This is a genomic window from Streptomyces sp. NPDC018833 (genome assembly GCF_044390825.1).
Lineage (GTDB): Bacteria > Actinomycetota > Actinomycetes > Streptomycetales > Streptomycetaceae > Streptomyces.
On record NZ_JBIRZM010000001.1, the window covers coordinates 1 to 57,671 of the forward strand.

Genomic DNA, 57,671 nt, shown 5'->3' on the forward strand with positions numbered 1-57,671 from the left:
GGTTGATAGGCCGGATATGGAAGCCAGGTAACTGGTGGAGTTGACCGGTACTAATAGGCCGAGGGCTTGTCCTCAGTTGCTCGCGTCCACTGTGTTAGTTCTGAAGTAACGAACTCGCCTTGTCGGCTGGTAGTTCGGACATCTTCATAGAGTTTCGGTGGTCATTGCGTTAGGGAAACGCCCGGTTACATTCCGAACCCGGAAGCTAAGCCTTTCAGCGCCGATGGTACTGCAGGGGGGACCCTGTGGGAGAGTAGGACGCCGCCGAACAATCATTGTGGGAAAGCCCCGGAACCTCGTTCCGGGGCTTTCCTGCGTTTCCGGGCAGTTATTAGCGGAGGCGATCGGCCATGCGGCAGGCCGGAGAAACGCGGCCCGCTTCGTGTACGGGCTGTATAGGTCTCAAGGTCCACAGGCTGCCGGTCTGTCGACAGCTGCACTCCGCCTCATGCCTGCGACACGCCGCGAAGCCTCGCAGGCAGCGCCTGCGAGCAAAGGTCACCATCACGATCTACGGCTGAAGCACTGGCCAGGCCGAGCGCGTTGTCTGCCTCATTGACCAGTGGTCACAGGCGGCCGGCGGCCTTCAACGCCAGGTACGCATCCGCCAGTGCAGGTGCGAGCTTGTCGGGTGTCGCGTCGACGACACTGACTCCGTGGCGCTGAAGCTGTTCAGCTGTGCGTTGCCGCTGGATGCGGGCCTGTGTGCCGGCTGCTGCTTCGTAGACGCCTTCGGGGCTTCCGCGCCTACTGGTCATCTGCTCGACGTGAGGGTCGGCGACGGACGCGACGAGCACGGTGTGCCGACGGGTGAGCTGAGGCAGGACCGGCAGCAGCCCCTCCTCGATCGGAGTCGCGTCGAGGCTGGTGAGAAGGACGACGAGCGAGCCGCGCGGTGCGTTCTGCAACGCGGCGGCGCTGAGTCCGCGGGCGTCGGTCTCGATGAGTTCCGGTTCCAGCGGGGCGAACGCGTTGACCATGGCGGGCAGGATGTCCCCGGCGGAGCGGCCCTGGACCTGGGCACGTACCCGCCGATCGTAGGCAAGCAGGCCCACGCGGTCACCGGCACGTGAGGCCAAGGCGCTGAGGAGGAGGGCCGCGTCCATGGCGGCGTCGAGGCGCGGTACGTCGCCAACGCGTCCTGCCGAGGTACGGCCGGTGTCCAGGACCACGAGAATGTGTCGGTCCCGCTCCGGGCGCCATGTACGGACGGCGACGGTGGCTCTGCGGGCAGTGGCACGCCAGTCGATCGAGCGGGTGTCGTCACCCGGAACGTAATCACGGAGGCTGTCGAACTCCGTGCCCTGTCCGCGGATCAGAGTGCTGGTCCGGCCGTCGAGTTCGCGAAGTCTCGCCAGCCGCGAGGGCAGGTGCTTGCGACTGGCGAAGGGCGGCAGTACGCGTACGGTCCAGGGGACGTGGTGGTTGCCCTGACGGGCGGCGAGACCCAGAGGGCCGTAGGAACGGATGGTGACGCGCTCGGCGTGACGATCGCCTCGTCGGGTCGGGGTGAGCACGGTGGTGACTCGCCGGCGTTCTCCGGCGGGCACCTTCAGGGGGTGCCTGGATGCTTGCTCGGTGCCCGTAGCCCAGGTGCTGGGCGGCCAGGCGTCCCGGAGAAGTGCGCGCAGCGGCCGATTGGACGGATTGGTGACGGTCAACTCGACCTGTGCCGCGTCACCGAGTCGAACTGATGTGTCACCGGTTCGGGTGAATCGGAGGGTTCGTACTGGCGCGGCGAGGGCGTAGTCGCACAGGATTGCGAGTGACAGAGGCGCATTGACAGCGAGCATTCCCGTCCAGCTGGGGGCGAGGATGCCGACGGGGAGAGAGCCGAGAGTGGCGAGGAGCGCGGTCCGTCCGGTGAGGGCCATGGCGCACCTCAGCGGGGGACGGGGACGTGGGCGAGGATCGCGGTGATGACGGAGTCGGCGGTGACTCCTTCCATCTCCGCCTCGGGGCGCAGCTGGATCCGATGACGCAGGGTGGGCAGGGCGAGGGCCTTCACATCGTCCGGGATGACGTAGTCCCGGCCTGTGAGCCAAGCCCAGGCGCGGGCGGTGGACAGCAGGGCCGTTGCACCGCGAGGCGAGGCGCCCAGGGTGAGCGACGGCGACTCGCGGGTGGCGCGGCAGATGTCGACGACATAGCCGGCGATCTCGGCCGACACCGAGACCTTGGCGACGGCGGCCCGGGCCGCCGCCAGGTCGGCGGGGCCGGCTACGGGGCGGACTCCGGCAGCCTCGAGATCACGAGGGTTGAAGCCCTCGGCATGGCGGGTGAGGACGTCGATCTCGTCCTCGCGGGACGGGAGGGGGACGGTGAGCTTGAGGAGGAAGCGGTCGAGCTGAGCCTCGGGGAGGGGGTAGGTGCCCTCGTACTCGACGGGGTTCTGCGTTGCGGCGACGAGGAAGGGCTCGGGGAGGAGACGCGGGGTTCCATCGACCGTGACCTGTCGTTCCTCCATCGCTTCCAGCAGAGAGGACTGCGTCTTGGGAGGGGTCCGGTTGATCTCGTCGGCGAGAAGGAGGTTGGTGAAGACCGGGCCCTGCTGGAAGGAGAACTCGGAGGTACGGGTGTCGTAGACCAGTGAGCCGGTGACATCACTCGGCATCAGGTCGGGGGTGAACTGGACGCGCTTGGTGTCCAGTTCGAGCGAGGCGGCAAGTGCGCGGACCAGCAGCGTCTTGGCGACTCCGGGAACACCTTCGAGCAGGACATGGCCGCGGCAGAGCAGGGCCACGACGAGCCCGGTGACAGCAGGGTCCTGGCCTACAACGGCCTTGGCGATCTCGTTGCGCAGGGCCTCCAGGGAGGTGCGGGCGCGGTCCGAGTTCTCAGCTGTCTCGGGGGTCGGGGCGCTCATGAGGTGCGTACCTCTCTTTCGAGGGCGTCGAGTTGATCTGCCAGGTGGACAAGAGTGGCGTCGTCGGCGGGGGCGGGGCCGAAGAGCAGGTCGCGGATGTCCCGCTCGGTATCGGGAAGTTGGGCGGACACCGCGGAGATCAGCGCATCGGGGGAGTGCGCTTCGGCTGGCGGCAGGCCGAGGACGGTGGCCAGGCGGGCGCGGGTGGCAGAGCGCAAGGAGGCGGCAGCGCGGTCACGGGCGTTGACCTTGCGGTAGAGCCGGGCGCGGCCTTCGGTGGCCTCGGAGGCGCGAATGGCGACGGGGAGCCGTTCGGTCACCAGCGGACCGAGACGGCGGGCACGCCAGATGGCGGTGAGCAGGGCTGCCACGGCGAGTTGCAGCGTGCCCCAGAGCCAGCCGGACGGAATGAGGTCGAGGAAGCCGATTTCTTCTTCCTCGGCCTCTCCGCCGCCGTCGTTCTCTTCGGCGGTGCCGTCGGTGGAGGGGTCACTGAGTGACGGGATGTACCAGACCAGCGCGGGCCGCGACCCGAGGAGTTGCAGAGCAAGGGAGGCATTGCCGTGCTCGTCGAGACGGTCGTTGTAGAAGATGTCCGGGGAGCCGAGAAGGACGGTGTCGCCGCCGGTCGTGGTGTCGACACGGACAAGGGACGGCAGCCCGTCGCTCGGGTAGCAGCTGTCGGCGCCCGGGGCCTCGGTGCTGTAACGCTCGCCGCCGACATCGGCGTTGCCCGCCCGGCGTGCGGGCGGGAAGGTGCACTGCGGGGTGCGGGCCGCGACCCGTGCCGGGACGTCGGTACGGACACCGGGGGCCAAGGTGTCGACGGAGGCATCGCTTGCGGCCAGGAGCACCGTTCGCCCGCCGGAAGGCGACGTTGCCGAGTGGAGGGCGTCCTGCTGGGCAATGGTCAGCAGGTCGGGTTCGGTGACGAGAAGAGTGGTGTCGGGGCCGGCGGCTGCGACTGCCGCGTCGAGCCTGGTGACGACCCGGACGGACACACCCTGGTCCTTCAGGAGTTCGGCGACGGCACGGCTGCCGTGCGTGTCCGCGGACCGGGGATCGAGTCGGCCGTGCTGGTCACCGGAGCGCAGGGCGGCCATGGTGATGCCCGCGGCGACGAGCAGTGCGATGACGACGAGGATGCCGCGGGTGCGCGTCCACACCTGGCGCGCGGTGGGGGACAAGGACGTGGTGGCGGCCCCGGTCATTCGGCGGCTCCTTGGGCGGCCTCGGCCGGCTGGGGCTTGGCACGCTCCAGCTCGACGTCCAGGTCGCGCAGGCGTTCGTACATCCGTCGGTCCGCGGTACGGCCTCCGTATGTGATGTCGTCGAACATCCTGGCTGCTGCGCGTAGTTCGTCGGCGTGGGACGGAAGGGAGCGGCCGGCCTCAGCCGCGGCCTCGTCTGCGGTGCGTCCCGGGCGGGGGGTGAGAAAGGTTCGCTCCTCCAGGGAGCGGACGATGGCGCGCATTCGCTCCTGGACGGCCTGGTTCCAGCGTCCTGCTGCGGCATGTGCTTCGGCGGTGGTGCGGTGTTCGGCGGCGCTGCGCGGGCCGTCCTCGAAAAGGGAGTCCGTCGCACCGGGTGTGCGCTGCGGTGTGCCGAGACGCCACCACAGCGCCGCGGCAAGGGCGATGACGACGAGGACGATCACGACCAGTCCGGCCGTTCCGCCGATGCCCGCGCCGGCGGCGCCCTCGAAGAGGCTGCCGACCCAGTCCCAGAATCTGTTCAGTGCCCGCTCGAGCAGGTTGGGATCGTTCTCGTGGTACATCGGTTTGGACAGCTCACGTTCCGCCGCCTCGCGGGCAGGGAGACGTGAAATGTCCACCGGTACGTCGTCGCTCGCTCGGATCAGCGGCTCAGCTGCCGTCGCGCCCCCCGAACTCAGCACCGCATCAGCCCCCGGCGGAGTGGTTGCCGGGCGGCTGGTCTCCGTAGCTGGAGATGCCTGCCGCGCGGGCGAGTTCGAGGTCGAGTGCCTCGCGGCGGATGCGCTGGTCGACGTAGAGCAGCGCGGTCACGCCGGCGGAGATCGGGTACGTGATCGAGGAGGCGATCACGGAGCCGATACCGGTGATGATCAGGAAGGGCCAGCCGAACTCGGGGCCGTTTCCACTGAAGAGGTCGCTGAGTCCGACGCCGTCCACGGCGAACGCGATGATCGTGAACGGGATGGCGATGACCATGCTCACCAGGAAGGCCAGCAGGATGGTCAGCAGGGTGATGCCGAAGATGCGCCACCAGGCGCCCTGGACCAGTTTGGCGGAGCGGCGCAACGAGGCGATGACGCCTTGGCGTTCGAGTACGAGCGCGGGCGGTGCGAGAGCGAAGCGGATCATCAGCCAGATGACGACCACGATGGCGGCGATGCCGCCGAGGACGGAGAGGAACACTCCAGCTTCACCGATCAGCACGCCGGGCAGGATGCCCACCGACATGATCAGTGCGCTGCCCACCGGCAGCAGGAGGATCAGGAGGAGCAGGTGAGGCAGCCGGGGCCGGGCCTCTCGCCAGGCCTCCGGGAGGTTCACGGACCGCCCCAGGACGGAGCGGCTGATCACCACGGTGAGCAGTGCGGTGGTCAGAAGTGTGCCGATCAGCGTGATGAGCAGCGCCGGACCCAGGGCGATCAGGCTGGCCTGCAGAGACTCCACGGACTGCTGCAGCGCCTCCTCGGGGGTCGCTTTGGGGTCGACCTCCGGCGGCTCGGGCAGCAGATAGCGCTCGACGAGGATGCTGACGATCTGGGTGACGACGGAGACGCTGACCGTCACGGCCAGGACGGTGCGCCAGTGGGCGCGCAGCGTCGACACCGCGCCGTCGAGGATCTCCCCGACGCCGAGGGGGCGGAGGGGAATCACTCCCGGCTTCGCCGCGGGGGGCCGGCCCCAATTGCCGTGCGCTCCGCCGCCGCCCCAGCCGGGGGAGGGGGGAACCGGGCCGGGACCCGTCGGTGCGGACCACTGCCCGGGGGGCGGCTGATCCTTGGACCACTTCGACGAAGCACCGTCGACGGGCTCGGCGGGTTGCGGCACGCCGGAGTTCTGTCCGTTGGAGGGAGCCGATCCGGGCGATGCCCAGCCCGGAGTGTCGTTCACGGTGGTCCACCTCATGGATTGGTCGCGTGGCCGGCTCATAGAGCCGACGTGTTCACGGTGCCCGTCCGCCCCGGAGGGCGGCTGTGGCAGCCATCGTGCCACGCGGCGGCCCCCGGTGGGCGGGGGCATCGGTCACCTTCGCACCTTCATTGTGGGAGCCTCACCGTGCAGACTGGGCGGATGGCTGATCAGTACGTACGAAACCCGGTCGGAACGGCTCCGCCGAAGCTTCCGGTGCTGCGCTGGGACGAGCCGCCCGAAGGTCCCGTACTGGTGCTTCTCGACCAGACCAGGCTGCCGGTCGACGAGGTGGAGCTGGTCTGCACCGATGTTCCGGTCCTGGTCCGGGCGATCCGGACGCTGGCCGTGCGCGGGGCGCCCCTGCTCGGCATCGCAGGGGCCTACGGTGTGGCCCTTGCGGCAGCGCGGGGCTATGACGTCGAGGAAGCGACGGAGCTGCTCGAGAACGCACGTCCCACGGCGGTGAACCTGGGGTACGGGGTGCGCCTGGCGGCCGCCGCGTACCGGGCCGCTGTGGACGCGGGGGCGGGCGCGGAGGAGGCGGCGGCCGCGGTGCTCGCATCGGCAAGGGAACTGCACCGCGCGGACGCTGAGGCGAGCCGCCGGATGGCCGGGCATGGATTGAGGCTGCTGGGGGAGCTCCTGCCCGGCGGCGGGCACCGGATCCTGACGCACTGCAACAGCGGGGCGCTGGTGTCGGGCGGCGAAGGCACGGCCTTTGCGGTGGCGCTGGCCGCACACCGCGCCGGTGAGCTGCGGAGGCTGTGGGTGGACGAGACGAGGCCGCTGTTGCAGGGCGCCCGTCTCACGGCGTACGAGGCCTCGCGCAACGGCATGCCGTACAGCCTGCTGACGGACAACGCGGCGGGCTCACTCTTCATAGCGGGTGAGGTGGACGCGGTGCTGATCGGCGCGGATCGGATCGCCGCGGACGGATCGGTGGCCAACAAGGTCGGCAGTTACCCGCTCGCGGTGCTCGCGAAGTACCACCATGTGCCGTTCATCGTCGTGGCGCCGACGACGACGGTGGATCTCGGCACCCCGGACGGTGCCTCGATCGAGGTGGAGCAGCGGCCCGGCAGTGAAGTGACGGAGGTAACGTCGCCGCAGGTGGGAGTGTCAGGGGCGGAAGCTGGTGGTGGGGTGTCCGTGGCACCGCTCGGAACCCAGGCCTACAACCCTGCGTTCGACGTCACGCCGCCCGATCTGGTCACGGCCGTCGTCACCGAGGAAGGTGTGTTGTCGCCGGTCACGAGGGCCGGAATAGCCGAGCTGTGTGCCAGGTCCGCCAGGTAACGATCACCTGATGATGTCGCTCTTTTCGACGGAAACGGCCCCTCCCTGCACCGGTGCTCAGACAGAGGGGCGTGACATCCAACGGCGACATCAGCAGGCCTCGGAGTCCGGTCGTTCGGTCTCCAACTGCCGGATCCGGGCCGGCTGCCGGAGCTGGCGATCGAGCTGCCTCCACGTTCTCGATGATGTCGCGGGCCAGTGCCTCGGCGTAGATGTCCATCTCGTCGCGATCCGGCTGCGCCGCAGGAAGGATCGCCTTGACGATCGGCGGGTGAACCTTGAGATGGAACGCGATGCACTGCGCGGGCAGCGGAAGAGGCGCCTTCGAGGTCTCCGTCTTGGGGTCCAGGTCGATCGTCCCGGCGCTGGAGCGCTGCTGCTGCGCCCAGAGCCCTGGCCCAGGTGGTAGATGACCGCAGTGCGAGACTGCGCGGTCAAAGCAGTGTCTCCGGTGGAGGGTCGGCCGGCACCGGGATGGAGGGGGCGCCGTTCCCGAATCCGGGTTTGAGGCACGTGAGCGCCGGCAGCAGAGCCGACATCTGTCATAGACATCAACACCCACGGACGAAGGCGGACAGTTACGGCCACGTACGACTATCGTCACGGACCTGTGACCTAGCTCACCTCTGTCTTTGCCACTGTTACGAGAATGGGATGATGTCGAATATGAAGGGACGAGTCCTTGTCGTCGATGACGACAACGCGCTGGCCGAGATGCTCGGGATTGTGCTGCGTGGAGAAGGTTTCGAGCCGTCGTTCGTCGCGGACGGTGACAAGGCACTTGCAGCCTTCCGGGAGACCAAGCCGGATCTGGTGCTGCTGGATCTGATGCTGCCGGGAAGGGACGGCATCGAGGTGTGCCGGCTCATCCGCGCGGAGTCCGGCGTGCCGATCGTGATGCTCACGGCCAAGAGCGACACCGTCGATGTGGTGGTGGGCCTCGAGTCAGGGGCCGACGACTACATCGTCAAGCCGTTCAAGCCGAAGGAGCTGGTCGCCCGTATCCGGGCGCGGCTGCGGAGGTCGGAGGAACCTGCTCCGGAGCAGCTGACGATCGGCGATCTGGTGATCGACGTGGCGGGTCACTCCGTGAAGCGGGACGGGCAGTCGATAGCGCTGACGCCGCTGGAGTTCGATCTGCTGGTCGCGCTGGCGCGCAAGCCATGGCAGGTGTTCACCCGTGAGGTGCTCCTCGAGCAGGTGTGGGGCTACCGGCATGCCGCGGACACCCGGTTGGTCAATGTCCATGTGCAGCGGCTTCGTTCCAAGGTCGAGAAGGACCCGGAGCGGCCGGAAATCGTGGTGACCGTCCGTGGTGTCGGTTACAAGGCCGGGCCGAGCTGACATGTCCAGTGGCAGCGTTGCTCCGAAGCCCGGGCAGCCGGGAGTCCGTACGGGGCGGGCTGCCGGACCGGGGCGCAAGCCCGCGCGATTCGGCCGCCTGTTCCAGGGGGGTCTGCTGCTCCCGGACGGGGCGGCGTCCGGCGGGCCGGTGCCTCGGCTCGTGATGCGCTGGCTGCGCCGTCCGCTGCTGCCCGCTGCCCGGCTGTGGCGGCGGAACATCCAGCTCCGGGTCGTGGTGACCACGTTGCTGATGTCGCTCGGTGTGGTGCTGCTCCTCGGTTTCGTCGTCATCGGGCAGGTGCGCAACGGTCTGCTCGACGCGAAGAGCAAGGCTGCGCAGAGTCAGGCGGCCGGCGGTTTCGCCGTCGCTCGGGAACAGGCCAGCGCACCGGTCGGACCCGTGGGCCCGGAGGGTGCGGCGTCGGGTGGCAGGAACGCCAACTCATGGCGGTCCGATCTTGTCGTGCAGCTCGCCAGTGGCGGTCAGGGCTCGTACAACGTGGTCGCTCTGAGCGCCGACTCCGAACGGGACGGCTCAGGCCGCGCGCCGCGTACGTCGGGCCTGGTGGATCCCGCGAGCATTCCGCAGGCATTGCGGGACGCAGTGGGCCAGGGCAGTGGGACGTACGAGACGTACGTCAGCATCCAGTACTGGAACAACGCCCTCGAGCCGGAGCCCGGGCTGGTCGTGGGCACGCGGCTGAACGACATCGAGGGGCAGCCGTACGAGCTGTACTACCTGTTCCCGCTGGCCCAGGAGGAGCAGTCGCTCAACCTGGTCCGGGGGACGCTCGCCACGGCCGGACTGTTCGTCGTGGTGCTCCTCGGTGCCATCGCGTGGCTCGTGGTGCGCCAGATCGTCACGCCCGTCCGTATGGCTGCCGGGATCGCGGAACGGCTCGCCGCGGGGCGGCTGCAGGAGCGTATGAAGGTCACCGGCGAGGACGACATCGCCCGGCTCGGTGAGGCCTTCAACAAGATGGCGCAGAACCTCCAGCTGAAGATCCAGCAGCTCGAGGAGCTGTCCCGGATGCAGCGCCGCTTCGTGTCGGACGTGTCGCACGAGCTGCGGACACCGCTGACGACGGTGCGGATGGCGGCGGATGTCATCCATGAGGCGCGCAGCGACTTCGATCCGGTGACGGCGCGTTCCGCCGAGCTCCTCGGCGACCAGCTTGATCGTTTCGAATCGCTTTTGTCCGACCTGCTGGAGATCAGCCGGTTCGACGCCGGTGCCGCGGCGCTGGAGGCGGAGCCGATAGACCTGCGTGAGGTGGTACGGCGGGTCATCGGCGGTGCCGAGCCGCTGGCCGAGCGCAAGGGCTCTCGGATACGGGTCGTCGGCGACGAGCAGCCCGTCGTGGCCGAGGCCGACGCCCGTCGCGTGGAGCGTGTGCTGCGCAACCTCGTCGTCAATGCCGTGGAGCACGGCGAGAGCAGGGACGTAGTGGTGCGCATGGCGGCCGCCGGCGGCGCCGTGGCCATCGCCGTGCGGGACTACGGGGTGGGGCTCAAGCCGGGCGAGGCGACCCGCGTGTTCAGCCGGTTCTGGCGCGCCGACCCAGCGCGTGCCCGCACCACCGGCGGGACCGGCCTGGGCCTGTCGATCGCCGTCGAGGACGCCCGTCTTCACGGGGGCTGGCTGCAGGCGTGGGGCGAGCCGGGTGGCGGTTCGCAGTTCAGGCTGACGCTGCCGCGTACGGCGGACGAGCCGCTGCGCGGTTCGCCGATACCGCTCGAGCCCGCGGACTCGCGGCAGAACCGCGAGCGTGCCCGTTCGGAGGACTCGTCGGTGAACGGGCACCGGCTGACGTCCGTGCCGGTGCAGTCGGGGGCGGACTTCTCGCCACTGCCCGCGCAGATGCGCGGCGCGGCGCCGCGGGGAGTCGATCCGGCGGCGCTGCCGGGCAGCGGTGCCCGCGTCGTGGCGCGGCCCGCCGGTGAGCGGAGCGACGAGTCGGCGGGACAGATTTCGACGGAGCGGGAGGACACCGGTCGTGGGCGCTGATTCCCGTCGTCAGGGGCGCGCGGGTGGGGCGCGTATGACGGCGCTGCTCGGTGCGAGCGGTGTGCTGCTCGCCGGGTGTGCGTCGATGCCCGACAGCGGCGACGTGCATGCGGTGAAGGCGTCGCAGCGCGGCGACTCGCAGGTGCGGGTGTACGCGGTGCAGCCCCGCAAGGGCGCCACGCCCGACGAGATCGTCACGGGCTTCCTCGAGGCGATGACCAGTGACGACTCGAACTTCGCCACGGCACGCTCGTACCTCACGCCGGAGACGTCCCAGAAGTGGCGGCCCGAGGCGAGCACGACCGTCCTGGAGGCGGCGCCGGTCCCCGGCTCGCCGGTCCTCGGCGGCCGGGACCACCCGGGCATGAACTATCCGCTGTTCGGTCGGCAGATCGCCACGGTCGACGCCCAGCGCGCGTATCAGCCGGTGACGCCGGCGGACTACCGCAGGACCATTCATCTGTCGCAGCAGAGCGGTCCGGACGGCAAGGAGTGGCGGATCGACAGCCTGCCTCCCGGGCTGCTGCTCGGCGCGTCCGACTTCGAGCGCAACTACGTCTCGGTAAACAAGTACTACTTCGCCTCGGGCCGGAGCGTCATGGTGGCCGACCCCGTCTACATCCGGCAGCGGCAGGACCCGGTGACCCGGCAGGACCCGGTCACGCAGGCCGTCTCCGCGCTGCTGGAAGGCCCGACGAACTGGCTCAAGCCGGTGGTGGAGTCCCGTTTCCCGACGGGTACGGCGTTGAAGGACGGTACGAGGTCCCTGTCGTTCGACGACGGCAACGGCCTGAAGGTCCCGCTCAACGCCAAGGCGTCCGGCGTCGGCAGGACGCAGTGCACGAAGATGGCGGCTCAGATCCTCTTCACGCTCAAGGACCTGTCGTCCGCGCGCGCCGAGCAGGTGGAGCTGCAGCGGTCGGACGGCAGTCAGCTGTGCGTGCTCCCCGCCGGGCAGGCCGAGGAGTACGCCCCGGACCACGGCTCGGGGGCGTACGACAACCAGTACTTCGTCGACGAGAAGGACCGCCTCGCGCTGTTGGCGGCCGGCACCAAGGAGGTCGGCACCCCGCAGAACGTGCCGGGGCCGTTCGGCGACGGCACGCTGCCGATGAGCACGGTCGCGGTGGCCCGCGACGAGCGCAGCGCGGCCGCGGTCTCCAAGGACCGGAGCAGGCTGTACGTGGCGTCCATCGCCTCCGGCACGGAGCTGGACGGCCCGATGGTGGCCAGCCGTGGCAGGAGCGCCGACAACCGCCTGTCCGCCCCCAGCTGGGACGGCAGGGGTGACCTCTGGGTCGCGGACCGCGACCCCGCCGATCCTGCGCTGATGCGGGTTCCCCGCGGCGAGGAGACCCCTCAGGACGTCAGGATCGTGCCGGGCCTGGACGGTGCCCGGATCGAGGGCGTGAAGGTGTCGGCGGACGGTGTCCGTGTGGCACTGCTCCTGACCAAGGACGGCAGGACGACCCTGAAGATCGGACGCGTGGAGCGGCACGACCCGAGCGACGACCTCGCCGTGACCATCACCGAACTGCGCCCTGCGGCCCCCCAGTTGGAGACCGTCACCGCGGTCTCCTGGGCGGGGCCCAGTCGACTGGTGGTCGTCGGCAAGGAGTCCGGCGGTGTCCAGCAGGTGCGCTACATCCAGACCGACGGCTCGACCTCTCCCAACGCGATCCTGCCCGGCCTGAACCAGGTCAGGGCGGTCGCCGCGTCGGACGACGAGAGCAGCCCGCTCATCGCGTATTCGGAGGAGGACGGCATCGTGCGTCTGCCCGCCGGTGCCAACTGGCAGACGCTGGTCAAGAAGGGGTCCTCGCCCGTCTATCCGGGGTGACGGCGACATTCCGTCCGGTCCGGCCGGTGTGGGGTGGGTTGTCCACAGGGGTGGTCACGCGTGGGCGCCAACGGCACAGTGGTTCCCGTGCGGGGGTGGTGGCGGGAGATCTCCGGTCTGGTGCTGCCGGTGGCCTGTGGAGGCTGCGGGCGGCCGCGAACCGAGCTGTGCGAGCGCTGCGCGGTTGCGCTGTACGGCAGGGCCGCGCGGCGGGCGAGACCGGTGCCGGAGCCGGAGGGCCTGCCCGTGGTACATGCCGCCGCCGCGTACGGCGACGCCGTACGGGCTCTGCTGCTGGCGCACAAGGAGCGCGGTGCGATGGGCCTGGCGCGTCCGCTCGGCCGGGCACTCGCCGGGGCGGTGCGGGCGTCCGCCCCGGCCCACGGCGCAGGACTTGGCCCCTTGCTGCTGGTGCCGGTTCCGTCCGCGCGCAGGGCGGTGCGGGCACGGGGGCATGATCCGTTGCGCCGGATCGCGCTGGCGGCGGCGGGGGAGCTGCGGCGTACGGGGCGCCCGGCGCGGGTGCTGCCGGTACTGCGCCAGCACCGCCACGTGGCCGACCAGGCGGGCCTCACCGCCCCGGAGAGGCTCGCGAACCTCTCTGGGGCACTGCGGCTGCGGTCCGGGGCCGGAAGCTTGCTGAAGGGCGGTACAGCAGTGCTGGTGGACGACCTCATGACGACCGGTGCTTCGTTGGTGGAAGCGGCGCGGGCACTGAGTGCCGCGCAGGTGAGTGACAGCGGTGGATCCGAATGGCCGAACGCAGCGGTCGTCGCCGTTCCGGCGCTGTCTTTCGGATAAACCGGAACTGAGGAGAAACTTGCATCGTTGCAGCTAGTGAGAGGGCAAAAACGCCTGATCGGAGGTACCTTCAGGTAGCGGGTGCCGACAACCGTCCAATCGAGCTATGTTCGGTTGTGAGGAATGGCGATGCCTGAACCTCGCCGAGTGCGCTGCCGAATTCCCAGGCTGGGGATTGGGTACCGGGACACCTGGAAATGGGTGGGGTGGGGATCTTGTCGACTGGGGAGGAGGAGGTGAAAGTCGCCAAGTCCGAGGCCCCGGTGACCACCGGAGCCTGGTGCAAGAGGGAGATGCTCCGCGGCCGGTGAGCCGGCGGAGTGATCCGGGAACGGAGTTCTGCGTGGACATCGTCGTCAAGGGCCGCAAGACCGAGGTGCCCGAGCGGTTCCGCAAGCACGTGGCCGAGAAGCTGAAGCTGGAGAAGATCCAGAAGCTCGACGGCAAGGTGATCAGCCTCGACGTCGAGGTGTCCAAGGAGCACAACCCGCGGCAGGCAGACCGTTCCGACCGCGTGGAGATCACGCTCCGCTCGCGCGGGCCGGTGATCCGGGCGGAGGCAGCTGCCGCCGACCCCTACGCAGCGCTCGACCTTGCCACCGGGAAGCTGGAGGCACGGCTTCGCAAGCAGCACGACAAGCGCCACACCCGGCGCGGCACCGGCCGGCTGTCGGCGGCAGAGGTGGCCGACGTGGTGCCCGGCGTCGCCGAGTGGAACGCCAATGGAAAGTCTCTTGCCGAAGAGTCGACGGAATCGATTCCCACCACCAGGATCGGATCGCTCGAAGTACAGGGCGAGGGGCCGCTGGTGGTCCGCGAGAAGCTGCACACGGCAGCCCCGATGACGCTCGACCAGGCTCTCTACGAGATGGAGCTGGTCGGCCACGACTTCTATCTTTTCGTCGACTCCGAGACGAAGCAGCCCAGTGTCGTCTACCGGCGGCACGCCTACGACTACGGCGTCATCCGTCTGGAGACCGACCCGTTGGCCGGGTCCGAGGCAGGCGGAGCCGGGGGTGCGCTGGGCGGCTGACCCCGGCGCTTGACTGAGCCCCGTCAGCGGAAGTGGTGCCCCTGGAGCGCCGTGTGCGCCCCCAGGGGCACCACCGTGCGCCCCCAGGATCGCCGCTCTGTCGTCCGGGCATGAAAGCATGACGTGGCAAGCCCAACCTAGGTGCCTCGCACCGAGGTTGGCAGACCAGACATGATCTTCGGGCCACGGCCTTCAGGGGGAGGAACGATGGCGGACAGCTTCGGGCCGGTGCACAGCGAAGCGGGCGGCCACCCCGCAGACGTCGACACCGAGGCGGAGGAGACGGCCGACCGCCGCACGGCCGAGCCGATCCGGGTCCTCGTGGTGGACGATCACGCGCTCTTCCGGCGAGGGCTGGAGATCGTCCTCAAACAGGAGGAGGACATCCAGGTCGTGGGCGAGGCCGGTGACGGGGCCGAAGCGGTGGACAAGGCGGCGGACCTGCTGCCCGACATCGTGCTGATGGACGTACGGATGCCCAAGCGCGGGGGCATCGAGGCCTGCACCTCGATCAAGGAGGTGGCCCCCAGCGCCAAGATCATCATGCTGACGATCAGCGACGAGGAGGCCGACCTCTACGACGCGATCAAGGCGGGCGCCACGGGCTATCTCCTCAAGGAGATCTCCACGGACGAGGTCGCGACGGCCATCCGCGCGGTCGCCGACGGGCAGTCGCAGATCAGCCCGTCGATGGCCTCGAAGCTGCTCACCGAGTTCAAGTCGATGATCCAGCGCACCGACGAGCGCAGGCTCGTGCCCGCGCCCCGGCTGACCGATCGGGAGCTTGAGGTGCTCAAGCTCGTCGCCACGGGCATGAACAACCGCGACATCGCCAAGGAGTTGTTCATCTCCGAGAACACCGTGAAGAACCACGTCCGCAACATCCTGGAGAAGCTGCAGCTCCACTCCCGGATGGAGGCCGTGGTCTACGCGATGCGGGAGAAGATCCTCGAGATCCGCTGACGGGCGGGCACTCACGAGGGCCCTCGGCGCAATCCAGGGGGCACTCAGCGGCCGTCGAACGGGACCTGTGCGCTCAGGAGCGCGTCAGTCCAGCGCCCTGACCAGGTCCGCGGTGAGTTCGGGACGGTCGATCCGCTCGACGCGCACGGAGTCGCAGCCCACCCACTCCGCGGCCTCCCGCAGGGCCTGCGCCATCGGAGCGACGGCCTTGGGGCCGTCCAGGGACACCTGGCGGGCCACGAGTGTCCGGCCTTCGCGCGCCGGATCGACACGGCCGAGGAGCCGGCCGCCCGCAAGCAGGGGCATCGCAAAGTACCCGTGGACCCTCTTCTGCTTGGGGACGTACGCCTCCAGCCGGTGAGTGAAGCCGAAGATGCGCTCGGTCCGCGCCCGCTCCCATATGAGCGAGTCGAACGGCGACAGGAGCGTCGTCCGGTGCCGGCCGCGCGGTGGTGCCGCGAGAGCGGCCGGATCGGCCCACGCGGGCTTGGTCCATCCCTCGACGATGACCGGCACCAGACCGGAGTCCGCGACCACCGCGTCGAACTGCTCGCCCTTGAGACGGTGGTAGTCCGCGATGTCCGCGCGTGTGCCCACACCCAGCGCCTGCCCGGCCAGCCGGACGAGACGGCGCAGGCACTCGGTGTCATCCAGGTCGTCGTGCAGGACGGCGTCCGGGATCGCCCGCTCGGCGAGGTCGTACACCCGCTTCCAGCTGCGCCGCTCGGTGCACACCACCTCGCCGTACATCAGCGCGCGCTCGACGGCGACCTTGGAGGCGGACCAGTCCCACCACTCGCCGCCGTTCTTCGCGCCGCCCAACTCCGTCGCCGTGAGCGGGCCTTCTTCCCGCAGCTGCTTGATCACCGTGTCGTATGCACCGTCGGGCAGGTCGTGGGACCAGGGCGGGCGGATGCGGTAGGCGCGGCGGCGGAAGGCGAAGTGCGGCCATTCCTCGACGGGGAGGATGCAGGCGGCGTGCGACCAGTACTCGAAGCTGTGGCCCTGCGTCCAGTACGCCTCCTCGACGGTCCTGCGGCCCACGCTGCCCAGTCGCGCGTACGGAATGAGCTCGTGGGAGCGCGCCAGCACCGAGATCGTGTCCAGCTGCACGGAGCCGAGGTGGCGCAGCACGCCGCGGACGCCGCCGCGCCGGTCCGGAGCGCCGAGAAGTCCCTGGGCGCGCAGCGCGATGCGGCGCGCTTCGTCGGCGGAGAGGTCGAAGGCGGGCGGCAGCGTGGTCATGATGGGCACCCTAGAGGCCGCCACTGACAATCGGTCCGGGCCTCGGATGGGTCCGGGTCTCGGATCGGGCCTGCGGCCCGCCCGTAGGTCATGACGCAGCCGCAGGACAGGCCGTAGGTCAGCGCCGGGCGGGCAGATAGGGCTGCGGGCTCGTGAGCCCGATGTCGGAGGGGAGGAGTGAGCCGATCCACACGTCCCGGAGCGTGCCCTTGTTGAGCAGCGCGGCGCGCAGCTCGCCCTCCATATGGAATCCGGCCTGCTCCGCGACCGCGCGGGAGCCCTCGTTGCCCACCTCGGCCCGCCACTCCAGCCGGGTGGCGCCGAGTCGCATGAACGCCCAGTGCGACACGGCTGCGACGGACTCGGCCATCACCCCGCGTCCCCGGTGCTCCTTGCCGGTCCAGAAGCCGATCTCCCACGTGCCCGAGAAGGTACGCAGAGTGACCGCGACGGACGCCATGAGCGGCCCGCCTGCGCGTGGCAGCACGGCGAAGGTGCACATGGTGCTGTTGCGCCAGCCGTCCGGGACGATGTGCTCGGTGAATTCGACGGCGTGATGGCGTTCGTACGGCGAAGGAACCGTCGTCCACCGCTGGATGTCCGGGTCCTGGCAGGACTGGTAGACGGCGTCGGTGTCCTCGGCCGTGAACGTACGCAGCAGCAGGCGCTCGGTGGTGAGTGTGATCGGCTCCATGCCGGGATTGTGGTCACGCCGGCCGCCCGATGCGAGCACTTTTGGCGGCTTCCCGGCACCTTCGGCGCTTCCCGCGCGTTCTCCTGTATGGCGGACGGCAGGCCCGCGTGACGATGGACCTCCCGGCGCGGCGGTGTCCTCGCTTACGATGGCCGATGCGGTGGGGACCACCTGCCGTGCCCGCGCCAGTGTCCGTCACACGACCCAGTGCCAGGCCCGACCGGCAAGGAGACCAACCTCAGTGTCCGTCTTCAACAAGCTCATGCGTGCAGGCGAAGGCAAGATCCTGCGCAAACTGCACCGCATCGCGGACCAGGTCAACTCCATCGAAGAGGACTTCGTCAACCTCTCCGACGCCGAGTTGCGGGCGCTCACCGAGGAGTACAAGGAGCGCCACGCCGACGGTGAGAGCCTGGACGACCTGCTTCCCGAGGCGTTCGCCACCGTCCGCGAGGCCGCGAAGCGCGTCCTCGGCCAGCGCCATTACGACGTGCAGCTGATGGGCGGCGCCGCCCTTCACCTCGGATACGTCGCCGAGATGAAGACCGGTGAGGGCAAGACCCTCGTCGGCACCCTGCCCGCGTATCTGAACGCGCTGTCCGGCAAGGGTGTCCACCTGATCACGGTCAACGACTACCTCGCCGAGCGCGACTCGGAGCTGATGGGCCGGGTGCACAAGTTCCTCGGCCTGACCGTCGGCTGCATCCTGGCGAACATGACGCCCGCGCAGCGCCGCGAGCAGTACAACTGCGACATCACGTACGGCACGAACAACGAGTTCGGCTTCGACTACCTGCGTGACAACATGGCGTGGTCCAAGGACGAACTGGTTCAGCGCGGCCACAACTTCGCCTGTGTCGACGAGGTCGACTCGATCCTCGTCGACGAGGCCCGCACGCCGCTGATCATCTCCGGTCCCGCCGACCAGGCCACCAAGTGGTACGGGGACTTCGCCAAGCTCGTGACCCGTCTCACCAAGGGCGAGGCGGGCAACCCGCTCAAGGGCATCGAGGAGACCGGCGACTACGAGGTCGACGAGAAGAAGCGCACCGTCGCCATCCACGAGGCGGGCGTCGCCAAGGTCGAGGACTGGCTGGGCATCGACAACCTCTACGAGTCGGTCAACACACCCCTCGTCGGCTACCTGAACAACGCCATCAAGGCCAAGGAGCTGTTCAAGAAGGACAAGGACTACGTCGTCATCGACGGCGAAGTCATGATCGTCGACGAGCACACCGGCCGTATCCTCGCCGGCCGCCGCTACAACGAGGGCATGCACCAGGCGATCGAGGCGAAGGAAGGGGTGGACATCAAGGACGAGAACCAGACGCTCGCCACGATCACCCTCCAGAACTTCTTCCGCCTCTACGACAAGCTCTCCGGCATGACCGGTACGGCCATGACCGAGGCCGCCGAGTTCCACCAGATCTACAAGCTCGGCGTCGTCCCGATCCCGACCAACAGGCCGATGGTCCGCATGGACCAGTCGGACCTGATCTACCGGACAGAGGTCGCCAAGTTCGCGGCCGTCGTGGACGACATCGCGGAGAAGCACGAGAAGGGGCAGCCGATCCTCGTCGGCACCACCTCGGTCGAGAAGTCCGAGTACCTCTCGCAGCAGCTGAACAAGCGCGGCATCCAGCACGAGGTGCTCAACGCCAAGCAGCACGACCGTGAGGCGACGATCGTCGCCCAGGCCGGCCGCCGCGGCGCCGTCACCGTCGCCACGAACATGGCCGGCCGCGGTACGGACATCAAGCTCGGCGGCAACCCCGACGACCTCGCGGAGGCGGAGCTGCGTCAGCGCGGTCTCGACCCGGTCGAGCACGTCGAGGAGTGGGCGGCGGCGCTGCCCGCGGCGCTGGAGCGCGCCGAGGCGGCCGTGAAGGCGGAGCACGACGAGGTCAAGGAGCTCGGCGGCCTGTACGTGCTGGGCACCGAGCGGCACGAGTCGCGTCGTATCGACAACCAGCTGCGCGGCCGTTCCGGCCGTCAGGGCGACCCGGGCGAGTCCCGCTTCTACCTGTCGCTGGGCGACGACCTGATGCGTCTGTTCAAGGCCCAGATGGTCGAGCGCGTGATGGCGATGGCGAACGTCCCCGACGACGTCCCGATCGAGAACAAGATGGTGACCCGGGCGATCGCCTCCGCGCAGTCCCAGGTGGAGCAGCAGAACTTCGAGACGCGTAAGAACGTCCTCAAGTACGACGAGGTGCTCAACCGCCAGCGCGAGGTCATCTACGGCGAGCGCCGGCGCGTCCTGGAGGGTGAGGACCTGCACGAGCAGGTGCGCCACTTCATGGACGACACCATCGACGCCTACATCCAGGCCGAGACCGTCGAGGGCTTCGCCGAGGAGTGGGACCTCGACCGGCTGTGGGGCGCGTTCAAGCAGCTCTACCCCGTGAAGATCACGGTCGAGGAGCTGGAGGACGCGGCGGGCGACCGGGCCGGTATCACCGCCGAGTTCATCGCCGAGTCGATCAAGGAAGACATCCACGCGCAGTACGACGAGCGCGAGAAGCAGCTCGGCTCGGAGATCATGCGTGAGCTGGAGCGGCGCGTCGTGCTGTCCGTGCTGGACCGCAAGTGGCGCGAGCACCTCTACGAGATGGACTACCTCCAGGAGGGCATCGGCCTGCGCGCCATGGCGCAGAAGGACCCGCTGGTCGAGTACCAGCGCGAAGGCTTCGACATGTTCACCGCCATGATGGAGGGCATCAAGGAGGAGTCCGTCGGCTACCTGTTCAACCTGGAGGTCCAGGTCGAGCAGCAGGTCGAGGAGGTCCCGGTGCAGGACGCCGCGGAGAAGCCCTCGCTGGCCAAGGAGGAGGCGGTCCCGGCGGGTGCCGCGCGCCCGGAGATCCGCGCGAAGGGCCTGGAGGCCCCGCAGCGTCCGGACCGGCTGCACTTCTCGGCGCCCACCGTGGACGGCGAGGGCGGCATCGTCGAGGGCGACTTCGAGAACGACGGCGGACAGGCGCGGTCGGATACGGACGGCATGACGCGCGCGGAGCGCCGCAAGGCGGCGAAGGGCGGCGGTCGCCGCCGCAAGAAGTAAGGGCTGGGACAACGCGGCCGGGGCCGGACACCGAGGATGGAGGATGGTGTCCGGCCCCGGCCGCGTTGCGGTGCGGGTGAGGCCCGTGTGGCGGTGTGGGCCGGTCGGGCCGAGGCTGTAGGGCGGCCAAGGGCGCCCTGGCACGGTGGTGCACCGTGCCCTGGCACGGTGGTTCACCGTTCTCCGCCGGGCCAGGGCGCCCTGCGGAGGTCGGGGGTGGGCGGTACGGGGGTCCCTGGCCAGGAGCGCCGTAGCGCGTGCGTGCTGTCACCTGAGGCCCGCATATGAGGACGGTGCAAGACCTCTGGGACGTCTTGCGGGCTTCTAGGCGCGTCCCGGGGGCTTCACAGGCTCCGCACCGACCGATGATCTCGCCTCGGTGGGCTGTTACCTGACGCCACCACCTGCCCGCCGGGTCGGGTCTGGACTTCCACGCGGGGCCTGGCACCTTCCACGCGGGCGCGGCTCGGGTGGCTGGGCTCGCTTGGCTGGGCCCGATGCTCGGCTGAACCCTGCGGGCCACAGGCCGGCGCCCAGCGGCCCCGTACCGGGCCCGGGTCGGCCCTGTACCGGCCCGGCCGCCCCTCGCCTGTGACCCTGTAGCCGCCGCGCAGCGGGGCCCCACACGGGGCCGACAGCCGCGCCCACCGTCGATGTGCCCGTGGTGCTCAGCCGCGCCCTTGTGGCGCGGGAGGCGGGGCTCAGGCCCGCAGTGGGTCTCAGCTGCGGCGGCCATGCGGCGCGGGGGGAGAACACGATCCCGCAGTGCCGACCCGCCGCGGCGGCCTTGTGGCGCGGGACGGCGGACACGGGCCCGATGACCATGCCACCGCACGCGCGGATCCCGCTGAGGCGGTGCCCGTGCTCGTTCCCGCGGGCTCATGCGCCGCTGTCCACCGGGTTGCGTTCGCCGCCCAGTTCCACCGCCGCGCAGCGCCAGCGGTGGTCGGAGCCCTGTTCGAGGCGGAACGCCATCGCCCTGACCCGGTCGCCCGAGCCGATGCGGGCGAACGCCTCGATCACGCCCGGGCCCGGGTGGAACTCGCCGCAGTGGCGGACGACCGGCATCACCCGGTCGGCCGGGCGCAGCGGTGCTCCAGGGGCCAGGCGGATCAGTTGTTCGTACGCTTCGCCGATCGTGTGCCCGAGCATCCAGTGCACCGGGCGCTGGCCGCTCAGCACCGCGAGGAGGCGGTCGGCGAACCAGTAGTGCGGTTTGTGCTGCCTGCTCCGTGCGCGGGCCAGTGCCGTGGCTGCCACCGCGGCGGGCCTTCGCTGGTCGCGTCGGCCTGCGGGCCGGGTCCTGTCCATGCAGATCGCCCCCGATGTGCCTGTCCCGGCTTTCGTACCGGGAAGTAGCTTCGACGGGGAACTTCTACGGCGCGGGTCCACCGGCTGCAACAGCCCCTGTCCTCCGCGGACGCCCCGGCGGGAATCACCTATCCGGGTGACCCGGCCCTTGCCGGGACCGGTGAACAGGCCCTGTGCGGGGACCGAAGTGGACGGTGCGAGAGGGGGCAGGCGCACGCTCGAAGGGGTACGCCGCACGTATCCTGAGGGCGCATTTCCGACTACGAAAGCGGCCAGCCATGCGCGTCTACGTCCCCCTGACCCTTCCCGGTCTCGCAGAGGCGCACAGGACAGGTCAGCTGGGTCCCGGCCCGCTGTCCGCGTACGCCGTCACCCCGGGACTGCGCGAGTGGTACGTCTCCGACGACATCGAGGAGCTGGAGTACGCCGCGCTCAGCCGCGCCGCCGCCGCGTCCCTGCGCCTGCTGGCGGGCGCTCCGTCCGCGGCCCGGCGCCGGGTCGTCGTCGCCGTCGATGTGCGGGACGAGGACGCGGTGGCCGATCCCGACCGCGTGCTCGACGCGAGCGCACTCGGTGAGGTCCGTATCGGCGCCGCGGTGCCGATGTCCAAGGCCGCGGCCGTCCATGTCGACGCCGATGACGCCGTGGCGGACGTGACCGCGGCGGTGGACGCGCTCGGGGCCGCCGATCACGGCGACGACGACGCCCGCTTCACGGTCGACGGCGCCGAGGACCACGAGCTGCTCTGGTACGGCGTGCAGGAGATCCCGAACATCGTCGGCTGAGCACACGGGGCACGGGCCGGTAGCGTTGTCGTACGCGGCCGGTACCGTTTGTCGGCATGGGGATCTCGGGGAATCACAGCGCCCACCTGGTGTGGGACTGGAACGGCACGTTGCTCGACGACATCGGCGCGGTCATCGAGGCGACCAATGTCGCCTTCGCGGAGATCGGCCTCGAGCAGATCACGCTCGAGCGCTACCGCGAGCTGTACTGCGTGCCGGTCCCGCGCTTCTACGAGCGGCTGATGGGCCGGCTGCCCACGGACGACGAGTGGCTCGTCATGGACGCAGCCTTCCACCGGCACTACTGGGCGAGGGCCGACGCTTGCAGCCTCGCCGCGGGCGCGGCCGAGCTGCTCGTAAGGCGGCAGGAGTCCGGGCTGACGCAGTCGCTGCTGTCGCTGGCACCCCATGAGCATCTGATACCGATCGTGCGACGGCACGGCATCGAGGAGCGGTTCGTCCGGGTGGACGGGCGGCTCGGCGCCTCGGTCACGGGCAAGGCGGAGCACATGGTGCGCCACCTGTCCGCGCTGGAGGGCGTCGCGTCCGACCGGGTCGTGGTCATCGGTGACGCGGCGGACGACGCCGTGGCGGCGGGGCACGTCGGGGCGAAGGCCGTGCTGTATACCGGCGGATCGCACAGCAGGCGGAGTCTGGAGAAGGCGGGGGCACCGGTGGTGGACTCGCTGGAGGAGGCCGTGGCCGTGGCGGAGGAGCTCGTCTCCGCGGCATAGCCGCCCGGCCGGCCTCGGGGCGGGCCGGGCGGCCGTCAGGGGTTTCGCTCAGTCCTTGACCAAGGGCGCCTTCTCGCGCAGCACCTTGAGGAAGGCGCGCATCCACGCCGCATGGTCCGGCCAGGCCCGCGAGGAGACGAGGGTGCCGTCGACGACGGCCTCCGCGTCCTTGAACGACGCTCCGGCGGCCTGCATGTCCAGCTCCAGAGCCGGATAGGCGGTCACCCGGCGGCCCTCCAGGCCGCCGATCGCCGCCGTGAGCAGGGGGCCGTGACAGATCTGTGCCACGGGCTTGTCCGCGTCGAAGAAGGCCTTGAGAATCTTGCGCAGCTCGGCATCATTGCGGAGGTACTCCGGGGCGCGCCCGCCGGGGACGACGACGGCGGCGTACGCCCCCGAGTCCACCTCGGAGAAGGCCAGGTCGGCGGGCCAGGTGTAGCCCGGCTTCTCGGTGTACGTGTCGAAGCCCGGCTCGAAGTCGTGCACGACGAACTGCAGCTTCTTTCGGGTGGGTGCCGCGATGTGCACCTCGTACCCCTCCTCCAGCAGCCGCTGGTAGGGGTAGAGGACCTCCAGCGATTCGGCGGCGTCCCCGGTGACGATGAGGATCTTCGTGGTCATGGCAGCTCCCGGTGAGTGGTTGCCAGAAGGGCCTGTGTCGCTGTCCAGAGTGTCAAACTTCGGGGCACTCTTTTGTACACATACGGCTCATGACGGTTCGGGGGTCAGGGGCGATAGCCTGGGGGCGTGATCAGCGCGATACGCCGTGGGGGCAGCGAAGCCCCCGGCCTGCGCCCGGAGCGCCACAGTGCCCGGGCGGTACCTGATCTTCTCTGTCCGGCCTTCCCGCCTTATTCGGCTGATATCGGACCGGACTTCTCTCATCGCGGCATAACGTCGACTGCGACCGGACACCCCGCGTCGTGGCGTTGCGTCGCAGCATCTTTCACCTACGTCACGCAACGGCGCGCGACAGGAGCCAGAGGACATGCAGACCAAGCTGGACGAAGCCAAGGCCGAGCTGCTCGCACGGGCCGCCCGGGTAGCTGAGAACAGCCCGGTCGGGGGGCACCTTCCGACTGGGGACGAGCAGGGAAAACGTCCCGACCGGGACACCCTGCTCAAGTTCCTCCAGCGCTACTACCTGCACACCGCTCCGGAGGACCTCGCCGACCGTGACCCGGTCGACGTCTTCGGTGCTGCACTTTCCCACTACCGGCTCGCCGAAAACCGCCCGCAGGGCACGGCGAACGTCCGCGTGCACACCCCGACCGTGGAGGAGAACGGGTGGACATGCAGCCACTCAGTCGTCGAGGTCGTCACCGACGACATGCCCTTCCTGGTCGACTCGGTCACCAGTGAGCTCTCCCGGCAGGGCCGCGGCATCCATGTCGTGATCCACCCGCAGGTCGTCGTCCGCCGTGATGTGACCGGTCGGCTCATCGAGGTGCTGCCGGTCGAGGCGAGCGCCAAGGACCTGCCGCACGACGCGTTCGTCGAGTCCTGGATCCATGTCGAGATGGACCGCGAGACCGACCGCGCCGACCTCAAGCAGATCACCGCCGACCTGCTGCGTGTCCTGTCCGACGTCCGCGAGGCGGTCGAGGACTGGGAGAAGATGCGTGACAGCGCGCTGCGCATCGCCGACGAGCTCCCGAACGAGCCCACCGCCGACGACCTGCGCGAGCAGGAGGTCGACGAGGCCCGCGAGCTGCTGCGCTGGCTCGCAGCCGACCACTTCACATTCCTCGGCTACCGCGAGTACGAGCTGGTCAACGGAGACGCGCTCGCCGCCGTCCCCGGCACCGGCCTCGGCATACTGCGCTCCGACCCGCACCACACCGAGGACGAGGCGCACCCGGTCAGCCCGTCCTTCAGCAGGCTGCCCGCCGATGCCCGCGCCAAGGCCCGCGAGCACAAGCTGCTCGTGCTGACGAAGGCCAACAGCCGCGCCACCGTGCACCGGCCCTCCTACCTCGACTACGTCGGCGTCAAGAAGTTCGACGCCGAGGGCAACGTCGTCGGCGAGCGCCGCTTCCTCGGTCTGTTCTCCTCCGCCGCGTACACCGAGTCCGTGCGCCGCGTGCCCGTCATCCGCCGGAAGGTGGACGAGGTCCTCGAGGGCGCCGGCTTCTCGCCGAACAGCCACGACGGCCGCGACCTGCTGCAGATCCTGGAGACGTACCCGCGCGACGAGCTGTTCCAGACGCCCGTCGACCAGCTCCGGTCGATCGTCACCAGCGTGCTCTACCTCCAGGAGCGCCGACGGCTTCGGCTGTACCTGCGCCAGGACGAGTACGGGCGCTACTACTCCGCCCTGATCTACCTGCCGCGCGACCGCTACACCACCGGCGTCCGCCTGCGTCTGATCGACATCCTCAAGGAGGAGCTCGGCGGCACCAGCGTCGACTTCACCGCGTGGAACACCGAGTCGATCCTGTCCCGGCTCCACTTCGTCGTCCGCGTCCCGGCCGGCACCGTGCTGCCCGACCTGACCGACGCCGACACCGAGCGCATCGAGGCCCGGCTGGTCGAGGCGGCCCGCTCCTGGGCCGACGGCTTCGGCGAGGCGCTGAACGCCGAATTCGGCGAGGAGCACGCCGCCGAGCTGCTGCGCCGCTACGGGAACGCCTTCCCCGAGGGCTACAAGGCCGACCACACACCGCGGTCCGCCGTGGCCGACCTGGTCCGCATGGAGGAGGTCACCCACTCCGAAAAGGACTTCGCCCTCTCGCTGTACGAGCCGGTCGGCGCGGTCCCGGGCGAGCGCCGCTTCAAGATCTACCGGACCGGCGAGCAGGTCTCCCTGTCCGCTGTGCTGCCGGTCCTGCAGCGCCTCGGCTGCGAGGTCGTCGACGAGCGTCCGTACGAGCTGCGCTGCGCCGACCGTACGCACGCCTGGATCTACGACTTCGGTCTGCGCATGCCACGCTCCGGCGGCAACGGCGACTACCTCGCCGACGACGCACGCGAGCGGTTCCAGGACGCCTTCGCCGCCGTGTGGACGGGCGAGGCCGAGAACGACGGCTTCAACTCGCTGGTCCTCGGCGCCGGGCTCAACTGGCGTGAGGCGATGGTGCTGCGTGCGTACGCCAAGTACCTGCGCCAGGCCGGGTCGACGTTCAGCCAGGACTACATGGAGGACACCCTCCGCAACAACGTCCACACCACCCGCCTGCTCGTCTCCCTCTTCGAGGCCCGGATGTCGCCGGACCGCCAGCGGGCGGGCACCGAGCTGATCGACGGCCTCCTCGAGGAGGTCGACGGCGCGCTCGACCAGGTCGCCAGCCTGGACGAGGACCGCATCCTGCGGTCGTTCCTCACCGTCATCAAGGCGACGCTGCGCACCAACTTCTTCCAGGCCGCGGAGAGCGGCAAGCAGCACGGCTACGTGTCGATGAAGTTCGACCCGCAGGCCATCCCCGACCTGCCGGCCCCCCGCCCCGCCTTCGAGATCTGGGTGTACTCGCCCCGCGTCGAGGGCGTGCACCTGCGCTTCGGCAAGGTCGCGCGAGGCGGTCTGCGCTGGTCCGACCGGCGCGAGGACTTCCGTACGGAGATCCTCGGCCTGGTCAAGGCGCAGATGGTCAAGAACACGGTGATCGTGCCGGTGGGCGCGAAGGGCGGCTTCGTCGCCAAGCAGCTCCCGGACCCGTCCGTGGACCGCGACGCCTGGCTCGCCGAGGGCATCGCCTGCTACCGGACCTTCATCTCCGCGCTGCTCGACATCACCGACAACATGGTCGCGGGCGAGGTCGTTCCGCCGGCCCAGGTCGTCCGGCACGACGAGGACGACACCTACCTGGTCGTCGCGGCGGACAAGGGCACCGCGTCCTTCTCCGACATCGCCAACGAGGTGGCCGTCGCCTACAACTTCTGGCTGGGCGACGCCTTCGCCTCCGGCGGCTCGGCCGGTTACGACCACAAGGGCATGGGCATCACGGCCCGCGGCGCATGGGAGTCGGTCAAGCGGCACTTCCGCGAGCTGGGCCACGACACCCAGACCCAGGACTTCACCGTCGTCGGCGTCGGAGACATGTCCGGCGACGTGTTCGGCAACGGCATGCTGCTCAGCGAGCACATCCGGCTCGTCGCTGCCTTCGACCACCGCCACATCTTCATCGACCCGACGCCCGATGCGGCCGTCTCGTACGCCGAGCGCCGCCGGCTCTTCGAGCTGCCGCGCTCGTCGTGGGCCGACTACAACACGGAGCTGCTGTCCCACGGCGGCGGCATCCACCCGCGCACCGCCAAGTCGATCCCCCTCAACGCGGCGATGCGCGAGGCCCTCGGCATCGAGCCGGGCACCTCCAAGGTGACCCCCGCCGAGCTGATGAAGGCCATCCTCAAGGCCCCGGTCGACCTGTTGTGGAACGGCGGCATCGGTACGTACGTCAAGGCGTCCACCGAGTCGCACGCCGACGTCGGCGACAAGGCCAACGACGCGATCCGCGTCAACGGCGAGGACCTCCGCGTCCGCGTCGTCGGCGAGGGCGGCAATCTGGGTCTGACCCAGCTTGGCCGTATCGAGTTCGACCGCCACGGCGGCAAGGTCAACACGGACGCGATCGACAACAGCGCCGGTGTGGACACCTCCGACCACGAGGTGAACATCAAGATCCTGCTCAACGGGCTGGTCGCGGACGGCGACATGACCGTCAAGCAGCGCAACCAGCTGCTCGCGAAGATGACCGACGAGGTCGGCGCGCTCGTCCTGCGCAACAACTACGCGCAGAACACCGCCCTCGCCAACGCGGTCACCCAGTCGCCGTCCCTGCTCCACGCCCACCAGCGCTTCATGCGGCGCCTCGGGCGGGACGGGCACCTGGACCGGGCGCTGGAGTTCCTGCCCAACGACCGGCAGATCCGTGAGCTGCTGAACGCCGGCAAGGGGCTCAGCCAGCCGGAGCTGGCCGTCCTGTTGGCGTACACCAAGATCACGGTGGCCGACGAGCTGATCCGCACGTCGCTGCCGGACGACCCCTACCTGCGCAGGCTGCTACACGCGTACTTCCCCAAGCCGCTGCGCGAGCAGTTCCCCGACGCGATCGACGCGCACGCCCTGCGGCGCGAGATCGTCACGACCGTGCTGGTCAACGACACGGTGAACACCGGTGGCTCGACCTTCCTGCACCGTCTGCGGGAGGAGACCGGCGCGTCGATCGAGGAGATCGTGCGGGCGCAGACCGCGGCGCGCGTGATCTTCGGTCTGAGCGAGGTGTGGGACGCCGTGGAGGCGCTGGACAACCAGGTCGCGGCCGACGTCCAGACGCGTATCCGGCTGCACTCGCGCCGGCTCGTCGAGCGCGGCACGCGCTGGCTGCTGGGCAACCGGCCGCAGCCGCTGGAGCTCGCGGAGACCATCGAGTTCTTCTCCGAGCGGGTGGAGGAGGTGTGGGCCTCGCTGCCGAAGATGCTGCGCGGCGCGGACCTCGAGTGGTACCAGGGCATCCTGGACGAGCTCACCGGGGCGGGCGTGCCCGAGGAGCTCGCGCTGAGGGTGGCCGGGTTCTCGTCGGCGTTCCCGACACTGGACATCGTCGCGATCGCGGACCGTACGGGGCAGGAGCCGCTGGCGGTCGCCGAGGTGTACTACGACCTCGCGGACCGGCTCTCCATCACGCAGCTGATGGACCGGATCATCGAGCTGCCGCGGGCTGACCGCTGGCAGTCGATGGCCCGCGCCTCGATCCGCGAGGACCTGTACGCGGCGCACGCTGCGCTGACGGCGGACGTCCTGTCGGTGGGCAACGGCAGCGCGACGCCGGAGGAGCGCTTCAAGTCCTGGGAGCAGAAGAACGCGGCGCTGCTGGGGCGTGCGCGGTCGACGCTGGACGAGATCCAGGGCTCGGACACGTTCGATCTGGCGAATCTGTCGGTGGCGATGCGGACGATGCGGCAGTTGCTGCGGGCGCACAGCTGACGGTCGTGTGGGGCGGGGTGGGGTTGTTTCCCCACCCCGCCCCTTCCCGTAGCCCGGGCTGCGCCCCGGGCCCCTGGGTGAGGGTGCTGACACCCCGGACCCCCGAGCGGCGGCTTCGCGCCATGGACTTGCCCGGCCCGGCGGTGTGGTCTCGTGCCGCTGATGTCCGGCCCTGCGGGGTGCCGCCCGCGGGGATGCCGGGTGTTGCGCCCGGCCGGGTGACCCGGGCCCCGGGCCGCCCGGCCCGACGCGGCGGTGGTCGGACCTCTGATCAGTGTCTCCGACGGCACCCACGGGCCCGGTGACACCACCCCAGGTCATCCGATCGACAGGGTGCAACAGTCATGCCGGGCCCGGAGGCCAGCAGCCCTCTTGCAGGACCGCGCAAGAACGCAACGGGGGCTGACGCCCCGGGGCGACGGCTCGTGCCGGGAGCGTGTCAGTTCCTGGAGTGGTGGCTTGGTGGTCCGGCGTGCCTTGCCTGCTGAAGTGGCTGGGTGCCGTGTCCGCCGGAGCGGCGGCTTTGCGCCGCGGGGTGTGCTCCGGGCGGCGGCTTTGCGCCGCGGGGTGTGTTCCGGGCGGCGGCTTTGTGTCGCGGGGGCGTGGCCGGACTGACGCCAGGCGGCCGCGTGCCGTTCCCCGGCTGCTGCCGGGGCTTGAACGTGCCGGCAGCCGCCCGCCGTGGAGCCGTCACGGCCAGCGGGAAGCGCGCGGGTCCGGGAGGACGGAGGCTCGTTCCACCGACGTGACGGCCGTCGACACTGCCGGTGGGAGCCAGGTCGAGAGGTTGTGCTTCGGCGTGCACAGCGATGCCAGTTCGTTCGTCGACGGGCGGTCCTCCGGGCGGGGGGAGAGCGTCGCCGACAGGAGGCGGCGCAGGGGTTCGGGGTGAGCGCTCAGGTCGGGGGGTTCGTGGACCGTGCCCGCTATGCGGGTTGCGACGACCAGGCCGCCGCCCTCGCCGTACGGATGGCGTCCCGTCGCCGCCTCCGCGGCGATGAGGCCGAGCGTGAACACATCCGACGCGGGCGTGAGGTCGCGGCCCAGCGCGTGCTCGGGGGACATGTACTTCGGCGTACCGACCATCCGCCCCACCGTGGTCAGCGCCGACGTGCCGTCGGCGGCGCGCGCAATGCCGAAGTCGAGCAGCCAGGGCCCCTGTGCCGTCAGCAGCAGGTTGGCGGGCTTCACGTCCCGGTGGATCAACCCGGCCGCGTGCACCGCACTCAGCGCGTGCGCCGCGCAGGCCGTCAGTTGCAGGACGCAGGCGAGCGGCAGCGGGCCGAACTCGCGCAGCGCCTCGTCGAGCGGCAGCCCCGGCACGTAACGGGTGGCCAGCCACGGCCGTTCCGCCTCCGCGTCGTGGTCCACGACTGGCACCAGATGGCGGCCCTGCACCGTGCGCGCCGCCTGGACCTCACGGGCGAAACGGCGCCGGAACCTCTCGTTCTCCGCGTGTTCGCGGCGGATCAGCTTCAGCGCGACGGGCAGGGCGTCACCACGCGTGCGCGTCAGGAACACCGTGCCCATGCCGCCTTCGCCGATCCGCGCCCGCAGGGCGTACCCCGCGATCCGGCGCGGATCCTCGTCCCGCAACGGCTCCGGCCCCCGTGTGCCACCCATCCCGACCCCCTAGCCGACGGCAGGGGAGCCTACCCCGGTGGCGTCACTTCCTCCCGCCCGTGAACTCCTCGTACGCCGCCACGACTTCCTTCGCCGGCCCGTCCATCCGCAGGACGCCCGCCTCCAGCCAGATCGCGCGGTCGCAGGTCTCGGTGATCGTCGAGTTGCTGTGGCTGACCAGGAAGACCGTGCCCGCCTCCTCGCGCAGCTCGTCGATGCGCTGCCGGCTGCGGCGCCGGAAGCGGGCGTCGCCGGTGGACAGGGCCTCGTCGATCAGCAGCACGTCGTGGCTCTTGGCGGCGGCGATGGAGAAGCGCAGCCGGGCACCCATGCCGGAGGAGTACGTGCGCATCGGCAGCGAGATGAAGTCGCCCTTGTCGTTGATGCCGGAGAAGTCCACGATGTCGTCGTACCGTTCGCGGATCTGCTCGCGGGTCATGCCCATCGCGAGACCGCCGAGGACCACATTGCGCTCGCCGGTCAGGTCGGACATGAGGGCCGCGTTGACGCCGAGGAGGGACGGCTGGCCGTGGGTCCAGACCTTGCCCTCGGCGGTGGGCAGGAGACCGGCGATGGCCTTGAGCAGGGTGGACTTGCCTGAGCCGTTGGAGCCGATGAGGCCGATCGCCTCGCCCTTGTACGCGGCGAAGCTGACGCCCTTGACCGCGTGCACCTCGCGTACGCCGGGCGTGGCGCGCCGGGAGACGAGCCGGCTGAGGGCGGAGGTGGCGCTGCCCCGGCCGGTGCGGGCGCCGTTGACCTTGTAGGTGATGTGGACGCCGTCGACGACGACGGTGGGGACGGGCTCCTTGGGGTCAGCCACGGCCGTACTGCTCCTCTGCCTTCCAGAAGTACACGAAACCGCCGACGCCGAGGACCACGGCCCACAGCAGGGCGGCGGCCCACACGTGCGGGGGCAGCCGGTCGGCGGTGAAGGACTCGATGAACGCGAAGCGGACGAGGTCGATGTAGAGCGCGGCCGGGTTGTAGCGGATCACGGCGGCCACGAGGTGGGGCACCCGGTCGCTGCCGAGGACCTTGTCGATGGACCACATCACGCCGGACGCGTACATCCAGGTGCGCAGGACGAACGGCATGAGCTGCGCGACGTCGGGGGTGCGGGCGGCGATCCGGGCCATGGCCATCGACAGGCCGGTGTTGAACACGGCCTGGAGGACGAGAGCGGGGACCGCCAGCAGCCAGGAGGGCCCCGGGAACTCGCCGAAGCAGAACAGGATGGCGACGAGGGCGCCGAGCGAGAAGAGCAGCTGCTGGAGCTGCTGGAGGGCGAGCGCGATGGGCAGGGCGGCGCGGGGGAAGTGCAGTGCGCGGACGAGTCCGATGTTGCCGGAGATCGCGCGGGTGCCGGCCGTGATCGAGTTGGCTGTGAACGTCCAGATGAACACGCCCGTGACGAGGAACGGCACGAAGTCGGGCACGTCGTCGCCGGTGCCGAGCAGCTTGCCGAAGATCAGGTAGTAGACGGCTGCGTTGAGCAGGGGGGTCGCGAGCTGCCAGACCTGGCCGAGGCGGGCCTGGCTGTACTGGGCGGTGAGCTTGGCGGTGGCGAAGGCGGTGATGAAGTGCCGCCGGGACCAGAGTTGACGGACGTACGCGCCGAGGGCGGGGCGGGCGCCGCTGACCGTGAGGCCGTGGCGGGCGGCGAGCGCGGCCAGGTCAGTGGGCGGGGCGGCGGCAGGGGCGTCGGCGGGAGGCCGCGAGGCGGTGGCTGTGGTCACGCGGGGGTCGCTTTCGTGGTGACGGCGGAAAGCAGCTTCGACGGAACGGGACCGTATCGTCGCTACGGCGAGGGTAGGACGACCGCGCGTCGGAACGCAACCGTTTCGTCGTCACGGGTATGATTCCGCCCATGCCTACGGACTCCGGAACCCCGCGCCGCGCCCCCGCAGGAGCCGCCGTGCTCCGCGAGGACGTGACCGACGCGATCCGCAAGGCCGTCTTCGAGGAACTGGCGGCCGTCGGCTTCGCGCGCATGTCCATCGAAGGGATTGCCCGGCGGGCGGGCGTCGGCAAGACGGCGGTCTACCGGCGCTGGAAGTCGAAGCTGTCGCTCGTGCTGGACCTGGTCTCGGCCGTCGCGGTCCAGGGCATGCCTGCGCCGTCGACGGGATCGCTGCACGGGGACGTACGGGCGCTGCTGGAGGTCGCGGCGCACGCACTGCGCCACCCGGTGGCGTCGCAGGTGATCCCGGATCTGCTGGTGGAGTCGGCGCGCAACCCCGAGATCTCGGACGCGATCAAGGCGGCGCTGCTGGACAGCCAGCAAGGGGTGGCGGCCGTGGTCGTCCGCGAGGCGGTCGCCCGGGGAGAACTCCCGCGGGACACGGACCCCGACAGGGCGCTGGATCTGATCGTGGGGCCGCTGTACTGGCGGCTGGCGGTGGTACGGGGCGGGCTGCCGAAGGGATACCTGGACGGGCTGGCGCGAGCGGCGGTGGCGGCGCTCAAGTCCTGACACCGCGGCAGGTGCGCGCGGAGGTGCGTGGCGCGGGGCTGCGTGGTGCGTGGCGGTGCATGGTGCCCGCGGTGCGTGGCGCGGGGCTGCGTGGTGCGTGGCGGTGCATGGTGCCCGCGGTGCGTTGGGCGGGGTGCGTGGCAGTGCGCGGCGCGGGGGTACGCGGCGCGGAGACGCGTCCGCCGTCGGCGCGCGCCAACCTGTGCGCGCCCCCGAGATCACTCGTTCGGCCCATGGCGTGGTGACCCCCGGGCGGTGGGCCGGTTGTGCTCCGCAGCAACCATGCGCTCTTGAACGGACGTGCCCACCATGCCGATTCGGCTCAGCGTCGTCGTCCCCGTCCACAACGTGGAGGACTATCTCGAGGAGTGTCTGCGCTCCCTCGCCGAGCAGAGTCTGAGGGACATCGAGGTCGTCATGGTCGACGACGGCTCCACCGACGGCAGTGGTGGCATCGCCCGGCGCTTCGTCGCGGAAGATCAGCGCTTCACGCTGGTCTCGCAGGAGAACGCGGGCCTCGGGGCCGCGCGCAACGCCGGGACCAGGCGGGCGTCCGGCGAGTTCCTCGCGTTCGTCGACAGCGACGACGTCGTGCCCCGCGATGCGTACGAGAAGATGGTCGGCTCACTCGACGCCTCGGGGTCGGACTTCGCCACCGGCAACGTCCACCGGCTGCGGGCCGGCGGCCGGACGCAGCAGTCGCCCATGTTCCGCGAACCGATGGCCACGTCCCGTATCGCCACCCACGTCACCAGGCACTGGGCGCTGCTGTACGACCGCATCGCCTGCAACAAGGTCTTCCGCAGGGAGTTCTGGGACCGGCACTGCTTCGCCTTCCCCGAAGGCGTCCTCTTCGAGGACATCCCCGTCATCGTCCCCGCGCACGTCCTCGCCCGCTCCGTCGACGTCCTGCACGACACGGTCTACCTGTGGCGCGACCGCGACGGGTCGATCACCACCCGCAGGGCCCGGCCCGCGGCTGTGCGGGACCGGGTCGCCTCCGTCACCGCGGCGCGCGACCTCCTCGGCGGCGAGGCGCGGCAGCGCTACGAGTCGAGCGTGCTCGCCAGCGACCTGATGCTCTTCATGGAAGCCCTCCCCGACGGCGACGACGCGTACCACGACGCCTTCCTGCGGCACGCCGGGGAGTTCGTGAACGGCGTGCCGCGGCACGTCCTGGACGGGCTCGCGCTGCATCTGCGCGTCGCGTGGCAGCTCGTGCGCGAGCGGCGCCTCGCCGAGCTGCTGGCCTTCCTCGCCTTCCAGAAGAAGGAGGGCCGGGACGCGTTCCGCGTCCAGGGCCCGCGCGCACGCCGCGCCGTGTACCCGCCGCTCACCGCACCGCTCCCGCGCGGTGTCGACCGGCCCGCCCCCGCCGACCTACCGGTCGTGTCCGACCTCACCGAGGCGGTGTGGCGGGACGGAAAGCTGCACCTCAAGGGGTACGCGTACGTCCGCAACCACCCGGCCGGCGAGCAACGGCCACGTACGTTCGGCTGGTTGCGGTCCGGGCGCAGGCGCGTGATCCCGCTGCGACTGCGCCCCGCGGACGTGCCCGAGGCGAGCGCCGACTCGCGTCAGAGCCTGCACTCCTACGAACGGGCGGGGTTCGAGACCGTCGTCGACCCGGCGCGGCTGCGGACCGGCACGTGGAACCTCGAGGTCGGCATCCTCGCGGGCGGGATGTTCCGCCGCGGCCCCCTGCGCCTGCTCGGCAACCGGGCGGCCCCTGCCGTCCACGACGTGCGCGACGACCTGCGCATCGTGCCCCAACTGTCCGGAAACAAGCTGCGTCTGAAGGCGGAACGGGTCGCGGCCCGGCTCACCGCCCACCGGGCCACGGACGACGGCGTGCGGATCGAGGGGACCACGACCGGCCCGGCCCCGACGCTGCTGCGGCTGCACAACCGCCACACGCAGGAGCAGCGCGAAGTCCCCGTCGTGGCCGGGCCTTCGGGCGGATTCGCAGCCGACATCGTCCTCGGGAGCGGCCCAGCGGACGCGCCGCGCACCTCGGCCTGGACCGTCCGCCTCGTCCGCGCCGACGGCAGCCGCGTGCCCGTGGCCGTGTCCCGGACGACCGCTCCCGGGCGGTACCGGCTGGGCGGTCCGGCCCGTGAACTCGCCGTCACCCGGGGCGCCTCCGGCAACCTCGTACTCAACGACCAGATCCCGCAGCCCTTCGTCGACACCTTCGCGTGGGCGATCTCCGGCGAACTCGTCATCGAGGGCACCTTCCCCCAGCACGCCCTTCGCCGGCCCGAGCTGGTGCTCCAGCACAGCGGCTGCCAGGAGGAGGCCGTCTGTGCCCACGAGCTGCGCGACGGCCGCTTCCGTGCCGTGATCGCGCCCGCCGCGGTCGACGGGCCCGGCGGTGAACTGCCGCTCGCCGAGGGCCGGTGGTTCCTGTTCCTCCGCGAGCGCGGCGAGAACGACCCGGCGCGCTACACACCGTTGCGCCTCGCGCCCGCCGAGCACGCTGCCGTACCCGCCGTGGAGCACGTGAACGGACGCGATTTCGCGCTCGACCGCCGCTATCACGACCAGCTCCTCCTGGAGTCGGGTCCGGTCCTGGCCGCCCACGAGCGCGGCGGCGTGGCCGAGCGGCGCATGCGCGAGCACGCCGCCACCCTGCGCGTCGGTCCGCGCCGCGACACGGTGCTGTTCAGCAGCTTCGACGGACGCCAGTTCTCCGACTCGCCGCGCGCCGTCCATGAGGAACTGCTGCGCCGTGAGAGCCCGCTGGAGCCTGTGTGGGTCGTGCGCGACCAGCAGGCGAGGCTGCCCGCAGGGGTGCGGGCGATCCCGTACGGCGGCGCGGAGTGGCACGAGGCCCTGGCCACCGCCCGGGCGGTGGTGACCAATACTCAGCTGCCGGAGTGGTTCGAGCGCGGCACCGGCCAGTTCGTGGTGCAGACCTGGCACGGCACACCACTCAAGCGCATCGGCCGGGACCTGATGGGCACCTCCCAGGCCAACCGGCCCTACATCGAGTCCCTGCCCGCCCGTGCCGCGCAGTGGAGCGTGCTGGTCTCGCCCAACCGCTTCTCCACCCCGATCCTGCGCCGCGCCTTCGGATACGACGGCGAGGTCGTCGAGTGCGGGTATCCGCGCAACGCCCTGCTGTACGCCGGGGACCGGGCCAAGGTGGCCGCGAGCGTCCGCGAGCACCTCGGCATCCCGGAGGATCGGACCGTCGTGCTGTACGCCCCGACCTGGCGCGAGGACCGTCCGGGGGGCGGCGGCCGCTACGCCCTCGACCTCCGGCTCGACCTGGAGGCGGCACGCGCCGCCCTCGGCGACAGTCATGTGCTGCTCGTCCGCCGTCACTACCTGGTGAACGACCGGCTGCCCGGCACCGGCGGCTTCGCCCGTGACGTCTCGCGCTACCCCGATGTCGCCGAGCTGATGCTCGTCAGCGACGTGCTGGTCACGGACTACTCCTCGCTGATGTTCGACTTCGCGCACACCGGCCGCCCCATGCTGTTCCACACCTATGACCTGGAGCACTACCGGGACACCCTGCGCGGCTTCTGCTTCGACTTCGAGAAGCAGGCACCGGGACCGCTCGTCCCCGACGGCGCCGAGCTGATCGCGGCGCTGCGCGACCCCGCCGCGGCGACCGCCGGCCACGAGAAGGCGTACGCGGCCTTCCGCCAGGTGTTCTGCGATCTCGACGACGCGAACGCCGCCGTCACGGTCGCCGACCGCATCCTGGAGGAGGCCGGGGCCTGACCGTCGAGAGGACCAGGGTGCGGCGGTTCGAAAAGGTCGGTGGAAACCGGTGCCGGCATCGTTCGGTGCACCCCGGCATGGACCTTACGGGTGATTCGCGTGCCGGAACTTTGCCAAAGATCGCAGCGCAGTCAACTGTGCAGCGTTTAAGTGTGTTTATCGGTGCGAGCCGTCGACGTTGACGATTGCTACGTTCGGCGGCCATGGACCTGCGAATGCGAACGAAAACGGGAACGCTCGACGTACGCCGGGCGAGAGCCGTCGTCATCGCCGTGTCCGCACTCGCCTTCGTCGCCAAGATGATCTACGCCGCTCAGTCGCGCGGTCCCGCCGACGTCCGTATCTTCAACGCGTTCGCGCGCGCGATCGCCCAGGTCGGGCCCGTGCGTATCTACGAACACCCGATGCCGCGTCTGCCCGTCTACAACCATCCGCCGCTCGCGAGCTGGATGCTTCTCGGGCTCGACGAACTGGAGCGGCTGGGAATTCCGTTCGGCAGTCTGATCCGCGCGCCCGCCTGCCTCGCCGATTTCGTATCGGCCCTGCTCGTCTTCGAAATTCTCCGCCGCCGCAGGTCCACCGCAGCGGCCATGGCGTGCGCCCTCGTCTGCGCCCTGAGCCCCGTTCTCTTCACCACGTCCGGATATCACGGCAACACCGATTCGGTCGCCGTCATGTTCGCCGTCCTCGCCGCCTTTCTCCTCGTCGACCGCCGCGCCCCCCTCGCCGCCGGTGTCGCGGCGGCCGTGGCGGTGAGCATCAAGCTCATCCCCGTCGTGGCGATCCCCGCCCTGACCGTGACAGCGTTCCGGGCCGGGCGACCCGCTCTCGTACGCTTCGGTGCCGGCCTCGGGGCCGTACTGCTGGCGCTGTGGGGACCGGTGCTGATGACCGTGCCGGAGCCGCTGCGGGAGAAGGTCCTCGAATACGAGGGCGGCCGGGCCCGGCTGTGGGGCTTCGTACGGTTCGCGGACTGGATGGGCGCGTCCGACGAGTTCATCGCCGCGCTGCACAGCGACTTCCACCTCGTGTTCGTGCTGGTGTGCATGGCGGCAGGCGCCTGGGTCGCCTGGGTGCGTCCCACCGCTCCCGCGTACGCGGTCGCCCTGTCCCTCACGCTGCTGCTCCTGCTCAGTACCGGCTCGGCCGTCCAGTACCTCGCCTGGCCGGTCGTCGGCCTCTGCCTGTTCGGCCTCTGGGAGGGTGCCGCGTTCGGCGTCCTCATCGGCGTGGTCACCGTCCTTGTCTACTCCGGGGCCAGCGCCGTGCGCTGGAACGACTGGGCCCTGAACCTCGCCGCTCTCGGCTGGCTGCTGCTCGCCGCCGGGATCGTCACCGGTCTGCGCCGCACGCTCGCCGAGACGCCCCTGGCGTCCCCGGACCGCACGCTGCCCCTCGTGGGCCCCCGGGCGAGGACACCGGCCGCCCCCTCATCCCCTGTCAATCAACAGTGAACCCACGGAGAGGAGAGAAGCGCTGGTGATGGAGAGCACGCTGGAGAGCTCGCCGACCGTCCCCGTGGACGGCCCGCCGTCCGGCCCGGGGCCCCGGATCGGCGTCCTGGTGGTGGCGTACAACGCCGAGGCCACGCTGGAGAAGACGCTCGACCGCATCCCGAAGGACTTCCGGTCCCGCATCGCCGAGATCCTCATCCTCGACGACGCGAGCAGCGACGAGACGTTCACCGCGGGCTGCCGCTGGTCCCAGCTGGAGGGCATGCCGCCGACCGTCGTCATGCGGCACACCAAGAACCTCGGCTACGGAGGCAACCAGAAGGCGGGCTACGCCCTGGCCGCCGCGCGCGGACTCGACATCGTCGTCCTGCTGCACGGCGACGGCCAGTACGCCCCAGAACTGCTGCCCGAGATGATCGCCCCCATCGAGAGCGGCGAGTGCGAGGCCGTGTTCGGCTCCCGGATGATGGACCCGGGCAGCGCCCTGCGGGGCGGCATGCCGTTCTACAAGTGGCTCGGCAACCGTGTCCTCACCCGTTTCGAGAACGCGCTGCTGGGTTCCCGGCTCAGTGAGTTCCACTCCGGCTACCGCGCCTACAGCGTCGCCGCGCTGCGCCGGCTGCCCATCGACCGCAACACCGACGCCTTCGACTTCGACACGCAGATCATCGTCCAGATGATCGACGCGGGCATGCGGATCCGGGAGATCCCCATCCCCACGTACTACGGAGACGAGATCTGCTACGTCAACGGCATGCGCTACGCCAAGGACGTGGTCAAGGACGTCCTCGAATACCGGCTCGCGCTCAAGGGCTTCGGCACCTGCCCGTGGATCCCCAAGCCCGTCGAGTACGCCTTCAAGGAGGGCGACGGTTCCTCGCACGCGGCGATCCTGCGCCTCATGCGCACGATGCCGCCCGGCCGCGTCCTCGACGTCGGCTGTTCCGGCGGACTGTTCGCCGAGCGCCTCGAAGCGCTCGGCCACACCGTGACCGGACTCGACTTCGTCGAGGTGCCGGGAGTGCGGGAGCGCTGCACGCACTTCCTCCTCGCCGACCTGGAGGAGGGCATGCCCGCCGGCATCGCCGCCGACTACGACTACGTGGTCGCCGGAGACGTCATCGAGCACCTCTCCCGGCCCGAACGCGTCCTGTGCGAACTGCGGGACGTCCTGCGCCCCGGCGGGCATCTCCTTTTGTCCGTACCGAACTTCAGCCACTGGTACGCACGGCTGCGCGTCGCCTTCGGGGCCTTCGGCTACGACCGGCGCGGCATCCTCGACGAGACGCATCTGCGCTTCTTCACCCGCGCCAGCCTGCGCCGCACGGTGCGCGCGGCCGGCTACGACGAACTGCGGCTGACCGCCACGGGGGCGCCGTTCTGGTCCGTGCTCGGTGGGGGGCTCGTGGCCAGGACCCTGGGCCGGGCCTCCCGGCTGCTGACCCGTGTACGGCCGACGCTCTTCGGCTACCAGTACGTCGCAGTGCTCACGCCGCATGCGGCACAGACGATCATCGCCGGGGAGCACGTCGATGTCCAAGACATTCTCAACCGCCAGTACGTCCCCGCCGAGCCGGCCGGTCGCGTGGGTGCCGCGATCTGAGCCGGAGCCCGGGCCGCCGCGTCGCAGGAGGAAGATCTTGACGCTGTCCAGCCTGTTGCTGCTGCTTTTCGCGGTGTTCTCGTCGGCGGGCGGGCAGATCATGCTCAAGCACGGCATGCGCTCCGCCGCCGCGGCCGCCCAGCACGGCGGCGGCTCGCTGGTGATGCGGGCCGCCACGACCCCGTGGGTCGTCATCGGGCTGGTCGTCTTCGCTGTCTCGGCCGTGGCCTGGATGTCGACCCTGGCGCGGGTGCCGCTGAACATCGCGTACCCCTTCAACGCACTGGGGTATCTGCTGATCGTGCTCGCGAGCTCCACCGTGCTGCACGAGCGGACGTCGCTGTGGACGTGGGGCGGCTCGCTGATGGTGGTGGCCGGCCTGGTCACGGTGATGGCGGGACAGAGCTGACCGGCTGCGGGAGCGGTGGGCGGCGCGGCTCCGGCCGAGGCCCGGAGCCGTGCCGCTGCCGGTCTCAGGCGAGCGGCCGGGGCGCCTGCACTGCCGTGCCCCTGTCGGTCTCAGGCGAGCGGCCGGGGCGCCTGCACTGCCGTGCCCCTGTCGGTCTCAGGCGAGCGGCCGGGGCGCCTGCACCGCCGTGCCCCTGCCGGTCACAGGCGAGCGACCGAGGCGCCTGCACCGCCGTGCCCGCCGCTTCCTGCGTCTCCTGCATCTCCTGCCTGGGGCTCCTCCTTCTGCTGCGCCGCCTGGCGGGGCAGCGCCACCGCGCCGCCCCGCTCCTCCGGCGCCGCCACCGGCAGCAGCTCGCGCTCACCCAGCAGCACATGCCGCACCACGCGCTCGGCCGCCCGGCCGTCGTCGAACGGGCAGAACCGGGCCCGGAAGGCGGCGCGCAGTCCGGCGTTCGCCGCGCTGTTCCAGGTGCCGTCGGTGAGGACTTGGATCAGCTCGTCGGTGCTGCGGGTCACCGCGCCGGGGGTGTCCCCCGGCTCCCCGGACAGCAGGTCGAAGCAGACGCCCCGCACCGCGCGGTAGACCTCCCAGTCGGGGGCGTGGATCACGATGGGCCGGTCCAGGTTGGCGTAGTCGAACATCACGGAGGAGTAGTCCGTGACCAGGGCGTCCGCCGCCAGGCACAGCTCCTCGGTGCTCGGATGGCCGGAGACGTCCACGATGCCCGGCTGCGTGCCGAGGCCGCTGCCGTCGTGGAAGTAGTGGGCCCGGATCAGCAGCACGGTGTCCCCGCCCAGCTCCCGCGCGAGCCGGGCGAGGTCGAGCCGACAGGTGTAGCCGCGCTCGTGGTCGCGGAACGTCGGGGCGTAGAGCACGGCGCGCTGCTCCGGGCGGATGCCCAGCGAGGCACGGGCGGCGGCGACCTGCTCGGGCGTGGCGTTCACCAGGACGTCGTTGCGGGGATAGCCGGTCTCCAGGTGGCGCACCGCGCTCGGATAGGCGCTCGTCCACGCCTCGGTGGAGTGCGGATTGGACGAGAGGCTGACGTCCCAGCGGTCCACCCGGTGCAGCAGGTCCTTGAAGTTGAGGCCCTGGGCGGCCGCCGGGTAGGGGTACTGGCCCATGCCCATCACCTTCAGCGGTGTGCCGTGATGGGTCATCACATGGACCTGACCGCGGCGCTTGACGACCTGGTTGGGGAAGTTGACGTTGCTGATGAAGTACGTGGCACGGGCCATCACCGTCCAGTAGCGGCGTGAGCCCGGCACGACGTGGTCCACGCCGGGCGGGAGGGAGGCGGCCGCCTTGTGCGACACCACCCACACCCCGCGTACGCCGGGCGCCAGTTCGGCGGCCTTGTGATAGATCGCTGCCGGATTGCAGCTCATGCCGCGGTTCCAGTACGCGCTGTACACGGCGAGCCTGCGGTCCAGCGGACGCAGCCGGTGCAGCCGGTACAGCACGGGGAGTACCCTGCGCGCCAGCCCGGCCCGCGCCCCGGCCGCCGCCTCCAGCAGCCTGCGCCGCACCGCAAGCGCCGCGTCGAAGCCGCGCAGTGCGGCCGGCCGGCCGCGGCCGAGAAGCCGCAGCCGCAGCGCGGCGATGCCGGCGGGCGGACGGTGCCCGCGCGGCCGGTACTCCCGGTGGAAGGCGGCCACGGCCCGCACATAGGCCCGCCGGCCGCGCGAGACCTCCGCGTACGTCTCCAGCAGCTGCTGCGAGGCCAGCTCGAACAGCGGGGAGTGTACGGCGTCGAAACGCCCCGCCCCCTGGAGAGTGCCGAACAGCTCGCTGAACTGCTCGACGACGTCGTGCGGCCGGACCGTGTCCTCGGGGTCGTCGAGCCCGGGCAGGAAGCGCTGCTGACGGTGCTCGACGCAGGGGACGGGCAGCGCCGCGATCGTCTCCGCCGTCACGAGCATGCCGAGCGCGTACATCCGGTCCCCGTACACCCCAGGGGCGAAGGGCACCTGGCCACTCTCGTGGAAGTCGCGGCGGACCGCGCGGTTCCAGCACACGGCCGCGACCCCGAGCAGCTCCGGACGCTCCGCGAGCGTGCACAGGTCCGTGCCGCCCAGCGCCGTCAGCAGTCGCAGTGAACGGCTCTCCTGCGGCAGGCCCCGGAACGGCCTGCGGACATGCCCGAACAGCAGCACATCCGGGTCCTTCGCCGCATCCAGCCGGTCCGCGATCCGCTGCAGCGCACCGGGCAGCAGGACATGGGAGCCCTCCAGGAACAGCAGGTAGTCGCCCGTCGCACGCTCGGCGCCCGCAGTGCGGCGGCCGTCCGAGCCCGCCGGTTCGGCGAGGTGCACGGCGCGGACGCGGGAATCACGTGCGGCGATCTCGTCGAGCAACTGCCCCGAGCCGTCCGGCGATCCGTCGGCGACCCCGATGATCTCGATATCGGCGAACGACTGGGCCAGCACCGATTCCAGGCACGCGCGCAGACTTCCGCGCACGCGACGGACAGGGACGACAATGCTCAGGCGGGGCATGGACACTCTTTCTCGTACATGGACAGGTGCACGGGGCGCCGGCCCGCCGGGCCGGCACCCCGGTCAGAGGGGACGGACGGAGAGCGGGTCGTCGACGGGGCGTCGCGCGATGGGGAGCTGCGGTACGGGCCCGGCCGCGGGGACCGGAGTCCGCTCGGCCGGCGGGACGAAGGCGGGCAGCCCGCCGGTCTCGTTCAGGAAGACCCGCCGTACGATCCGCTCCGCCGCATGTCCGTCGTCGTACGGGCAGAACCGTTCCCGGAACGCGGCCCGCAGCTGCGCCGAGCGCGAGCCGCGCCACTGGCCCTTGGTGAAGATGCCGATCAATTCGTCCTCCGTGCGGGCCACCGCGCCGGGCGGGCATGTGCGCACGTCGAAGTAGGTGCCGCGGGCCGCCTGGTACGCCTCCCAGTCGGACGTGTGCAGCACGATCGGGCGGTCCAGGCCCGCGTAGTCGAACATCAGGGACGAGTAGTCGGTGACCAGAGCGTCCGAGGCGAGTGCGAGGGACTCGACGCTCGGATGCGCGGAGACGTCGACGACCCGGTGAGCCGCGCCGAAGGCGCCGGCGTCGGCGAAGTAGTGCGCGCGGGCGAGCACGACGAAGCGGTCGCCGAGCGCGGCCGCGAACCGCGCCAGGTCCAGGGACGGATGCTGGGCGCGGCGGTAGTCGCGATGGGTCGGGGCGTACAGGATCGCGGTGGTGCCCTCCGGCACACCGAGCGAGGCGCGCAGCCGCGCCACGTCGGCGGGCTTGGCGTGGTGGAAGACGTCGTTGCGGGGATAGCCGTATTCGAGGACGGTGCAGACCGAGGGGTAGGCGCGCTCCCAGACGAGCGTCGAATGCCGGTTGGCGGACAGCGAGTAGTCCCATTTGTCGGCGTTCGCGAGCAGTTGCTCGAAGTCCATGTCACGGGCCGCGGCCGGGTGTTCCTGAAGATCGATGCCCATGGTCTTCAGCGGGGTGCCGTGATGGGTCTGGAGCATGATCTGGGCGGGGCGCTTGACCATCCGACGGTCGAAGTTCACGTTGTTGACGAGGTACTTGGCGCGCGCGAGCGCCGACCAGTGTGCGAACGAGCCGGGGCGCAGCCACCGGGTCTGCGCCGGCAGCGTGTGCCGGTGGGCCTGGTCCGCGATCCAGGCGGTGCGCATGTGCGGGGCGAGTTCGCGGACCTTCGCCTCGATCGCGGCCGGATTGCACGCGTAGCCGCGGTTCCAGTACGCGGAGAACACAGCCAGGTCCCGGCGCACGGGCAGCCGCAGCTGGATGCGGTAGTGCAGCCGCACCGCGGCGGTGTGCAGCACGCGTTGGCCCGCCCCCGCCGCGCCACGGGCCCGCGCGCGCAGCAGGTCCGTCGTCCACAGCAGCCGGTAGGTCCGGTGGCAGCCGTACCGCATCAGCACATGCCGCAGTCGCCCGCGCAGGGAGGGACGCACTCCCGGCGCACGGTAGCGGGCGCAGTGCGCACGGGCGCGGCGGAAGAACTCGGCGTGGCTGCCACGGGGGAGCCGGCCGCGGGTGGTCGCCAGCGTCGAGAAGTGGTCGACCATGCGGCAGAAGAGGACCGGCCGCCAGCGTGCGAGTTCGGGCCGTGCGTCGAGGAACGCGAAGACGCGGTCGTACTGGTCGAAGATGTCGAAGTGCCTCCGGCTCGTGGTGGCGAGGATGTTGCCGCCCTGCCTGCGCTGGCGGTAGTGCACGCACACCCGGTCCAGCGCGGCGATCGTGGACGCCGTGAGCAGCGCCGGATACGTCCACGGGGTGTCCTCGTAGTAGCCCGGCGGAAAGGCGAGGCCCTCGCGCTCGACGAACTCGCGCTTGTACGCCTTGTTCCAGACCACCATCAGCAGTTTCAGCAGCCCGGGCCGGTCCGCCAGGCGGAACGTCGGGGGGCCCTGCTCGGTCAGCAGCCCGGCGCCCTTGTTGCGACGGCTCTCGCCCGTCCAGTAGGTGCGGGCGTAGTCGTAGACCAGGAGGTCGGGCTCGTCCGTGTGCTCGAGGCGGTCGGCGATCGCCTGGAGCGCGCCGGGCACGAGGGTGTCGTCGCTGTCGAGGAAGACGATGTACTCGCCGGCGGCGCGGGCGAGTCCGGCATTGCGTGCCTGGCCCAGGCCCACGTTCCGCGGCAGGTGCACGGCCCGCACGCGCGGATCGCGCGCCGCGACCTCGTCGATGATCGCACCGCAGGCGTCGGGGGAGCAGTCGTCGACGGCGATCAGCTCGAAGTCGCCGAAGCTTTGAGCCAGCACCGAATCCAGGCATTCATGCAGGTAGGCCTGGACCTTGAACGCGGGCACGATGACGCTGAACCGGGGCACGGCACATCCATGGGTCGGCGCGGACAGATGGCCCGAGAACGGCCAATGGGGTGACTTGGTTACGCCGCACGTGGCATACGGGGGACGAACGCGTGAGGCGGCCCGGTCACGGGAACCGGGCCGCCTCACGCGTCCGTACGGTCACTTGACGGCGCCTGCCATGACGCCGGAGACGAACTGCCGCTGGAAGGCGAAGAACACGATCAGCGGGATGATCATCGACACGAACGCGCCGGGCGCGAGCACGTCGATGTTGTTGCCGAACTGCCGTACCTGGCGCTGGAGTGCGACCGTGATCGGCGCGGACTCGGAGTCCGCGAAGATCAGCGCGACCAGCATGTCGTTCCACACCCACAGGAACTGGAAAATGCCCAGCGAGGCGATCGCCGGTCCGCCCAGCGGCATCACGACGCGGGTGAACAGACGGATCTCGCCCGCCCCGTCGAGCCGGGCCGCCTCCAGCAGCTCCCTGGGGATCTCCGCGAAGAAGTTGCGCAGCAGGAAGATCGCGAAGGGCAGCCCGAAGGCGACGTGAAACAGGATCACGCCGATCGTCGTCTCGAAGATGCCGATCAGGCCGAACAGTTCGGACACCGGGACGAGCGCGACCTGCACGGGGACGACGAGGAGGCCGACGACGACCATGAACCACCAGTCGCGGCCCGGGAACTCCATCCACGCGAAGGCGTACCCGGCGAGCGCGCCGATCACCACGACGAGCACGGTGGCCGGAACGGTGATCAGGACGGTGGACAGGAGGGAGTCGGTGATCGCCTCGTTCTGGAGGAGGCGGGAGTAGTTCTCGGTGGTGAGTTCGGCGGGTGCGGTCAGGACCTCCCACCAGCCGCTCTCGGCGATGTCACCGGGGCCGCGGAGGGAGGAGAGCAGCAGACCGACGGTCGGCATCAGCCAGAAGAGGGCGGCGAGAACGAGGAAGACGCGCAGCACGCCGCCGCCGGTGCGGGCGGCGACGCGGGCGGCGAGGGACTGCTTCGCCTTGACGGGCACGGTGCTGGTGCCGGTCGTGCTGCTCACGGTGCTCATCGTGCCGCCTCCTTCCGCATCCGCCTGATGCTGCTGTGTCGGCCCGGGGGGCGATCCCACGCCCCCCGGCGGGGGGCGGGCGTGGTGCGGCGAGACGTCATCGCCCTGCCTCCTTCCGCATCCGCCTGATGTTGAAGAACATCACCGGCAGTACCAGCAGAAGCAGCAGCACCGCGATCGCGCTGCCGAGTCCGAGATTCGCGTCGGTGCCGAACGACGAGCGGTACAGCTGGAGCGCGAGCACGTTAGCGTCGTCCTGGGCCGAGCCCGGCGCGATGATGAACACCAGGTCGAAGATCTTGAGCACATTGATCATCAACGTCACCAGCACCACCGCGAGGACGGGCGCCAGCAGCGGCACGGTCACCTTGCGGAACACCTGCCACTCGTTCGCGCCGTCCACGCGTGCCGCCTCCAGCAGTTCGCGCGGCACGCTCGCCAGCCCCGCGGCGATCAGCACCATCGCGAAGCCGGCCCACATCCACACATAGCTGCCGATGATCGCGGGTGTGACCAGGTTCGGACCGAGCCAGTTCACGCCGTTGTACGGCTCACGGAAGTTCTCCGCCGGCAGCCGCAGCAGCGCGCCGTCCGCCGAGTCGGGCAGGGTGAACCGCCCGTCCGCGCCGGCCCGCGCCTCCGCGACGACCTTGCCGTCCTTGACCGCCTCCACCTTGATGCCCTTGAGCCCGAGCTCCTTGGGGTCGACGGTGTTCGGCTTGCCGCCGCCGCCCCGGGTGAAGTCCAGCCACGCCGTGCCGGTGATCTCGCCTGGCTCGGCCAACGGCGCCTTCGCGGGCTCCGCGTCCGACGGCATCTTCGCGGGAGCCACCCCGACCAGCGGCAACTGCACGGTCTCCCCGGCCGTGACCGGCTCCTTGGTGACGAACGAACCGCCGCCGCCCGCCTTCAGCGGATGCACGGGCAGGGGATGCGCCTGGGGGAAGCCGGCCGACTCGCTGAACGTGTCGTGCACGCCCACCCAGACCGCGTTGGCGACGCCGCGCTCCGGGTCCTGCTCGTACACCAGCCGGAAGATGATGCCAGCGGCGAGCATCGAGATCGCCATCGGCATGAAGACGACCAGCTTGAACGCCGTGCCCCAGCGGATCCTCTCCGTGAGCACCGCGAAGATCAGACCCAGCGCGGTGGAGACCGTCGGCGCGACGACCACCCAGATCGCGTTGTTCTTCACCGCGGTCAGGATGGTGTCGTCGGTGAAGATCTCGACATAGTTGTCCAGCCCGGCGAAACCGGTGCCGGGCTGGTCGAAGAAGGACCGGTAGAACGAGTACCCGATCGGGTAGACCACGAGCGCGCCCAGCAGCACGAGAGCCGGCAGCAGGAATCCCGCCGCCACGACTTTACGTGTGCCTGTCACACTCTTCCGTTTGTCGGCGGGGGGCACCGGACGGGCCGGCCCTCCCGCGGTCGCGGCCGCCACGACTTCAGCTCTTGTACGCCTTGGCCGCATCGGCCTCCAGCCTCTGCTGGATGCCCGCGACGTCCTTCGGGTTCTTCAGGAAGTCCTGGAGCGCCTTCCACTCGCCCTTGCCCGGCGTACCGCCGAACGACTGCGGCATCTGGTCCGACATGTCGAAACGGAAGTCGTCGCCCGCCGCGATCAGCGCCTTGGCGATGTCGCGCTGTACATCGTTCGGGTACGCGGACAGATCAAGGGCCTTGTTGGGAGAGATGAAGCCGCCCGCCGCCGCCGAGATCGCCGCCGCGTCGGGCGAGGCGAGGAACGTCAGCAGCGCCTGCGCGCCCTTGCTGTCCTTCAGCGCCACGGCCGCGTCACCGCCCGTCACCACGGGCGCCTTCTCGCCGACCGCGGGGAACGGGAAGACCTTCGCCTCGGTACCGATCTTCGCGTCCGTCTGGGCGATGTTGACCGTCACGAAGTCGCCCTCGAAGACCATCGCCGCCTTGGGCTGGTCGCCACCGCTGAAGGTCTGCGTGACGGAGGCCGGGAACTCCGTCTGCAGCGCCCCGTCCGCGCCGCCCGCGATCAGCGACGGCTTGCCGAACAGCTCGCCGAGCGTGGTGAGCGCGTCCTTGACCGAAGGGTCGGTCCACTTGATCTCGTGCTTCGCCAGCTGGTCGTACTTCTCCGGCCCGGCCTGCGAGAGATACACGTTCTCGAACCAGTCGGTGAGGGTCCAGCCGTCCGCGCCCGCGATCGAGACCGGGGTGACACCCGAGGCGGAGATCGTCTCCGCCGTCGCCATGAAATCCTTCCACGTCTTCGGCACACTTGCACCGGCGTTCTCGAAGACCGCGTTGTTGTACCAGATGAGGGACTTGTTGGCGGCCTTGTAGTACACGCCGTACTGAGTGCCGTCCACCGCGCCCAGGTCCTGCCAGCCCTTCGAGTAGTTCTTCGCGAGCTGCTCCTTGGCCTCCGGGCCGACCGGCTCGGCCCACTTGCGCTGCACGGCCTGCTGGATCGCGCCGACCTGCGGCAGCATCGCCACGTCCGGCGGGCTGCCGCCCGCGATCTTCGTTCCGAGGAAGTTGACGATCGGGTCCTGGGCGGGCACGAAAGTGACGTTCGCGCCCGTGCGCTTCTCGAACTCGTTGAGGACCTTGGTGAAGTTCTCCTGCTCCGGGCCGCTCCAGACGGCCGCGACCTGGATGCTCTCGCCATCCAGCTTGGGCAGTTGGACGGTCGTCGGCGCCTCGGTGGTCTGCTTCCCCTTCGGCTCTCCGGCGTCACTGTCGGCGCCGCATCCGGCGAGGGTGAGCGCGCCGATGGCGGCGAGCGTCACCGCGGCCCTGCTCGTACGAAGAGTTGTGCGCATTGCTGCCCCGTCTCTCCCGTGCGCTGCTGTCCCGTGACAGCCAGGTCTACGCCCGAGCTGCGGGTGTCGCAATACCGCCCCCGGTGACCATCGACCTTTCGTGATGCCCTTGTGACGCGATGTCAGGCGTATGGCCCACGGTCGGTGTCGGGCGGCGCGGCGGGCGCTGGCCGGCCCTGCGCCGGGGTGAGGAGTGCGCGCCCGTCAGGTCTTTGCCGGGAAGAGAAGTGAACGTGGGTCAGGTCTTTGCCGCGGTGAGAAGTGAACGTGGGTCAGCTCTGGGCCGGGGTGAGGGGCGGGACCGGGCCTGCGTTGACCGACTGGGCGGCGCGTTGTAGCGCGCTCGCGAGCAGGGCCAGATCCGTCGGCCCGTTGCCCAGTTCGCGGACGGGGCGGCGGGTCGGGGGATCGCCCATCCGCTCCCACTCCAGCGGGACGACCGTGGGCCGCAGAGTCGCCGTCCGCGGTATGCGACCTGTGACACGGCCGCTCTGGAACGGTGTCACCCGGCCGTCCGGATGCCCAAGCCTGCCCCGGCCGGGCGCCGGATCGTCCGGCCCCGGGGCCACGGGCGGTGCCTGAAGCACCACACGGAGCCGCGCGCCCTCCGCAAGCCGCGTGTCCGCCGTCCGGTCCGGCCGTGAGGACGTCGCCACCAGATGCACTCCGAGTCGCTCGCCGTCCTTGGCCACCGCCTCCAGGGCCCGTACGACCGAACCGGCCGCCGGCCGGCCGGGGCTGCCGAGCGCGGGGGCCACCAGCGCGTCGAAGTCGTCCACCAGCACCACGAGCCGGGGCAGTGGGTCCGGCTCCTCGCTCTGCGTACGCCCGCCGGGGCGCAGCCGAAGTGTCCCGGAGGGCGGCGACTCCAGATCGCCGCGTTGCTCGGCGGGGCTCGGGACGCGCTGGCCGACTATTCGGCCCGCGGCCTCGCGCCGCGCCTGCCACTCGGCGAAGTCCGACCCGTCCAGGAGCTCCGTGCGACGCTTCAGCTCGGCGCCCAGAGCCTGCGCGAACACCCTCATCCGGACCGGATCGCTCGCCACCAGGTGCTCGGTGACATGCGGCAGCTCCGTGCACGCAGCCAGGCCCTCGCCGCGCTCGCCGCCCGTACCGTCGACCAGCAGCAGACCGAGCCGGTCCGGGCGGGCGGCGGCGGCCAGAGACGCGGCGACCGCGCGCAGCAGCTCCGTGCGGCCACTGCCCGCCGGGCCCTCGATCAACAAGTGCGGGCCCTCCGCGGTGAGATCGACGACGAGCGGGCCGCGGGGCCCGGCACCGAGGACCACCGTGCCCTCGCCCGCCGTCGCCCAACGCGCCATCAGCGAGGCCGGCGTGGCCCGGGCGAGCTCCAACTCGTCCAGCAGTCGGGCCGACTGCGGCAGGGCCGCGACTCGTCCCGGATGCGTCGAATCACCCGCGGAGCGCAGAGGCGCGAGTGCGCGCGCGAAACGCTCGGCCCACGCCGGTGACACCGCGTCCACCGCGCCGACCGTGCCATGGCCGACGGGCCGGCCGCCGGCCACCCGCATCAGCCGCAGCGCTGTCGCCACGTCACCGCTGAGCATCGCGACCCCACCGCACTCGCGGAACGCCGGCGACGCCGCGCACGCGGACTCGTAGGTCGCCGCCACGGGAGACAGAGGGGAGGCGGCCGGGGTCTCGGCCAGACAGATCAGATGGATTCCCGCGGCCGGGCCCGCTCCGGCGAGCCGCGCGGTGGTCTCACGAAGCGCGGCGGACCCCGGGTCGCCGTCGACGATCACGACCGTACGAGGGCCCGTGTGCCGGTCGGCCGCGTCCGCGACGGCCCGGTGGTCGGCGCTCGGCCAGCCCTGACCGAGCGGCCCCTCGTCCAGCCTGCGCGTCAGCTCGGCGGCGCGGGCGGTGGCCTGATCGCGGTCGTAGGCAAGCAGGAGCCGGCAGTCCTGGCCGTGCGCGGGGCGCAGATGGGGCAGCCAGCCGAGCCACGCCCACTCGCCCAGGCGCTCCGGAAGGCTGCGGGATCGGTCCGTGCTGATCAGCACGATCTCCAGATCGGACGGGGAGTGCAGCGCGGCGAGCTGGGCGACGGCGGAGCGCGCGAGTCCGGCCAGCCGCGCCCGCGGACCGGCCAGCCCGAGGGAGCCCGCCTCGCGCAGCGCGACGGTCACCGGCACGGCGGGCAGCTCGGCGCGGTCCGTCGTACCGAGCCGGATGACGAGGGACTCGGGGTGCTCGGAGCCGCGCTCCCACAGCCGCGGGCCGGGCCCGAGCGCGGTGAGCAGCACGGTCGCGGGGTCGGGCCATGCCTCCACGACGGGCGGCCCCGCGGCGACGGCGGCCCCGCCCGGCCGGGACTGCTCGACCATGCGCGCGTCGCGGCCGCCGGTCAGTCGACGGGCCCAGGCCCCGATGCCGCGGCGCCGGGCCGTGGCCCCCTCGGGGGCCCGGCTGCGGACCGGCTCCCCACCCGAGGCGTCGAGCGCCCGTGCGTGGGTGTGGCCGCCCATGGGGTCGTACTGCGCGGGTACGCGTGGGCTCGTGGCGTCGGCGCGGTAAGTCTGCGACCCTCGCGCCTCGGCCCCGCCTCCGTCGGCACGGAAGGTCTGTGACCCGCCGCGCTGGCCGAACTGCCCGGGCCCTTCGCCCGGTCCGGCCGCCCGAGAACGGCTGCCTGCGCTGCTGTCCCGGTGCGGACCACCCCACGCGTCGTCGCCGCCTGCACCGTGTGCGTCGCCCTGCCCGTGCGGGCCGGCGGGCTCGGGCCACCCGCCGGCGCTGCTGCCCGCATCTGCGCCGCTCGACCGTCGAGGGTCGGTCGCCTCGGGCCACGCGCTTGCGCGGCTGCCGGTGTCGTCGGCTCCCCGCCGCCCGTGCGGGTCCGCCGGGTCCGGCCAGTGCGGTCCGCCCTCGTCCTGTGCGTGCGGGCCGGACCGGCTGCGGCGGGTGCCGGAGCCATCGGTGTCGCCGGTGCCGTGCGGGTCAGTGGCCCACTGGGGCCGGTGGCCGCTCGGGTCCTGAGCGCCCGCGCGCTCCGCGTCTGCGCCGAGTCCGTACGAGTCCGGCCGGCCGACCCACCCGGGCCTGCGGCCGCCCATGCCCGTCGTGTCCGCGCTGCCCGGCCCGTGCGAACCCGCGCCTCGCGCGTCCTCGGCCCCCTCGCTGCCCGCACCGGAGCCGCGAGGCCCTCGCGAGCCCGGTGCCTCGGGCCACGTGTCCCGGCGGGCAGTGGTCGCTTCTGGGGGGCCTGCCTCCTCTGTGTACGCCCCGGTCGCTCCGTAGGAGTCGGCCTGTCCGGCCCACCGCGGCCTGCGACCGCCCGCGCCCTGCCCATCCGCAGCCTGGGCGCCGTCGGCGCCGTCGGCGCCGCCGGGGACCAGCGGACCTGCGCCCTGCGCGCCCGCGATGCGTACATCCTTGGCCCCGCCCCCTGGCGGGGCGCCCGCGGCGGATGCGGGCCCGCCGGTGGGCGACCCCGTACCGGACGGGCCGTCCGCCGGAGGGCGGGGGTCGGACGGGCGGGACACCCGCAGGTGGCCCTCGCCGTCCGGCGTCGTCGGCAGCGGGCCCGGCGGCGGCGCGGCCGTCAGGCGCAGCGTCGACTCGCCCAGGCGCAGCAGTGCTCCCGCCGGGAGACGGACCGGGCGCGTGTCGACGGATGCGCCGTCGACCGTCGTACCGTTCGTCGAGCCCAGGTCCGCGACCGTCACGCGGCCGTCGTCCGTCACGGTGACCGCGCAGTGCAGCCGGGAGACGTCCGGGTCGTCCAGCGGCACATCGGCGTCGGCCGAGCGGCCGACGCCTATCCGGCCGCCGTGCAGCAGATGGACGCCGCCCGCGTCCGGCCCGGCCACGACATGGAGCCTGGCCGGCGCCTGGACACCGTGCGAGTCGTCGTCGACAGGGGACTGGAGGGCGAGGACGGCGCCGTCCACCAGCGGCGGCTCGCCGAGCGTGCGCCGCTGCGGATCGAGCCGCTCCTGCCCCGCGTAGAGCACGACGGTGCCCGAGGTCTCCGGGCCGGAGACGGCGGCGGCCAGACCGGAGGCCACCGCGGCCAGCGCGGTCCCCGCGGGCGCGGTGACCAGCACATCGCAAGGGCGCCCCGCGGTCGCGGACGATCCCCCGCGCGGCGCAAGCACAGTCAGCCGGATCTGCATCGCCGTCAGCAATCCCTTCTGCGCGGGGCACCCGGCAGGGGAGTCGCCCTGATCGCCCCCCGCCCGGCAGGTCGGCACGGGCCACGGGCTCCCTCCCACGGCCATGTGCTGAGGGCATCCTCGCACCTGTCGCCGACAACGCGCCCGGGCCCCGGCCATAAGTGATCTTGAATGGTCGGCTCTGGGCGCAAAAGTGCCTGGTTGGGACAGGATCCGGAACGGCCGGGCGAGAGATCGTGAGGTTCGCTGCACTTCCGGGCGGCAACCATCCGTACGATGCCCGCGTCTGTCTTCGAACGGAAGGCATCGGGACGAGCGCCGCCGGTGATCCGTTCGGCACCATTACAGTGGGTCGGACACCCCGGCGGCCCGCAGGATCATCGGCAGGCCCGGGTTCCAGAGGACCGACCAGCAGGGAGCGCATGACGTGCGGCCGGTAGGCAGCAAATACCTGCTCGAGGAGCCGCTCGGGCGCGGCGCCACGGGCACCGTCTGGCGAGCCCGTCAGCGGGAGACCGCGGGCGCCGAGGCCGCCGTCGCGGGACAGCCCGGCGAGACCGTCGCGATCAAGGTCCTCAAGGAGGAGCTCGCGAACGACGCGGACGTGGTGATGCGTTTCCTGAGGGAGCGCTCGGTCCTCCTGCGGCTCACCCACCCGAACATCGTCCGCACGCGCGACCTGGTGGTCGAGGGTGATCTCCTCGCCCTGGTCATGGACCTGGTCGACGGCCCCGATCTCCACCGCTACCTGCGCGACAACGGCCCGCTCTCCCCGGTCGCCGCCTCTTTGATGACCGCGCAGATCGCCGACGCCCTCGCGGCCAGCCATGCCGACGGCGTCGTCCACCGCGACCTCAAGCCGGCGAACGTCCTGCTGAAGACCGACGGCGACGGCCAGATGCACCCGATGCTGACGGACTTCGGCATCGCGCGTCTCGCCGATTCCCCCGGCCTGACCCGCACGCACGAGTTCGTCGGCACCCCGGCGTACGTCGCGCCCGAGTCGGCCGAGGGCCGCCCGCAGACCTCCGCGGTCGACGTCTACGGGGCCGGCATCCTGTTGTACGAGCTCGTCACCGGCCGTCCCCCGTTCGCGGGCGGTACGGCGCTGGAGGTGCTCCACCGGCATCTCAGCGAGGAGCCCCGCCGCCCCACCACCGTGCCCGAGCCGCTGTGGACGGTCATAGAGCGCTGCCTGCGCAAGGAGCCCGGCGAGCGGCCCAGCGCCGAGAACCTCGCACGCGGCCTGCGCACGGTCGCCGCCGGCATCGGCGTGCACGCGAACGCGGCCCAGGTCGACGCCGCCCTCGGCGTCGCCGCGCTGCTCGCGCCCGACCCGGCCCCGGCGCCCGTCCCCCAGACGCCCGGCGCCGCGGACCCGACGCAGGTCCTGCCGAACACGGGCGGCCCGTCGTACGACCCGTCCGCCGCGACGAGCGTCATGTCGCAGACGGGCCCGCCCGGTGGCGGGGCCGACCCGACCTCCGTGATGCCTCCTGTCCCGCCGGGCGACACGCCGCGGCCCGAGGAGCCGCACCCGTGGCAGTCGCAGCTGCGGGCCGCCCGCGACCGCAACGAGCAGACCCAGGTGCAGTACCTGGACCCGAACCAGGACCCCCTGCGCCGCCGCCCCCAGCGCCAGGCGCCCCAGCGCCAGCAGCGGCCTCCGCAGCCCCAGCCGTACGCCCAGCAGCCACAGCGCCCCCAGCCCCAGCCGTACGCGCCCCAGCCCCAGCCGTACGCGCCGCCGCCCCAGCAGCCGATCCCGCGTCCGCCGCGCGAGCCGCGCCGGCGCAGTGCCAACCCGGTCCGCATCCCCGGGCTCGGCTGCCTCAAGGGCTGCCTGGTCATGGTCGTGCTGTTCTTCATCGGCGGCTGGCTGATCTGGGAGCTCACTCCGCTCCAGGACTGGATCGCGGAGGGCAAGAGCTACTGGGACGCGCTCGGCGACGGCATCTCGACCGTCACCGACTGGATCTCGACCATCGGCGAGGCGAAGGACACAGCCGACCAGATCCCGAACCAGCAGTAACAGCGGCAACCCTGTCGTTTTGTCGACTTCTGCGGGCTGATTTGTTCCTCAGAAGTGGAAGTTGGTGTCATCCAGGGCACACAGGCCCCCGACTCCCGCGTACGTTAAGGGGCAACGCCAGCCGCTGAGGGAGCAGTCTTGGCACGGAATATCGGCAGCCGGTACACGGCCCATCAGATCCTGGGGCGGGGAAGCGCCGGCACGGTGTGGCTCGGCGAAGGACCCGAAGGGCCCGTCGCCGTCAAGCTGTTGCGCGAGGACCTGGCCTGTGACCAGGAGCTGGTCGGCCGCTTCGTCCAGGAGCGCACGGCCCTGCTCGGGCTCGACCACCCAAGGATCGTCGGCGTCCGCGACCTCGTCGTCGACGGCAACGACCTCGCGCTGGTCATGGACCTCGTCCGCGGGACCGACCTGCGCACCCGGCTGGACCGCGAGCGCCGGCTCGCACCCGAGGCCGCGGTCGCGATCACCGCGGACGTCGCCGACGGCCTGGCCGCCGCCCACGCGGCCGGGGTCGTGCACCGGGACGTCAAGCCGGAGAACATCCTGCTCGACATGGAGGGTCCGCTCGGTCCCGCCGGCTCGCACCCGGCGCTGCTGACCGACTTCGGCGTCGCCAAGCTGATCGACACCCCGCGCCGCACCAAGGCCCTGCGCCCCACGGGCGGCAACGCCCCCAACCCCTCGGGGATCATCGGCACCCCCGACTACATCGCGCCCGAGATCGTCGAGGGCCTGCCGCCGCGCGCGGCGGTCGACATCTACGCGCTGGCCACCGTCCTGTACGAGCTCCTGGCCGGGTTCACGCCCTTCGGCGGCGGCCACCCGGGAGCGGTCCTGCGCCGTCATGTCACCGAGACCGTGGTCCCGCTGCCGGGCATCCCCGACGAGCTGTGGCAGCTGATCGTCCAGTGCCTGGCCAAGGCGCCCGCCTCCCGGCTGCGCGCCTCGGAGCTGGCGCACCGGCTGCACGACCTGCTGCCGACGCTTGCGGGCATGCCGCCGCTGGACGTCGACGAGCCCGACGCGGAGCCCGCGCCGGAGCCGTACGAGGACGTCGCGCCGGCTGTCCGGGGCGAGCCCCGCCGCCGCGGCGCTGTCCCGCTCGTCCCGGGCTCCACCCCGGCCGACTCCAACCGCGACACCCACACCTCGATGCGGGTCCCCGCCCCGGACGAGCTCGCGGGAGGCGCCCACGGCACCGCGCGTGCGCCGCGCGCCCCTGGCCAGCGCCGTCCCGGCTCCGCCCGCAACAGGTCGGCCTCGGTGCGCAAGCGCCGTATCACGCTCGGCGTGGCCGCCGTCGTCGTGGCGGCGGCCGTGGGCGTCGGCGGCTGGCTGGCCACCGACGGCGACGAGAACGAGCCGTTGCCGCGCGACAGCCGGCAGTCCGCCCCCTCGGAGCCCTGAGATCCGTCCCGTTTCCCAGGGCCCGCGGGCCCTGGGGGAGGGGGCGGAACCGGGGCCAGCACGGGTTCGGCCGCTCAGCCGTTACGCTGGACCCGTGGCAGTCGTCGATGTATCCGAAGAGCTGAAGTCCCTTTCCTCGACCATGGGGTCGATCGAGGCCGTTCTGGACCTCGACAGGATGAGGGCAGATATCGCCGTGCTCGAGGAGCAGGCGGCGGCACCGTCCCTCTGGGACGACCCCGAGGCGGCGCAGAAGATCACCAGCAAGCTCTCGCACCTCCAGGCGGAGGTCCGCAAGACCGAGGCGCTCCGCAGCCGTATAGACGACCTCGAAGTGCTCTTCGAGCTCGCCGAGGCCGAGGACGACCCGGACACCCGCGCCGAGGCCGAGGTGGAGCTGGAGTCCGTGCGGAAGGCGCTGGACGAGATGGAGGTCCGCACCCTCCTGTCCGGCGAGTACGACGAGCGCGAGGCGCTGGTCAACATCCGCGCCGAGGCCGGCGGCGTCGACGCCGCCGACTTCGCCGAACAGCTGCAGCGGATGTATCTGCGCTGGGCCGAGCGGCACGGCTACGGCACCGAGATCTACGAGACGTCGTACGCGGAAGAGGCCGGCATCAAGTCGACCACGTTCGTCGTCAAGGCTCCGTACGCCTACGGCACCCTCTCCGTCGAGCAAGGCACGCACCGTCTGGTGCGCATCTCGCCCTTCGACAACCAGGGTCGGCGCCAGACGTCCTTCGCGGGCGTCGAGATCCTCCCGGTCGTCGAACAGTCCGACCACGTCGAGGTCGACGAGTCCGAGCTGCGCATCGACGTCTACCGCGCGTCCGGCCCCGGCGGCCAGGGCGTCAACACGACGGACTCCGCGGTGCGCATCACGCACCTCCCGACCGGCATCGTGGTCTCCTGCCAGAACGAGCGCTCCCAGATCCAGAACAAGGCGAGCGCGATGAACGTCCTTCAGGCGAAGCTGCTGGAGCGTCAACGCCAGGAGGAGCGCGCCAAGATGGACGCCCTCAAGGGCGACGGCGGCAGCTCCTGGGGAAACCAGATGCGTTCCTACGTCCTGCACCCGTACCAGATG

Annotated in this window: 37 protein-coding genes and 1 rRNA gene (1 of these 38 running past the window's edge); 20 read left to right on the plus strand and 18 right to left on the minus strand. The window is 71.0% G+C overall.

Annotation, left to right across the window (positions count from 1 at the left end; translation table 11 throughout):
- Positions 1 to 153 precede the first annotated feature (153 nt).
- Positions 154 to 270: ribosomal RNA gene (gene rrf / locus ACH5AF_RS00005) — 5S ribosomal RNA — on the plus strand.
- 296 nt (positions 271 to 566) lie between these two features.
- Here rrf and ACH5AF_RS00010 read toward each other — a convergent pair.
- The 5 genes from ACH5AF_RS00010 to ACH5AF_RS00030 are packed head-to-tail and all read right to left on the minus strand — an operon-like array spanning position 567 to position 5,970.
- The gene (locus ACH5AF_RS00010; protein WP_398898967.1) at positions 567 to 1,874 is read right to left on the minus strand and encodes a DUF58 domain-containing protein; all 1,308 of its coding nucleotides are present in this window, start codon (positions 1,872 to 1,874) and stop codon (positions 567 to 569) included.
- 8 nt (positions 1,875 to 1,882) lie between these two features.
- On the minus strand, positions 1,883 to 2,866 hold the full coding sequence (locus ACH5AF_RS00015) for an AAA family ATPase (RefSeq protein ID WP_398898968.1): 984 nt from the start codon (positions 2,864 to 2,866) through the stop codon (positions 1,883 to 1,885).
- Positions 2,863 to 4,077, minus strand: a complete 1,215-nt coding sequence (locus tag ACH5AF_RS00020) for a DUF4350 domain-containing protein (RefSeq protein WP_398898970.1) — start codon at positions 4,075 to 4,077, stop codon at positions 2,863 to 2,865. Before ACH5AF_RS00020 ends, ACH5AF_RS00015 begins: the two co-directional genes overlap by 4 nt.
- Complete coding sequence (locus ACH5AF_RS00025; protein WP_398898972.1) at positions 4,074 to 4,763, minus strand: DUF4129 domain-containing protein; 690 nt, start codon at positions 4,761 to 4,763, stop codon at positions 4,074 to 4,076. The genes ACH5AF_RS00020 and ACH5AF_RS00025 overlap by 4 nt, the downstream gene beginning before the upstream one ends.
- Positions 4,764 to 4,767: 4 nt before the next feature.
- Positions 4,768 to 5,970: a hypothetical protein gene (locus tag ACH5AF_RS00030; protein WP_398898974.1), complete on the minus strand. Its 1,203-nt coding sequence runs from the start codon at positions 5,968 to 5,970 to the stop codon at positions 4,768 to 4,770.
- A 180-nt stretch (positions 5,971 to 6,150) separates the two neighbouring features.
- Between ACH5AF_RS00030 and mtnA the strand changes: the two genes are divergently transcribed.
- The 7 genes from mtnA (at position 6,151) to ACH5AF_RS00065 (ending at position 15,276) form a co-directional block, all read left to right on the plus strand.
- Positions 6,151 to 7,287 (plus strand): S-methyl-5-thioribose-1-phosphate isomerase, encoded by a 1,137-nt coding sequence (gene mtnA / locus ACH5AF_RS00035; protein WP_398898976.1) that lies wholly within the window; start codon positions 6,151 to 6,153, stop codon positions 7,285 to 7,287.
- A gap of 654 nt (positions 7,288 to 7,941) precedes the next feature.
- The gene (mtrA, locus tag ACH5AF_RS00040; protein WP_215181765.1) at positions 7,942 to 8,631 is read left to right on the plus strand and encodes a two-component system response regulator MtrA; all 690 of its coding nucleotides are present in this window, start codon (positions 7,942 to 7,944) and stop codon (positions 8,629 to 8,631) included.
- Between the two features lies 1 nt (position 8,632).
- Complete coding sequence (mtrB, locus tag ACH5AF_RS00045; protein WP_398898978.1) at positions 8,633 to 10,639, plus strand: MtrAB system histidine kinase MtrB; 2,007 nt, start codon at positions 8,633 to 8,635, stop codon at positions 10,637 to 10,639.
- A 34-nt stretch (positions 10,640 to 10,673) separates the two neighbouring features.
- Positions 10,674 to 12,479: an LpqB family beta-propeller domain-containing protein gene (locus ACH5AF_RS00050; protein WP_398898980.1), complete on the plus strand. Its 1,806-nt coding sequence runs from the start codon at positions 10,674 to 10,676 to the stop codon at positions 12,477 to 12,479.
- Between the two features lie 87 nt (positions 12,480 to 12,566).
- The gene (locus tag ACH5AF_RS00055; protein WP_398899749.1) at positions 12,567 to 13,280 is read left to right on the plus strand and encodes a ComF family protein; all 714 of its coding nucleotides are present in this window, start codon (positions 12,567 to 12,569) and stop codon (positions 13,278 to 13,280) included.
- 343 nt (positions 13,281 to 13,623) lie between these two features.
- Positions 13,624 to 14,313, plus strand: a complete 690-nt coding sequence (gene hpf, locus ACH5AF_RS00060) for a ribosome hibernation-promoting factor, HPF/YfiA family (protein WP_398898982.1) — start codon at positions 13,624 to 13,626, stop codon at positions 14,311 to 14,313.
- Between the two features lie 207 nt (positions 14,314 to 14,520).
- A complete protein-coding gene (locus ACH5AF_RS00065; protein ID WP_398898984.1) occupies positions 14,521 to 15,276 on the plus strand; it encodes a response regulator in 756 nt (251 codons plus the stop codon).
- 84 nt (positions 15,277 to 15,360) lie between these two features.
- Here the strand turns inward: ACH5AF_RS00065 and ACH5AF_RS00070 are convergent, their stop codons facing one another.
- Positions 15,361 to 16,521 (minus strand): winged helix-turn-helix domain-containing protein, encoded by a 1,161-nt coding sequence (locus ACH5AF_RS00070; RefSeq protein ID WP_398898986.1) that lies wholly within the window; start codon positions 16,519 to 16,521, stop codon positions 15,361 to 15,363.
- Between the two features lie 118 nt (positions 16,522 to 16,639).
- Positions 16,640 to 17,215, minus strand: coding sequence for a GNAT family N-acetyltransferase (locus ACH5AF_RS00075; protein WP_398898988.1), 576 nt, complete (start codon positions 17,213 to 17,215; stop codon positions 16,640 to 16,642).
- 241 nt (positions 17,216 to 17,456) lie between these two features.
- Between ACH5AF_RS00075 and secA the strand changes: the two genes are divergently transcribed.
- Positions 17,457 to 20,276, plus strand: a complete 2,820-nt coding sequence (secA, locus tag ACH5AF_RS00080; RefSeq protein ID WP_398898990.1) for a preprotein translocase subunit SecA — start codon at positions 17,457 to 17,459, stop codon at positions 20,274 to 20,276.
- Positions 20,277 to 21,155: 879 nt separating this feature from the next.
- On the opposite strand, the gene ACH5AF_RS00085 is transcribed toward secA, so the two are convergent.
- Complete coding sequence (locus tag ACH5AF_RS00085; protein ID WP_398898992.1) at positions 21,156 to 21,587, minus strand: Rv3235 family protein; 432 nt, start codon at positions 21,585 to 21,587, stop codon at positions 21,156 to 21,158.
- Between the two features lie 278 nt (positions 21,588 to 21,865).
- On the opposite strand from ACH5AF_RS00085, the gene ACH5AF_RS00090 reads away from it, so the two are divergent.
- A complete protein-coding gene (locus ACH5AF_RS00090; RefSeq protein ID WP_398898994.1) occupies positions 21,866 to 22,372 on the plus strand; it encodes a DUF6912 family protein in 507 nt (168 codons plus the stop codon).
- Between the two features lie 56 nt (positions 22,373 to 22,428).
- Positions 22,429 to 23,106 (plus strand): HAD family hydrolase, encoded by a 678-nt coding sequence (locus ACH5AF_RS00095; protein ID WP_398898996.1) that lies wholly within the window; start codon positions 22,429 to 22,431, stop codon positions 23,104 to 23,106.
- 48 nt (positions 23,107 to 23,154) lie between these two features.
- On the opposite strand, the gene ACH5AF_RS00100 is transcribed toward ACH5AF_RS00095, so the two are convergent.
- Positions 23,155 to 23,727 (minus strand): DJ-1/PfpI family protein, encoded by a 573-nt coding sequence (locus tag ACH5AF_RS00100; RefSeq protein ID WP_398898998.1) that lies wholly within the window; start codon positions 23,725 to 23,727, stop codon positions 23,155 to 23,157.
- A 367-nt stretch (positions 23,728 to 24,094) separates the two neighbouring features.
- Between ACH5AF_RS00100 and ACH5AF_RS00105 the strand changes: the two genes are divergently transcribed.
- Positions 24,095 to 29,029, plus strand: a complete 4,935-nt coding sequence (locus ACH5AF_RS00105; RefSeq protein ID WP_398899000.1) for an NAD-glutamate dehydrogenase — start codon at positions 24,095 to 24,097, stop codon at positions 29,027 to 29,029.
- A gap of 690 nt (positions 29,030 to 29,719) precedes the next feature.
- Here the strand turns inward: ACH5AF_RS00105 and ACH5AF_RS00110 are convergent.
- From ACH5AF_RS00110 to ACH5AF_RS00120, 3 genes are read right to left on the minus strand one after another with little or no spacing between them, the layout of a single operon-like run.
- A complete protein-coding gene (locus ACH5AF_RS00110) occupies positions 29,720 to 30,652 on the minus strand; it encodes a serine/threonine-protein kinase (protein ID WP_398899002.1) in 933 nt (310 codons plus the stop codon).
- Positions 30,653 to 30,695: 43 nt separating this feature from the next.
- Positions 30,696 to 31,475, minus strand: a complete 780-nt coding sequence (locus tag ACH5AF_RS00115) for an ABC transporter ATP-binding protein (RefSeq protein ID WP_398899004.1) — start codon at positions 31,473 to 31,475, stop codon at positions 30,696 to 30,698.
- A complete protein-coding gene (locus tag ACH5AF_RS00120) occupies positions 31,468 to 32,391 on the minus strand; it encodes an ABC transporter permease (protein ID WP_398899006.1) in 924 nt (307 codons plus the stop codon). The genes ACH5AF_RS00115 and ACH5AF_RS00120 overlap by 8 nt, the downstream gene beginning before the upstream one ends.
- Positions 32,392 to 32,522: 131 nt before the next feature.
- On the opposite strand from ACH5AF_RS00120, the gene ACH5AF_RS00125 reads away from it, so the two are divergent.
- From ACH5AF_RS00125 to ACH5AF_RS00145, 5 genes are all read left to right on the plus strand, one after another.
- Positions 32,523 to 33,128 carry a TetR/AcrR family transcriptional regulator gene (locus ACH5AF_RS00125; protein ID WP_398899008.1) on the plus strand — a complete coding sequence of 202 codons (606 nt, stop codon included), beginning with the start codon at positions 32,523 to 32,525 and terminating at the stop codon, positions 33,126 to 33,128.
- Between the two features lie 309 nt (positions 33,129 to 33,437).
- Positions 33,438 to 36,863 (plus strand): CDP-glycerol glycerophosphotransferase family protein, encoded by a 3,426-nt coding sequence (locus ACH5AF_RS00130; RefSeq protein WP_398899010.1) that lies wholly within the window; start codon positions 33,438 to 33,440, stop codon positions 36,861 to 36,863.
- A gap of 215 nt (positions 36,864 to 37,078) precedes the next feature.
- Positions 37,079 to 38,317 (plus strand): glycosyltransferase 87 family protein, encoded by a 1,239-nt coding sequence (locus ACH5AF_RS00135; RefSeq protein ID WP_398899012.1) that lies wholly within the window; start codon positions 37,079 to 37,081, stop codon positions 38,315 to 38,317.
- A 28-nt stretch (positions 38,318 to 38,345) separates the two neighbouring features.
- A complete protein-coding gene (locus ACH5AF_RS00140; protein ID WP_398899750.1) occupies positions 38,346 to 39,920 on the plus strand; it encodes a methyltransferase domain-containing protein in 1,575 nt (524 codons plus the stop codon).
- A 37-nt stretch (positions 39,921 to 39,957) separates the two neighbouring features.
- Positions 39,958 to 40,329, plus strand: coding sequence for a hypothetical protein (locus ACH5AF_RS00145; RefSeq protein WP_398899013.1), 372 nt, complete (start codon positions 39,958 to 39,960; stop codon positions 40,327 to 40,329).
- A 200-nt stretch (positions 40,330 to 40,529) separates the two neighbouring features.
- On the opposite strand, the gene ACH5AF_RS00150 is transcribed toward ACH5AF_RS00145, so the two are convergent.
- The 6 genes from ACH5AF_RS00150 to ACH5AF_RS00175 all read right to left on the minus strand — a co-directional run bounded on the left by ACH5AF_RS00150 (position 40,530) and on the right by ACH5AF_RS00175 (position 53,142).
- Entirely contained in the window at positions 40,530 to 42,830 is a 2,301-nt protein-coding gene (locus ACH5AF_RS00150; protein ID WP_398899014.1) for a CDP-glycerol glycerophosphotransferase family protein, read from the minus strand.
- A gap of 63 nt (positions 42,831 to 42,893) precedes the next feature.
- On the minus strand, positions 42,894 to 45,152 hold the full coding sequence (locus ACH5AF_RS00155; RefSeq protein WP_398899015.1) for a CDP-glycerol glycerophosphotransferase family protein: 2,259 nt from the start codon (positions 45,150 to 45,152) through the stop codon (positions 42,894 to 42,896).
- Between the two features lie 141 nt (positions 45,153 to 45,293).
- Positions 45,294 to 46,196: a carbohydrate ABC transporter permease gene (locus ACH5AF_RS00160; protein ID WP_398899016.1), complete on the minus strand. Its 903-nt coding sequence runs from the start codon at positions 46,194 to 46,196 to the stop codon at positions 45,294 to 45,296.
- Between the two features lie 97 nt (positions 46,197 to 46,293).
- Positions 46,294 to 47,640 carry a carbohydrate ABC transporter permease gene (locus ACH5AF_RS00165; protein WP_398899017.1) on the minus strand — a complete coding sequence of 449 codons (1,347 nt, stop codon included), beginning with the start codon at positions 47,638 to 47,640 and terminating at the stop codon, positions 46,294 to 46,296.
- Positions 47,641 to 47,644: 4 nt separating this feature from the next.
- On the minus strand, positions 47,645 to 49,000 hold the full coding sequence (locus tag ACH5AF_RS00170) for an ABC transporter substrate-binding protein (RefSeq protein WP_398899018.1): 1,356 nt from the start codon (positions 48,998 to 49,000) through the stop codon (positions 47,645 to 47,647).
- A gap of 272 nt (positions 49,001 to 49,272) precedes the next feature.
- A complete protein-coding gene (locus ACH5AF_RS00175) occupies positions 49,273 to 53,142 on the minus strand; it encodes an FHA domain-containing protein (RefSeq protein WP_398899019.1) in 3,870 nt (1,289 codons plus the stop codon).
- A gap of 427 nt (positions 53,143 to 53,569) precedes the next feature.
- Between ACH5AF_RS00175 and ACH5AF_RS00180 the strand changes: the two genes are divergently transcribed.
- From ACH5AF_RS00180 to prfB, 3 genes are all read left to right on the plus strand, one after another.
- Entirely contained in the window at positions 53,570 to 55,174 is a 1,605-nt protein-coding gene (locus ACH5AF_RS00180) for a serine/threonine-protein kinase (protein WP_398899020.1), read from the plus strand.
- A 138-nt stretch (positions 55,175 to 55,312) separates the two neighbouring features.
- The gene (locus ACH5AF_RS00185) at positions 55,313 to 56,584 is read left to right on the plus strand and encodes a serine/threonine-protein kinase (RefSeq protein WP_398899021.1); all 1,272 of its coding nucleotides are present in this window, start codon (positions 55,313 to 55,315) and stop codon (positions 56,582 to 56,584) included.
- Between the two features lie 94 nt (positions 56,585 to 56,678).
- Positions 56,679 to 57,671, plus strand: the 5' portion of a protein-coding gene (prfB, locus tag ACH5AF_RS00190) for a peptide chain release factor 2 (protein ID WP_398899022.1). It continues 114 nt past the right edge of the window; 993 of the gene's 1,107 nt are visible here — the first part of the coding sequence; it begins with the start codon at positions 56,679 to 56,681; its stop codon lies off the right edge, out of view.

Coding starts and splice junctions, on each gene's coding strand:
- ACH5AF_RS00010 (WP_398898967.1), bottom strand. CDS start 1,874: ATGGCCCTCACCGGACGGACCGCGCTCCTCGCCACTCTCGGCTCTCTC.
- ACH5AF_RS00015 (WP_398898968.1), bottom strand. CDS start 2,866: ATGAGCGCCCCGACCCCCGAGACAGCTGAGAACTCGGACCGCGCCCGC.
- ACH5AF_RS00020 (WP_398898970.1), bottom strand. CDS start 4,077: ATGACCGGGGCCGCCACCACGTCCTTGTCCCCCACCGCGCGCCAGGTG.
- mtnA (WP_398898976.1), top strand. CDS start 6,151: ATGGCTGATCAGTACGTACGAAACCCGGTCGGAACGGCTCCGCCGAAG.
- mtrA (WP_215181765.1), top strand. CDS start 7,942: ATGATGTCGAATATGAAGGGACGAGTCCTTGTCGTCGATGACGACAAC.
- mtrB (WP_398898978.1), top strand. CDS start 8,633: ATGTCCAGTGGCAGCGTTGCTCCGAAGCCCGGGCAGCCGGGAGTCCGT.
- ACH5AF_RS00050 (WP_398898980.1), top strand. CDS start 10,674: ATGACGGCGCTGCTCGGTGCGAGCGGTGTGCTGCTCGCCGGGTGTGCG.
- ACH5AF_RS00065 (WP_398898984.1), top strand. CDS start 14,521: ATGGCGGACAGCTTCGGGCCGGTGCACAGCGAAGCGGGCGGCCACCCC.
- ACH5AF_RS00070 (WP_398898986.1), bottom strand. CDS start 16,521: ATGACCACGCTGCCGCCCGCCTTCGACCTCTCCGCCGACGAAGCGCGC.
- ACH5AF_RS00075 (WP_398898988.1), bottom strand. CDS start 17,215: ATGGAGCCGATCACACTCACCACCGAGCGCCTGCTGCTGCGTACGTTC.
- ACH5AF_RS00085 (WP_398898992.1), bottom strand. CDS start 21,587: ATGGACAGGACCCGGCCCGCAGGCCGACGCGACCAGCGAAGGCCCGCC.
- ACH5AF_RS00090 (WP_398898994.1), top strand. CDS start 21,866: ATGCGCGTCTACGTCCCCCTGACCCTTCCCGGTCTCGCAGAGGCGCAC.
- ACH5AF_RS00095 (WP_398898996.1), top strand. CDS start 22,429: ATGGGGATCTCGGGGAATCACAGCGCCCACCTGGTGTGGGACTGGAAC.
- ACH5AF_RS00100 (WP_398898998.1), bottom strand. CDS start 23,727: ATGACCACGAAGATCCTCATCGTCACCGGGGACGCCGCCGAATCGCTG.
- ACH5AF_RS00105 (WP_398899000.1), top strand. CDS start 24,095: ATGCAGACCAAGCTGGACGAAGCCAAGGCCGAGCTGCTCGCACGGGCC.
- ACH5AF_RS00110 (WP_398899002.1), bottom strand. CDS start 30,652: ATGGGTGGCACACGGGGGCCGGAGCCGTTGCGGGACGAGGATCCGCGC.
- ACH5AF_RS00125 (WP_398899008.1), top strand. CDS start 32,523: ATGCCTACGGACTCCGGAACCCCGCGCCGCGCCCCCGCAGGAGCCGCC.
- ACH5AF_RS00130 (WP_398899010.1), top strand. CDS start 33,438: ATGCCGATTCGGCTCAGCGTCGTCGTCCCCGTCCACAACGTGGAGGAC.
- ACH5AF_RS00135 (WP_398899012.1), top strand. CDS start 37,079: ATGCGAACGAAAACGGGAACGCTCGACGTACGCCGGGCGAGAGCCGTC.
- ACH5AF_RS00140 (WP_398899750.1), top strand. CDS start 38,346: ATGGAGAGCACGCTGGAGAGCTCGCCGACCGTCCCCGTGGACGGCCCG.
- ACH5AF_RS00150 (WP_398899014.1), bottom strand. CDS start 42,830: ATGCCCCGCCTGAGCATTGTCGTCCCTGTCCGTCGCGTGCGCGGAAGT.
- ACH5AF_RS00160 (WP_398899016.1), bottom strand. CDS start 46,196: ATGAGCACCGTGAGCAGCACGACCGGCACCAGCACCGTGCCCGTCAAG.
- ACH5AF_RS00170 (WP_398899018.1), bottom strand. CDS start 49,000: ATGCGCACAACTCTTCGTACGAGCAGGGCCGCGGTGACGCTCGCCGCC.
- ACH5AF_RS00175 (WP_398899019.1), bottom strand. CDS start 53,142: ATGCAGATCCGGCTGACTGTGCTTGCGCCGCGCGGGGGATCGTCCGCG.